The following is a 54,807-nucleotide window of genomic DNA, read 5'->3' on the forward strand; positions in this document are numbered from 1 at the left end:
CAGCCGATGGCGATGCGGGCGGCGGCCCAGGCGTAGCGGGCGGGGCCGGCGGTCGTCCGGGGCGCAGTGGCGGGGGTCGTCTGGGGCGCGGTGGTGGCGGCGTCGAGGTGAGTCCTCTGGTTACGCCCTTCGATGGTGGCCATGACCGGCCCCTTTCAACGTTTCGCGTCTTTGCTCTGTCTTTGACATCTCAAGCAAACCGCGATCACCGGCCCTGCCGCAGGAGCCGTACGGCACGCCGCGTCCGCCCCGAAGTCCCATGATCATGGGACTTTCGGCCCGGCGGCCGAACCTCACCAGGCCCAGTCCTCCGGGGCGGGGCCGCCCTTGCCGACCGGAGGGAACAGCTCCTCCAGCCGGGCCAGGGTCTCGGCGGGCAGCTTGGGCCGAGGTGGACCGTGCCTGGGCCGGGCACCGGGCACCGCCGGAGATCGAGCGGTTCGCGACCGACCCGGCGGGCGCGCCGGCCGAGACGGTGCGAGCCGCCGGCGGCGCTGGCCGCCCTGCTCGGCCCGACCCGCGCGGCTACCTCACCAAGGACGCGGGACGGGCGCAGATCGCGGCCGCCCTGCGCGCCACGGTGTCCGGTCAGTCGGCCTTCGGCCCTGCGATCTCCAGGCGGCTGGTACGCGCGATGCTCCGGCCGGACCCGCCGGGCGCGCGGGCGGATCGGTGGAGCAACCCGGACCGGCTCACCCCGCGCGAGGTCGAGGTCCTCGCGCTGATCGCGCAGGGCATGGACAACGCGCGGATCGCCGCGTCGCTGTTCATCGGCGAGACGACGGTGAAGACGCACATCAACAACGCCTTCGCGAAGATCGGAGCCCGCAACCGCAGCGACGCGACGCGCTACGCCTGTCGTCACGGGCTCGCGGGGGAGGATCAGGCGCCGTAGACGGGTTCGGGCGCGGCGGCCCGGCCGAGCAGCTTGGCCACCTCGGGCCCGATCTCGGCGGGGTCCCAGCGGGCGCCCCTGTCGGCGGCCGGGCCGTGCCGGAAGCCCTCGATGACGCAGATCCGGCCGCCCTCGACCTCGAAGACCCGGCCGGTGACGTCCTTCGACTCGGCCGAGCCGAGCCAGACCACCAGCGGGGAGACGTTCTCCGGGGCCATGGCGTCGAACGCGCCCTCCTCGGGAGCGGCCATCGTCGCCGCGAAGACCTGCTCGGTCATCCGCGTGCGGGCGGCCGGGGCGATGGCGTTGACGGTCACGCCGTAGCGGCCGAGCTCGGCCGCCGCGACCAGGGTCAGGCCGACGATGCCTGCCTTGGCGGCGGAGTAGTTGCCCTGCCCCACGCTGCCGAGCAGGCCCGCGCCCGACGAGGTGTTGACCACCCGCGCGTCCACCGGCCGGCCGGCCTTCGACTCGGCCCGCCAGTGCAGCCCGGCATGCTTGAGCGGCAGGAAGTGGCCCTTCAGGTGCACGCGGATCACCGCGTCCCACTCCTCCTCCGACAGGTTGACCAGCATGCGGTCGCGCAGGAACCCGGCGTTGTTGACCAGCACGTCGAGGCGGCCGAAGTGCTCGACCGCGGTCGCCACCAGCCGCCGCGCGCCCTCGTCGGTGGCGATGTCGGACCGGTCGGCCACCGCCTCGCCGCCCAGCGCGCGGATCTCCTCGACCACATCCTGAGCGGGACCCCCTGATCCGGCGTCCGATCCGCCCTCGCCGGACAGGCTCACCCCGAGGTCGTTGACGACGACCTTCGCGCCCTGGCGGGCGAACTCCAGCGCGTGCGCCCGGCCGAGGCCGCGCCCCGCGCCGGTCACGATGACGACTCGATCCCTGCAGATCATCTCGGTCTCTCCAATCGGACATGGGGCATCGCCTGGGGCGATCCGCTCTGCTAGCGTACTTTCTAACAAATGTTAGATGGAAAGGTGCCGCATGGGAATCTCGACCAGCCGTAACGGCGAGGGCGTCGCCGAGGTCGTGGTGGACGCCCCGCCGGTCAACGCGCTGACCGTACGCGGATGGTTCGACCTGGCCGACGCCGTACGGGAGGCCGGTCGCGAGCCGGAGACCCGCGTCGTGGTGCTGCGGGCCGAGGGCCGCGGGTTCAACGCCGGTGTGGACATCAAGGAGATGCAGGCGACCACCGGGTTCGACGCGCTGGTGGGCGCCAACCGCGGCTGCTACGCGGCGTTCGCGGCGGTCTACGAGTGCGAGGTACCCGTGATCGCGGCAGTGCACGGCTTCTGCCTTGGCGGCGGGGTCGGCCTGGCCGGCAACGCAGACGTCGTGGTCGCCTCCGACGACGCCTACTTCGGCCTGCCGGAGGTGGAGCGGGGCGCGCTCGGCGCGGCCACCCACCTCGCGCGGCTGGTGCCCCAGCACCTGATGCGCGCGATGGTCTACACGTGCCGCAACGTCACCGCCGCCGAGCTGCACGCGTTCGGCTCCGTGCTGGAGGTCGTGCCGCCCGAGCGCCTGCGCGACGCGGCGCTGGAGGTGGCGGCCCAGATCGCCGCCAAGGACCCGTACGTCATCCGGCGGGCCAAGGAGTCCCTCAACGGCATCGACCCGGTCGACGTCAAGCGCAGCTACCGGTTCGAGCAGGGCTTCACGTTCGAACTCAACCTCATGGGCGCCGGCGACCGGCACCGGGACGCCTTCGTCGCGGAAGGAGGCCGGTGATGGGCGTCGTCACCTCGATCGAGGAGATCGTCGGCTCGCTGGAGAGCGGCATGACGATCGGCATCGGCGGCTGGGGCTCCCGGCGCAAGCCGATGGCGCTGGTCCGGGCCATCTACCGGTCCTCCCTGACGGACCTGACGATCGTGTCGTACGGCGGGCCGGACGTGGGCCTGCTCTGCGCGGCGGGCAAGGTGCGCCGGGTCGTCGCCCCGTTCGTGACGCTCGACTCGATCGCCCTCGAACCGCACTTCCGGGCGGCCCGGCAGCGCGGGGCCGTCGACTTCACCGAGTATGACGAGGGCATGTTCATGTTCGGTCTGCTCGCGGCGGCGCACCGGCTGCCGTTCCTGCCGACGCGGGCCGGGCTCGGCTCGGACGTGATGCGGATGAACCCCGCTCTGCGCACGGTCCGCTCGCCGTACGACGACGGGGAGGAACTCGTCGCGGTGCCCGCGCTCACGATGGACGTGGCGCTCGTGCACATGGACGTGGCCGACACCCGGGGCAACGGCCGCTACCTCGGCCCCGATCCGTACATGGACGACCTGTTCGCCAAGGCGTCCGGGCGGTGCTTCATGTCCTGCGACCGGCTGGTCGAGCCGGGCGAGCTGGGCGGACCGCCGCAGACACTGCTGGTCAGCCGCATGCACGTGACCGGTGTGGTCGAGACCCCCGGCGGCGGCCACTTCACGGATTCGGGGCAGGGGCGGGACGAGATGTTCCAGCGGCACTACGCCGCCTCGGCGGCCGACCCGGAGGCGTGGGCGGCGTTCGCGGACCGCTTCCTGACCGGCGACGAGGCGGCCTACCAGGAGACCGTGCAGCAGTGGCGTGAGGAGGGGCGATGAGCGCGACCCGGGCGGAGATCTGCGTCGTGGCCTGCGCGGAGGCGTGGCGCGGCGACGGCGAGATCCTGGCGGCGGCGATGGGCACCTGCTCGATCCTGGGCGCCCGGCTGGCGCGGCTCACGTTCGAGCCCGGCCTGCTGACCACGGACGGCGGCGCGCTGCTGACCGCGGAGGCGGTGCCGTTCGGCGCCCCGGCCGGGGCGGTCGAGGGCTGGCTGCCGTTCCGCGAGCATCTGTGGCTGGTGCAGAACGGGCGCAGGCACGTGATGATGGGCGCCTCCCAGATCGACAGGCGGGGCAACACGAACATCTCGGCGATCGGCGACTGGGCTCGGCCGAAGTCGCAGCTCCTCGGTGTCCGCGGGGCCCCCGGCAACACGATCTGCAACCCGACCAGCTACTGGATCCCCAAGCAGTCCACCCGCGTCTTCGTGCCGGAGGTGGACGTGGTCAGCGGCGTCGGCCACGACCGCGCGGCCGGGCTGGGCCCGCGGGCCGCCCGCTTCCACGACCTGCGCCGGGTGGTGACCGACCTCGCCGTGTTCGACTTCGGCACCCCCGACGGCTCGATGCGGCTGGTCTCGGTGCATCCTGGCGTCGAGGTCGAGCAGGTGAGGGCCGCCACCGGGTTCGACCTGACGATCGACGGCGATGTGCCGGAGACCCGGCAGCCCACCGGCGAGGAGCTGCGCGTCATCCGCGAGGTGCTCGACCCGAAGGGACTGCGCTACCGGGAGGTGAAGGCATGATCGGGCCGACACTGGACACCCCGCTCACGCGGCTGACCGGCGTCCGCCACCCGGTCGTGCAGACCGGCATGGGCTGGGTGGCGGGCCCTCGGCTGGTGTCGGCGGTGGCGAACGCGGGCGGCCTCGGCGTCCTCGCCTCGGCCACGATGACCGTGGCCCAGCTCGCCGCCGCCATCGAGGAGGTGCGCTCGCGCACCGACGCGCCGTTCGGGGTGAACCTGCGCGCCGACGCCGGCGACGCGGGCGAGCGGGTCGACCTGCTGATCAGGAACCGGGTGAAGGTGGCCTCGTTCGCGCTGGCTCCGCGTCAGGAGCTGATCGCCAAGCTCAAGGACGCCGGGATCGTGGTGATCCCGTCGGTCGGCGCGCGGCGGCACGCGGAGAAGGTCGCCGCGTGGGGCGCCGACGCCGTGCTGGTGCAGGGCGGCGAGGGCGGCGGTCACACCGGCGCGGTCGCCACGACGCTGCTGCTGCCGCAGGTCGTGGACGCCGTCGACATCCCGGTGATCGCCGCCGGCGGCTTCTTCGACGGGCGCGGCCTGGCCGCCGCCCTCGCGTACGGCGCGGCGGGGGTGGCCATGGGCACCCGGTTCCTGCTGACCTCGGACAGCTCGGTCCCCGACGCGGTCAAGAAGACCTACCTCGGCATGTCCGAGACCGTGGTCACCCGGCAGGTGGACGGCATGCCGCACCGCGTGCTGCGCACCGACCTGGTGGACGGCCTGGAGCGGTCGGGGACGGTGTCCGGACTGGTCCGCGCGGTGCGCAACGCGGCGCGCTTCCGGAAGATCTCCGGGATGTCATGGCCGGGCATGATCCGCGACGGCCTGGCCATGAAACACGGCAAGGAGCTGAGCTGGTCGCAGGTGCTGATGGCGGCCAACACCCCGATGCTGCTGAAGGCCGCCATGGTGGACGGCCGCCCGGACCTCGGCGTGATGGCGTCCGGCCAGGTCGTCGCGCTCATCGACGACCTGCCCACGTGTGAGGAGCTGATCGACTCCATCGTCACGCAGGCCGCCGAGGTCGTGCGCGCTCTCAGCGGGAATCTTGCCGAAAATATGTAGACCGGTCTAGTCTGGCGGCATGACGCGAAGGAACGACACGCGCGAGCGCGTCCTGCGCACCGCCGCCGGGCTCTTCCAGCGGCAGGGCTACAACGCCACCGGCCTCAACCAGGTGCTGGCGGAGAGCCGGGCGCCCAAGGGCTCGCTGTACTTCCACTTCCCCGAGGGCAAGGAACAACTGGCCGCCGAGGCGGTGGCGGTGGCGGGCGGCGAGCTCGGCGAGCGGATCGCCGCCGCCGTGGCAGCCGCCCCCGGTCCCGCCGAGGCCGTCGCCCGGATCGGCGACCTGCTCGCCCGCAACCTGGAGGAGTCGGGATTCGAGGAGGGCTGCCCGGTGGCCACGGTCGCACTGGAGGCCGCCGGCGGCAGCGAACCCATCCGGTCGGCCTGCGACGCGGCGTACGCCTCCTGGCTGAGCGGCCTGGCCGGCTATCTGCGGGCGCACGATGTGGACGAGGCCGAGGCGCTCGCCGACCTGGTGCTGTCCTCGCTGCAGGGAGCGCTCCTGCTCGCCCGCGTGCGCCGCGACACCGGCGTCATCCACTCGGTCACGCGACGGATCGGCGGACTGGTCGCCGACGCCGCCCGGCGAAAGGGCTCCGAATGAAGGTCCACCACCTCAACTGCGGCTCGATGCGGAAGATCGAGCCCATCGACGCCGGTCAAACTCCCGCGCACGCGGTCAGCCACTGCCTGCTCGTCGAGACCGCCCGCGACGGCCTGGTGCTCGTGGAGACCGGGCTCGGGCTCGGCGACGTACGCGACCCGGCGGGCTCGCTCGCCGCGGACTGGACGGAGATGGTCGAGCCGGTGCTCGACCCGGCAGAGACCGCCGTGCGCCAGGTCGAGCGGCTCGGTCACGCGCCCGCCGACGTGCGGCACATCCTGCTGACCCACCTCGACGTCGATCACTCCGGCGGCCTGCCGGACTTCCCGGACGCCCGGGTGCACGTCATGGAGGAGGAACTGGCCGCCGCCGTGGCGGAGGCCCCCAGCAGGCGCTACCGGCCGGCGCACTGGGCCCACCGGCCCCGCTGGGTGACGTACGAGTCCGGCGTGGGCGAGGAGTGGTTCGGCTTCGGCGGCGTGCGGCGGCCGCACGGGCTGCCGCCGGACTTCCTGCTGGTGCCGCTCGGCGGGCACACCGCCGGGCACGCGGCGGTGGCCGTCCGTGCCGGTGACCGGTGGCTGCTGCACGCGGGCGACGCGTACTTCTACCACGGCGAGCTGCGGGCGGGGGAGCCGGAACCGCACCCGCTGCTCGACCTCGTGCAGACCGGCTCCCAGGTCGACGCGGAGCTGCGGCTGCGCAACCGCGACCGCCTGCGCGCGCTCGTCCGCGACCACGCGGGCGAGGTCGAGGTCTTCTCCGCCCACGACCCGTGGGAGCTGCGCCGTTACGAGTCAACGGGCGAGTGAGGCGACCACCCGGGCCCGGTGGTCCGACGGCGAACCCCACGCCGTGTACAGGGCGCGGGCCCTGCGGATCAGCAGGCTGGGGTCGTACTCGTCCGTATATCCGATCGCGCCGTGCACCTGCAGGGCGATCTTCGCCGCCGCGTACGCCGCCTCGGCCGCCGCGGCCTTGGCCGCCGACACGTCCCGGGCGAAGTCCGGCGTCCCGTACGCCAGGGCGGCGCCGTGCACCAGCGGCCGGGCGTACTCCAGCCCGACCAGGGCGTCGGCCAGGTGGTGCTTGACCGCCTGGAACTCGCCGATCGGCCGGCCGAACTGCCGCCGGGTCCTCGCGTAGTCCACCGACACCTCCAGCAGGCGGCGTCCCGTGCCCACGAGCTGCGCGGCGCACGCGAGCACGCCCATGTCGTAGGCCTCGGCGGCGGCGGCCGCGACCCGCGGTCCCTCGGCGAGCACCTCGCCCGGCGTGACGGGGAACAGCCGCCGGGCGGGGTCGAGCGACGCGCGCACCCCGCCGGGGACGGCGGCGCACAGCCGCCCGCCGTCCACCAGCAGGGCCAGGCCGGCGGCGTCGGCGTCCAGCGCGTACGGCACGGCCGGGGGCAGCGCGAGCGTGACGATGGCGGTGCCCTCGGCGATCGCGGGCAGCCACCGGCCCGCGATCGCCTCGTCGCCCAGCAGGTCGAGCAGCACGGCGGCGGCCACGGTCTCGGCGTACGGCCCGGGCGCGCCGTGCCTGCCGAGCTCGTGGAACGCGGTCACCAGCTCGACCGGCAGCGGCCCGGCCCCTCCGGCCGGCTCGGGCACGGCGACCGCGAACACCCCCGCGTCCGCCAGCGAACGCCACAGCGCGAGGCCGCGCTCGCGCCGTCCGGCGGCCCAGTCGCGCACCACGCCCGGCACGGCCGCCTCGGTGAGCAGCTTGTCGAGGGTCTCGCCGAACAGCCGCTGCTCGGCGTCGAGGACGAATCTCATCGGCTTCCCGCCTTCGGCAGGCCGAGCACGCGCTCGGCGATCACGTTGCGCTGGATCTCGTTGGTCCCGGCGTAGATCGGGCCGGCCAGGGAGAAGACGTAGCCCTCCAGCCACTCGCCCGCCAGCTCGCCGTCCGGGCCGAGCAGGTCGAGGGCCGTCTCGTGCAGCGCCACGTCCAGCTCCGACCAGAAGATCTTGTTGACGCTCGACTCGGCGCCGACGTCCTCCGTACGGGAGATCGTCTCGAAGCCCTTGAGCCGGTAGGCCCGCGCCTTGATCCACGCGTCGGCCACCCGGTCGCGCATCGCGGTGTCGGCGGGGTCGCCGTGCTCGCGCCACAGCTCCACGAGGCGGTCGGCGGCGGCCAGGAACCGGCCGGGGCTGCGCAGCGTGAGCCCGCGCTCGTTGCCGGTGGTGCTCATCGCGACCTTCCACCCCGAGCCGGGCTCGCCGATCACGTCGCGGTCGGGGACGAACACGTCGTCGAAGAACAGCTCGGCGAAGGCCGGCTTGCCGTCGATGCGGCCGATCGGCCTGCGGGTGATCCCCTCGGCGTCGAGCGGGAACATCAGGTAGGTCAGCCCCCGGTGCCGCTCGGCCTCGGGGCCGGAGCGGAACGGCCCGAAGCCCCAGTCGGCGAAGGCGGCCCGCGAGCTCCACGTCTTCTGGCCGTTGAGCAGCCAGCCGCCGTCGGTCCGGGTCGCGGTCGCGCGCAGGGACGCCAGGTCGCTGCCCGCCCCGGGCTCCGACCACGCCTGCGCCCAGATCACCTCGCCGGAGGCCATCGACGGCAGGACGCGGGCGAGCTGCTCGGGCGTGCCGTGCTGGAACAGCGTGGGCGCGAGCAGGTTGATGCCGTTCTGGCTGACCCGTCCCGGCCCGCCGGCCGCGTAGTACTCCTCCTCGAAGACCAGCCACTCCAGCGGGGTGGCGTTCCGGCCGCCGTACTCCTCGGGCCACGACACCACCGACAGGCGGGCCTCGTGCAGCTCGCGCTCCCAGGCGCGGTGGGCGGCGAAGCCCTCCTCGATCTCCAGGGACGGCAGGGGAGCGGCGGGCACGTGCTCGCGGAGCCAGGCGCGCACCTCCGCCCGGAACGGCTCCACCGACGACAGGTCAAGATCCATCGGCGGCCGCCTTCATGCTCTTGGGGTCCATCCCGGCCAGGGAGTCGGCCGAGGTCTCGGCGTTGTGGGCGTGGGCGAGGTGGTGCAGGCCGAAGACCGAGTCCATCCCGGCGTGCATGCCCTGCAGGTCCTCGGCCTGGTTGACCGCCTTCTTGGTCAGCGCCAGGCCCATCCGCGGCATCGCCGCGATCTTCTCGGCCAGCGCGAGGGTCTCCGTCTCCAGGTCCTCGCGCGGCACGACCCGGTTGACCATGCCCACCTCGTACGCCCGCCGGGCGGGCATCCGGTCGCCGGTGAACAGGAACTCCTTGGCGATCCTGGGCGGCATCGCCCAGGGGTGGGCGAAGTACTCCACTCCCGGGATGCCCATCCGTACGACGGGGTCGGCGAAGAACGCGTCGTCGGAGGCGACGATCAGGTCGCAGACCCAGGCGAGCATGAGCCCGCCCGCGATGCACGCGCCCTGCACCATGGCGATCGTCGGCTTGGGAATCTCCCGCCACCGCCGGCACATGCCCAGGTAGACCTCCGACTCCCGCGCGAAGCGGCTCTCGGCGCCCTCCTTGCCGACGTGGTCCCACCACAGGCTCGCCCTGCGCTCGAACGAGACGTGGGCGTCCCTGCCGGGCGTGCCGATGTCGTGCCCGGCCGAGAAGTGCCTGCCCTCTCCGGCCAGGACGATCACCTTGACCTCGTCGTCGGTCACGGCCTGGTAGAAAGCCTCGTCCAGCGCGTACGTCATCGCCGAGTTCTGCGCGTTGCGGTACTCCGGGCGGTTCATGGTGACCACCGCCAGGGGGCCGCGACGCTCGTAGCGGACGACCTCCGCAGGACCCTTCTCGGAATCCTCCGTCATGAGAACCTCCACGTCATGGGACCCTCGATTTTTTCTAACAACTATTTGGTAGAGTAAACCACGAGACGCACGGCGAGGAGAGGGCCCTTCGGGTCCGTGAAGGGTAGAGGGCATGCCGACCTACGTGACCGGTCACGGTCTGCTGCGTGATCGGGTGGCCGTGGTGACCGCCGCGGCCGGCACCGGCATCGGGGGCGCCTGCGCCCGGCGCATGCTGGAGGAGGGCGCGCGGGTGGTCGTCAGCGACGCCCACGAGCGCAGGCTCGGCGAGAGCCTGGCCGTGCTGCGCGAGGAGTTCGGCGCGGACTCGGTGACCGCCGTGCCCTGCGACGTCACCTCCGAGGAGCAGGTCCAGCGCCTGTTCACCGAGGCGGAGGAGCGCTTCGGGCCGGTCGACGTCGTCGTCAACAACGCCGGGCTCGGCGGCACGGCGACGCTCGTCGAGATGACCGACGAGCAGTGGGGCCGGGTGCTCGACGTCACGCTGACCGGCACCATGCGGTGCACCCGTGCCGCGCTGACGCGCATGCAGCCGAGGGGCCGTGGCGTGATCGTCAACAACGCCTCTGTGATCGGCTGGCGGGCGCAGGAGGGCCAGGCGCACTACGCGGCGGCCAAGGCCGGCGTCATGGCGCTGACCAGGTGCGCGGCGATCGAGGCCGCGCCGTACGGCGTGCGGATCAACGCCGTCGCGCCCTCGCTGGCCATGCACCCCCACCTGGCCAAGGTCACGACCGACGAGCTGCTGGCCGAGCTGACCAGGAAGGAGGCCTTCGGCCGCCACGCGGAACCATGGGAAGTCGCCAACGTTATCGTCTTCCTCGCGAGCGACTACTCCTCCTACATGACCGGAGAGGTCGTCTCGGTCTCCAGCCAGCACCCCTGAGAGGTCGACTACCCATGAGCCCACGACGCAGAGACGCAGAGAGCACCGCGGCCGCCCGCGCCGAGCGGCGGGCCGAGCTGCTGGCCACCGCGGCCGAGGTGTTCGCGTCCCGGGGCTACGCGGCCACGACGGTCCGCGAGGTGGCGGAGGCCGCCGACATGCTGGGCGGCAGCCTCTACTACCACTTCGACTCCAAGGAGTCGATGGTCGACGAGATCCTCTCCGCGTTCCTCACCGAGCTGTGGGCGGCGTACGACAAGGTGACCGGCTCCGGTCTCGGCGCACGGGAGACCTTCGAGGCGCTGATCGTGGAGTCGTTCCGCACGATCCACCGGCACCGCCCGGCCGTCGTGATCTACCAGAACGAGTCCAAGCACCTCGCGACGAGTCCGCGCTTCTCCTACCTGACGGAGTCGCAGCGGCGCTTCCGTGAGATGTGGCTGACGGTGCTGGACCGCGGGGTCATCGACGGCGTCTTCCGTGCCGACCTCGACACGGGCCTCATCTACCGCTTCATCCGCGACACCGTGTGGCTGGCCGCGAGCTGGTACCGAGGTGACGGCAGGCTGCCGGCCGAAGAGATCGCCAGGCAGTACATAGCGATGGTCCTGGAAGGGATCCTGACAACAACCTGAGGAGTTGTGCGATGGCGGAGGCATACATCGTCGAGGCGGTGCGCACCCCCGTGGGCAGGCGGAACGGAGGCCTTTCCGGCGTCCACCCCGCCGACCTCGGCGCGCACGCGCTGATCGAGCTCGTGAAGCGCTCCGGGGTGGACCCGGCCGCGGTGGAGGACGTGGTCTTCGGCTGCCTGGACACGGTGGGCCCGCAGGCCGGCGACATCGCCCGCACCTGCTGGCTGGCCGCCGGGCTGCCCGAGGAGGTGCCGGGCGTGACCGTCGACCGGCAGTGCGGATCCTCCCAGCAGGCCGTCCATTTCGCCGCGCAGGCCGTGATGTCCGGCACCAGCGACCTCGTCGTCGCCGGCGGCGTGCAGAACATGTCCCAGATCCCGATCGCCTTCGCCTCGCGCGGCGCCGCCGACTCCCTCGGCCTCACCGAGGGCCCGTACGTCGGCTCGCGCGGCTGGCAGGCCCGGTACGGCAAGCAGGACGTGTCGCAGTTCCGGGGCGCCGAGATGATCGCCAGGGACTGGGACATCTCCCGGGAGGACATGGAGGCGTTCGCCTTCGAGTCGCACCAGCGGGCCATCCGGGCGACCGACGAGGGCCGCTTCGCCCGCGAGATCGCCCCGCTCGAGGGCGTCACCGCCGACGAGGGCCCCCGCCGGGACACCACGCCGGAGAAGATGGCCGGCCTGAAGACCCTGGAGGAGGGCGGGCGGCTGACCGCCGCCGTCGCCTCGCAGATCTCCGACGGCGCGGCCGCCCTGCTCATCGCCTCCGAGGCCGCCGTCAAGGCGCACGGCCTGCGGCCCAGGGCCCGGATTCACCACCTGTCGGCCCGCGGCGAGGACCCCATCCGCATGCTGTCCGCGCCGATCCCCGCCACGGCGTACGCGCTGAAGAAGACCGGCATGTCGATCGGCGACATGGACGTCGTCGAGATCAACGAGGCGTTCGCGTCGGTCGTGCTGGCCTGGCTCAAGGAGACGGGCGCCGACCCCGCCCGGGTCAACCCCAACGGCGGCGCGATCGCGCTCGGCCATCCGCTCGGGGCGACCGGCGCCCGGCTGATGACCACCATGCTGCACGAGCTCGAGCGCACCGGCGGCCGGTACGGCCTGCAGACCATGTGCGAGGGCGGCGGCCAGGCCAACGTCACGATCATCGAGCGCCTGTAGTTCCCGCGTGCGCGGTGAGGACCGCACCGGGCGGCGCCGATTCCGGAGCGCGGCGCCCGGCGCGGTAACCTCAACCGTCCACCGCTGTTTGGGAGCCCGGATGGCCTGCACGCACCACGACCGCACCACGACGACCCGCGTCTCGGGGATCCACGTTTCGGGGGTCCGGCGATGAGCGCCGTCACGGGTGAGGCGGCGCGCCGCCGCACGTTCGCGGTGATCAGCCACCCGGACGCCGGAAAGTCCACGATGACCGAGGCGCTCGCCCTGCACGCCTCGGCGATCAGCCAGGCGGGAGCCGTGCACGGCAAGGCCGGCCGGCGGGGCGTGACGTCCGACTGGATGGAGATGGAGCGGGCCCGCGGCATCTCCATCACCTCGGCCGCGCTGCGCTTCGACTACCGCGACCACGTGTTCAACCTGGTCGACACGCCGGGCCACGCGGACTTCTCCGAGGACACCTATCGCGTGCTGGCCGCCGTCGACTGCGCGGTCATGCTGCTCGACGCGGCCAAGGGCATGGAGCCGCAGACCATGAAGCTGTTCGAGGTCTGCCGCCACCGCCGCATCCCGGTCATCACCTTCGTCAACAAGTGGGACCGGCCGGGCCAGGAGCCGCTGGAACTGCTCGACGAGATCGAGGAGCGCACCGGCCTGCGTCCCACGCCGGTGACCTGGCCGATCGGCGCCGCAGGGAACTTCCACGGTGTGGTCGACCGCCTGGAGGACCGCATCGTCCGCTACACCCGCACGCCCGGCGGCGCCACCAAGGCGCTGGAGACCGAGCTGACCCCCGAGCAGGCCGTCGCCGAGCTCGGCGCCGACTGGACCCGCGCGGGGGAGGAAGCCGACCTGCTCGCCGCCATCGGCGCCGAGCACGACCAGAAGGCGTTCGAGGCGCACGAGTCCACGCCGGTGCTGTTCGGCGCGGCGCTGTCCAACTTCGGCGTGGCGCGGCTGCTGGACGTGCTCGTCGACCTGGCCCCCGCCCCCGCGCCCCGGCTCGACGTCGAGGCCGCGGCCCGGCCGCTGGACGCGCCGTTCTCCGGCCTGGTCTTCAAGGTGCAGGCCAACATGGACCCCGCCCACCGTGACCGCATCGCGTTCGTCCGCGTCTGCTCCGGCCGGTTCGAGCGCGGCATGGTGCTCACCCACGCCGCCACCGGCCGCCCCTTCGCCACCAAGTACGCCCAGTCGGTGTTCGGCCAGGAACGCGCGACCATCGACGAGGCGTACCCGGGAGACGTCGTCGGGCTGGTCAACGCCACCGCGCTGCGGCCGGGGGACACCCTTTACGAGGGGAAGCCGGTGGAGTTCCCGCCCATCCCCAGCTTCGCCCCCGAGCACTTCGCCGTCGCCCGTTCCCGCAGCACCGCCAAGGCCAAGCAGTTCCGCCGCGGCATCGACCAGCTCGACGGCGAGGGCGTGATCCAGGTGCTCCGCTCCGACCTGCGCGGCGACCAGGCCCCCGTGCTGGCCGCGGTCGGGCCCATGCAGTTCGAGGTCGTGCAGCACCGCCTGGCCACCGAGTTCGGCGCGGAGATCGTCCTCGACCGGCTGGAGTACACGCTCGCCCTCCGCACCGACGCCGAGTCGGCGGAGGTGCTCCGGCGCCAGCGCGGCGCGGAGGTGCTCACCCGCAGCCGCGACCAGGCCCTGCTCGCCGTGTTCAGCGACCAGTGGCGCATGCGCTCCATCCAGCGCGAACACGACGGTCTCACCCTCGAACCGCTGATCGCCGGTCAGGGCCTCCCCGGCCCGTCCGCCTGACGCGCGCTCTAGATCTGGGACAGCACGTACCGGATGAAGCCCTGCCACCTTCCTCTGCGGGCGTACGGCCCGAGTGTCAGCTCCAAGGTCCTGCGCAGTGGATGTGGAGAGTTCATGATCGCTTCGTTGCGCCGGATCAGCCCTGACAGTTCGTGCGGCTCGGGTAGCCGGTCGCTCTTGTCGAGATTGCACCCGGCATGCGCGGGGACCAGGTTCCATACGGCGTCGGCGCGGTCACCTACGACGACCTGGAGCGCGTCGATCGCGGCCTCTACCGTCTCGTCGGTGATTGAGGTTTCCCGGCCTCAGCTTCGCGTGAGCGTCCAGGGGCCGTCGGCGTGGACGGTGACGAGGCGGGTGCCCGTGGGCAGCAGCACCTTGCCCTTGTAACGGCCGATCTCGTTGACCAGCAGGTCGGAGTAGGAACCCGGCCGGGTGTAGGCGTGCACGATGAAGTTGGCCTCGCCGCTGTGCGCGGCCCGCATCGTGCGCAGGCCGCGGGTGGGGGAGAGCTTCAGCACCTGGTCGCCCCGGCCACGGATGGTCGCGGCGCACCAGCAGCGCGCCCTGCCCAGCGGCATGAAGGTCGCGGTCCAGGCGCCGTCGGCCCTGATCGCGAGGCCGCTCGTGCCCTTGGCGCCGTAGTCGTTGTAGAGGACGGTCCCGTCGTACGGGCCGATCTCGTTGACCAGCAACTCGCCCGGCTTCCCCCGGGGGTCGACGGTGTGGACGATGAAGTTCGACTCGCCGCGATGGGTGAGACGGAGGAGGCCGGGCTTCTTGGTCGTGTGGATCCGTACGACGTCGTCGCCCTCACCGTGGAACCTCGTGTCGGCCTGGGCGGCGGTGGGAGTGGTGAGCGCGGCGGCGGTCAGGGCGAACACGGCCAGCATGCGGCGGAGCATGGTTCTCCTCAAGGGGATCAGGGATAGCGGACAGCCCGCTCGGCGGGCGGACGACGGGTGACGAGAACCTCGGCGAAGTCCTCGGCGATGGAGGTGATCGTGGCGTGGCCCTCCACCCGCGCGGCCCATTCGGCCGGGAGCGCCTCGGCGCCGTGCCAGGCGCCGAGGATGTTGCCGCAGATCGCGCCGGTGGAGTCGGAGTCGCCCGAGTGGTTGACCGCCAGGAGCAGGGCCGTACGGGCATCGGGAGCGGCCAGCGCGCAGTAGACGGCGATGGCGAGCGCCTCCTCGGCGACCCAGCCGCCGCCGAGCCGCTCGACCTTTTCCGCCGAGGGGGCGCCCGCGGAGGCGAGATCGAGAGCGGCGCGCAGCGCCGCGGCCGTCTCCCCGCCGTCGCAGCCGAGGCGGCCGAGGGCACGGCCGACCGCGCGCCGGAGGTCCTCGCCGTAGGCGAGACCGCCGATGATCAGGGCGAGCGCGCCGGCGGCGTCCGCGGCGGCCGGGTGCCCGTGGGTGATCCTGGCGCAGCGGGCCGCGTGCTCGAACCGCAGGCTGACGAACCCGAAGGGAGCCGCGCGCATGACCGCCCCGCAGCCCTTCGACTGCGGGCTCACGGGTCCCGTACGGTCCGGCGGCTCGACGTCGGACCGGGGCCGGACACCCGACCGCAGCCCGGACAGGCAGGTGAGGCCGGGTGCGCGCCGCGCGTACAGCCAGGGCTGCTCACGCAGCCACCCGGTGCGGAACCCGCCGTCCGCCGGCGGCGGCGCGGGATGGTCCTGCGTGTCGAGCCAGCGCAGGTACGCGTCGTGTACGGCGGCGACCGTGTCCCGTCCGTGGAGCAGGGCGCGGATGAGCCCCTCCACGGTGAACAGGGTCATCTGGGTGTCGTCGGTGACCTCGGTGCTCACCATGGTGGTCAGCCCGCCCGGGCCGTACGCCGCACGGATCCCCCGCAGCGACAGGAACTCGACGGGGTTGCCGAGCGCGTCCCCGATCGCCCCGCCGAGCAGGCACCCCAGGACGCGGGACCTCAGGCTGGCGACGTGCCGGGGCTCGTTCATGGCAGGGAGACGGTGACGCCGCCGGACCAGGCCGAGTCGTGGAGTTCGACGGCCTTGATAGCCAGGTTCTTCGGCACGTCGAAGAGCAGGAAGCCCTTCACGCTGTTGCCGGGGTTGATCTTCTCCAGGAACGCGTTGGAGCCCTGAAGCCAGACGGCCGCCCCTGTGTCGGCGTCGAACGTGCGTCCCTTGGTGTCGATGAGCTTCTGCGCGTAGTCGGTGAACGTCTGGGCCTCGTCGCCGATGTTCTTCACGGTCAGGTGCACCAGGACGTACTGTCCCTGCGCCTTGTGCACGGTGAAGCCCTCGCCGACCTGGGACAGCCCCTTCTCCACCTTGGTGACCTTGAAGGCGAACCTGCCGTCCTTGGCGACGTCGCCCAGGCCGGGAACGCGGGCTTCCCGCGAGGGCCGGGACGTGCGGGTCTTGGCCGCCTGCGCGGTCCCCTCCGGGCTTTCCGTCAGGCTGACCCGGGAGTCGCCGCCGCGGCCGCCGAGAACGACACCGACGACGATCAGGCTCATGAGCACGGCCGCGCCGACGAGCACGGCCTTCAGGCAGCCGTTGCCCTTCTTCTGCACGATCACGGTCGGCGGGTACTGCTGGCCGTGCGGCTGCTGGGGGTACGGCTGCTGCGGATTCTGGTGCACCTGGCACGCTCTCCTTCCTCTCCGCCACCCCTCGGCGACGGGCGAAGCCAGTAGAGCACATGTGAATTGCGCACACAAGTTGTTTGTGGCTGTCCTATGTTCTAGTCGTTACACAGCTTCCCTGGCGAACAGAGTGGTGGGTCTGGTTGAATCGCCCCACAATCCGCGAGATCACCACGGAGGGCGCGTGCAGCCGCTTTTGGGGAGCGATCCCCACAGGATCGGTCCATATCGGGTCATCGGCCGGCTCGGCGCGGGCGGTATGGGCGTGGTCTACGCGGCCGTCGACGATTCGGGCCGCCGAGTGGCGGTCAAGGTGGTGCACGAGGCCCTGTCGGTCGACCTGGAGTTCCGGCGCCGGTTCAGCCGGGAGGTATCCGTGCTGGCCGGAGTCGAGGGCGCCTGCGTCGCCCACGTGCTCGCCGCCGATCCCGGCACCGAGCGCCCCTGGCTCGCCACCGAGTTCGTCCCCGGCCCCACGCTGGAGCAGCACGTGCGGGCGGAGGGACCTCTGGCCGGCGACGCGCTGTACGGCCTGGCGGCGGGGCTGGCCGAGGCGCTGGTCGCCATGCACGCCGCGGGGGTCGTCCACCGCGACCTCAAGCCGCCGAACGTGATCCTGTCGCCGGAGGGCCCCCGGCTCATCGACTTCGGGATCGCCAAGGTCCTCGACGAGACCTCCATGACCCACACCGGCACACTGGTCGGCTCGCCCGGCTGGATCAGCCCCGAGGAGTACGGCGAGGGCGGTGCGGGCACCCCCGCCGACGTGTACGGCTGGGCGCTGCTCGTGCTCTACGCCACCACCGGTGAGCCGCCGTACGGCACGGGCCGGCCGGAGATCCTGGCCTACCGGGTGCGCGAGGAGATGCCGGACGTCGAACCGGTGCCCGAGGCGCTGAGCGACCTCGTGCGCCGCGCGCTGGCCAAGGACCCCGCGGCGCGGCCCACCGCCGGCGAGGCGCTCGCCGAGGTGACCACCACCTGGCAGGGAGCAGAGAGCGAAGAGGAGCGGCCCGACGTCACCGCGTTGATCGAGCGTACGTGGGTGCTGCCCGAGAAGGGGACCCCGGAATGGCCCAAGCCGGCCGTCCCTCCACCGCCGACCACGCTCCTCCGCGTCCCGGAGGCACGGGAAGATCCTGGAACGCTCCCGGCGCCGGTGGAGGCCTCCGTCACGGCCCCGGCCGTGATCGGCGCCCCGGGTTCCGGCCCGAACTGGGTGCATGCGTACATCGCGACGGCCGCGGCCGTGACACTGATCGTCGTAACCGCCATCATCGCCTCGTCCGCATCCGGTCGGGAACGTTCCACGACGGTGGCCGAGATGGCGGCGCCGTCCCCGGCGACCTCCCCGTCGCCCTCACCCGCCACGCCGGTCCCCGCCACCACGTTCACCGTGACCCCCACACCGGCCGTGACCCCGAGCGCGAAGAAGCCCAAGCCGAAAGCCAAGAGGGTGTCGTTCCAGGGCATCGCGCTCACCCTCCCCAAGGGCTGGCGGATGCGGCAGGTCCGCAGTGACCTCGCGTGCATCGACTCACCCCACAGCCAGGGTGCGAGCGGCCCCTGGGACTTCGACTGCAAGCCGGACGCGCTGGTCCTGCGCACCGGAGCGAGTAACAGCCGGTGGCCGGGCTCCTCGATCGACGACCCCTACTACGGCTGGCAGGTCGGCAGCCCCATGCCGTGCCTGCGTGACGGGCACGTGTGGCGTGACTGGACCGGCGACTACAGCCTCGACTACGGCCCCTACGCCTACCACGTCCTCGCCTACGACGGCAGTCGCACGGGCTACAGCCTGACGAAGATGGCCGACGGCAGGAAGGCCGCCTACCGGGAGTGGCAGGTGTGGTGCTCGGACTACGGCGCATACAGCATCAAGATCTGGCATCTGCCGCAGTCGAAGGTCTCCCTCTTCGTGCTCAGCGCGCGGCCCGAGGACGCGAAGGGCTACCGGCGGATCGCCGCATCGGCCGACCTGCTCGGCTACGCGCACGCCGCGCCGGTGTGAGCCGGGCCGAGATGGCCGGCGGTGCGTTCAATTGGTGCGGGTGTTCGGCAGATGGTCGCCGAGGTAGCCGACATAGATCTTGCCGGTCACGCCGCCCGAGTCGTCGTGGAAGTACATCCGCGGTGCCGGGTAGCCCACGGCGCGCAGCTTGACGTGGGCCTCCATGACGATCTTCCCGCTGGGATGGACCTCGGCCGGGACGGGGAAGGTGCGCGGCTGACTGAACTTGGCGCTGTTGGTGACCGACGCCGATTCGCGCATGGCGAGCATCCCGGGCGGGATCACGCGCCGGCCGCCGGAGCCGTCCGCGCACCAGTCGTAGAAGCCGCCGGCGAACTCGCCGGAGGAGCGCGCGCGGGCGAAGTCGTCCAGCGCGAGCAGCGCGTCCCACGCCTTGGCCGCCCACGTACGGCTGAGCATCGGGTCGGCGTGATCGAGCCGGACCGCGGCGTTGTCGGTCTGGCCGACGACGAGGTGCGCCAGCCGGGAACGGGCCTCGACCAGGGTCTCGGCGAGGCTCGCGGGCGTGAAGGGCTCGCCGGGCGTCGCGATGCCGTAGACGGGATGACCCGACTCGGCGAGGGTGCGCTCCAGCCAACGGACCCGCTCCTCCAGCACGCGGGCGGCGGTGACGGTTTCGGCGTACTCCTCCCGCAGCAGCTCGTGTGCAATGCGCAGGTCGTCCTCGCTCCCGGCGGGCGCGGCGGGGACGATCAGTTCGCGCAGCCCGGCCAGGTGCAGGCCCAGGGTGCGGACCTCACGCAGCACGTCGCGGCTGGTGTCGGCGCCCGCGGCCAGGCCGAGCGCGGTGTCCAGCTCCTGGCGCATGGCCTTGACGACCATCTCGGCCACCTGGTGCGCGACATCGGGGTCCGGCGACTCGTCGACCACGGCGACCGGCTCCGGCGCGGGCCCGGGCACCGGTTCGGGCTCGGCCGCGCCCGGCGGCGCCGCAGGGGGCGCGGGGGACCTCTGGGGCGACGGGGGCGAGGGGGGTGCCGGGCGGACGGTCAGCGCCATCATCTTCCGCCGCAGTTCCTCCCGCGCTGGATCGACGGGCGCGGGAGGCGGCGTCATCGCCCCCTCCAGTGCCGCGACCTCCGCACGGCCCGCCAGGACCCGCAGCACGACGGGCAGGGACTGACGGACCTCGGGGTGCGGCTCTGCCGCGGACGCACGGCCGATCACGCCGTCGGCGATCGTCTCGAGCGCGCCCTCCTCCCGTAACTTGGCGGGTCGCATCGGCGGATGCCGGTAGGGGCTGCGCTCGGTGGCCGGGTCGAAGGGAGCGGCGTAGGTGCGGATCGCCCCGCCGTACACGCTCAGTTCGTCCCCCATCAAACGGTTGAAGAGGTTCTCCGTGCGCCTGTCCGCGAGCCGGACGACCACTCCTGCCCCGGCCGTCGCCTCCGCCAGCCGATCAGCCCGGGCGGTGTTCTCGTCGCCGTGGCCGGGGGACACCACCACCACGGGAACCCGGCGCCGGGGCTCGGTGAGGACCCGCAGGAACCGGTGCACCTCGTCCTCCGCCAGCACCTCCGCGCGGTCCACCAGATGGATCCCGCCGTCGGTGATGCGCGCGGTGCGCAGGTAGGCGGGGACGAAGCCGGGGGCCCGGGCGTTCCGCCGCGCGTCCCCCTCCTGCTCGACCGTGACCTGAACCCAGCCGGGAGCGCCGTCGAGGAAGACCGCTCTGGTACGCAGTCGCCCGCCGTCCAGGGGTTCCTCGAGGACGTACCGCCCGCACTCGGCGCGCCGCTCCATCACCAGGCGTGCGCCCGCGTGTTCGTGCTCGACCCGCGCCCTCCCGGCGTCCGGTGGCGGGAAACCCTTGGTCTGCGCCCAGGCGGAGAAGACCCGGTGCAACCGCACCCAGATCGGCCGGCCGGGGTCCCGCAGAACCACCTGGTAGAGCTGCGTCGGTGCCATGAGCCGATCCTTCCGCGTACCGCTTGGAGCGTTTCCGGACATGGCAGCGTAACAAGGACATGGGGAGCTTCCTTGTGAATTGGCTAAACAAATAGAGTCGTCCGAATCTGGGCCAGCGGACCGGCTCTCCGCTAGGGTGGGGGACCGATTGGCTGAGCTGGCTGCACCCGTCAAGTTTGGTGTGAACCTGGCATGCTGGTGAGCGTGGACGATTCCGGGGGGTTCATACGTGATGGTCGGCATGGGGACGAGCGCGGGGTTCCGGCGGGCGGGGTCCCGGAGGAACGACGATGAGTCGTGAGGACGTAACGGTCAACGCGGCCGACATCGCGCGGCTCGCCGACGTCGGCAGGGCCGCGGTGAGCAACTGGCGCAAGCGGTTCGAGGACTTCCCGCAGCCGGTCGGGGGCACGGCGAGCAGCCCGGCCTTCTCCCTGGCGGACATCGAGGCGTGGCTGCGCCGCCACGGCCGGTACGTCGAGGTCGCACCGGTCGAGCGGCTCTGGCAGCGGCTGCGGGCCAGCACCGACGACATCCGGCTGGGCGACGCCGTCGCCTACGCGGGAACGCTGCTGCTGTCCGTGCGGGAGGATCCGGAGAGCTGGCGGAACCCGGACGACGACGCCCTGCTCAAGCGGCTACCCGAGCCCCCGCCCGACGGGGTCGCTGTGGACGCCGATCTGGTCAGGGCCATCGCCGAGGTAGGCGAGGCCGAGGGCCCGGCGGCGGCCTTCCGGGGCATCTGCGACCGCTACGTCGAACTGCACTCGCGCAGGCTGCTGGCCACGCCGCGTCCCGTGGCCGATCTGATGGCCAGGCTCGGCGGCACGGCCGGTGCGACGGTCCTCGACCCCGCCTGCGGGATCGGCACGCTGCTGCTCGCCTCCGGCGCCGCGCGCGCCCTGGGCCAGGAGCTCAACGAGAGCGCGGCGCGTCTCGCCAGGATCTGCCTGCGCTTCGCGGACGTCGCGGGCACCGTCGCGGCCGGTGACTCGCTGCGGGCCGATGCCTTCCCCGGCGAACTCGCCGACGTGGTGGTCTGCAACCCGCCGTTCAACGAGCGCGGATGGGGTTACGAGGAACTGACCAGCGACCCGCGATGGGAGTACGGCCTGCCGCCGCGCGGCGAGTCGGAGCTGGCCTGGGTGCAGCACTGCCTGTCCCATGTGAAACCCGGCGGCCTGGTGGTCGTCATGATGCCGGGCACCGCGGCCGCCAGGCGCCCCGGCAGGCGGATCCGGGGCAACCTGCTGCGCGCGGGGGCGCTGCGGGCGGTCATCACGCTTTCTCCGGGAGCCGCTCCCGCCTCCAGCGGCGCACCCGACCTGTGGGTGCTGCGCCGGCCGGCGCCGGGGGACAGCCCGCCGTCCGATGTGCTGATGGTCGACGCGGGTGAGGATCTCGTCCTGGCGGACAAGGCGTGGCAGGCGTTCGCCGAGGGCGCCGAGCTGCCGCCGGGCAGCGGCAGCGTCCGGATCATCGACCTCCTCGACGAGGAGGTCGACCTGACCACCGGCCATCGGGTGGTGTCGCCGGAGCAACCCGGCTCGGCGGGGTACGCGGCCGTGCGGGAGCGGACCGAGGCGCTGCTGCGCGGCCTCGGCGCAGGGCTGCCCAGGCTGGTGGCCGGCGGACGCGGGGAGCTGCCGATGACGACGCTCGGCGAACTCGCCCGCGCGGGCGTGGTGGCGATCATGCAGGGTCCGCTCAAGATGCCCGACGAGGGCGACCTGCCGATGCTCACCGCCCAGGACCTGCTGCTCGGCCGGGCGCCCAGCGGCCGTACGGCCGACGTGGCGGGCCAGGTGCGCATCGAGACCGGAGACGTGGTCGCGCCGCTGATCGCGGGAAGCGGCCCGGTCCCGCGCGTGATGACCGAGTCCGGCGCGGTGCTGGGCGCCCAGCTCCTGATCATCCGGACCGATCCCGAGCGGCTCGACCCGCACTTCCTCGCCGGATGCCTGCGCGCGGCCGGCGGCACCTCGACCAGGCTCGGCTCCTCGATGCGCTTCGATCCCCGCCGGGCGCAGCTACCCCGGCTCGCCGTCGAGGAGCAGCGCAGGTACGGCGAGGCGTTTCGCGGGCTGCTCGAGTTCGAGGACGCGATGAGGGCCGCGCGGGAGATGAGCGAGAGCCTGGTCGCGGCCGGCTTCGACGGCCTGTTCGGCGGCACCCTGCGACTCGAATGATCTGTAGGCCGTCACCGCAGGCGGGCGGCCTAAGAGATGCCGCCCGCGCGAGCAGTAAAGCACGCCTGTGTCAGATTTATGCCTGATGTCCTTCGTGGTGGAGGCGTACGGGAAGGTGGGCGAGGCGCCAGGAGACGGGGAAGAACTGGCGGTCGAGGTCCTCCGGCGCGACGGCCAGTTCGAGGCGGGGGTAACGGCGCAGGAGCGCACCGAAGGCCACCTCGCCCTCCTGCCGGGCCAGCGCCGCGCCCAGGCAGTAGTGCAGGCCGTGACCGAAGCCGACGTGGATCTCCTTGTGCCCGTCGGGTTCCCGGGTGATGTCGAGCCGGTCGGGGTCGTCGAACCGCCGGGGGTCGTAGTTGGCCGACACCAGCACCGCCATCACCGGCTCGCCCCGGCGCACCGTCATGCCGCCGATCTCGACGTCCTCGGCCGCGTACCGGATCCGGGTGCCCTGGACCGGCCCGCACCAGCGCATGAGCTCGTGCACGGCGCGCGGCAGCAGTCCGGGGTCGGCCCGCAGCGCGGCGAGCTGGTCCGGGTGGGTCAGCAGGGCGGCGGTGCCGTTGCCGATCAGATGGGCGGTGGTCTCGTGCCCGGCGAGGACGAGCGTGAGGACCATCGTGACCAGCTCGGTGTCGGTCAGCCGGTCGCCGTCCTCGTCGTGCGTGCGGATCAGGCCGGTCAGCAGGTCACCTGCGGGCTCGGCCCGGCGGCGGGCGATGAGCTCGTGGATGTAGGTCACCATGTGCCGCAGGGGCTCGGCCGCGGCCCCCGGTTCGAGTGACACCAGGCCCTTTCCCCATTCCCGCCACCGCGGGCGGTCCTCCTCGGGGATGCCGACCAGCTCGCAGATGACGGTGATCGGCAGGGGATAGGCGAAATGCTCGATCAGGTCGGCGACGCCGTCCACGGCGTGACCGGGCAGCCGGCCGAGGAGATCCTCGGCGATCTCCTCGACCCGGGGGCGCAGCTCCGCCACCCGGCGGGCGGTGAAGGCGCGGGAGACCAGCCTGCGCAGCCGGAGGTGGTCGTCGCCGTCGGCGTCGAGCACGCTGTCGAGAATGTACGCGGCGTACTCGCGCGGGATGCCGCGGGCCTCGATGAGCTCCTCGCGGATGTTGTGCACGTCCGCACCCGGCACGCTGGCGGGGTTGTTGACGAACCTGCGGTCGCCCAGCACGGTCTTGACGTCGTCGTACCGCGTGACGAGCCAGACGGGGGAGTTCAGGCCGGGGAAGGAGCCGCGCACCATCGGGGCCTGCTCCCGCAGGCGCGCGTAGCCTCCGAACGGATCACGCACCAGGTCCGCGTCGAACAGGTTGACGGGCTCCGTCGTGCCGGACGTGCTCATGACCACCCCCGCGGGTTCGGCATGGTGACCGGGGATGTCAACGTACGTCAGGAAGGGCGTCCGGGCAATGTCCACTCCGTCAAGGAGTGCACGAGAGCGTCCAGAGGTTCAGAGCCAGCCGTTGTGGCGGGCGACCCGGACGGCCTCCATGCGGTTGCGGGTGCCGGTCTTGGTGATGCACGCCGACAGGTGGTTGCGTACGGTGCTCTCCGACAGGTGGAGCCGCCGGGAGATGTCGGCGGCGGTGGAGCCGTCGGCGGCGGCGGCCAGCACGTCGCGCTCACGCGAGGTCAGCGGGTTCGGCCCGGCGCTGAGGGCGGCCGTGGCCAGCGCCGGATCCACCACCACCTCACCGGCCAGCACGCGCCTGATCGCCTGGGCGAGTTCGCCGACGGGCCGGTCCTTGACGACGAAGCCGCGGGCGCCCGCGTCCAGGGCCCGGCGCAGGTAACCGGGCCGGCCGAACGTCGTGACGATGACCACCACGCATCCGGGGAGGGCGGCCCGCAGGTCCGTGGTCGCGTCGAGCCCGCTGCCGCCGGGCATCTCGATGTCGAGCAGGGCCACGTCGGGCTTGGCCCGCAGCGCCGCGGGCACGATCTCGTCCGCCGTCGCGACCTGCGCGACGACCTCGAAGTCGTCCTCCAGGTCGAGGAGCACCGTGAGCGCGTCGCGCATCATCGTCTGGTCCTCGGCGATGAGCACGCGGGTCATGGGCCGTCCTCCGTGCCGTTGTCCGTGTCGTCGTCGTCCACGCCCGCGTGCGGGATCTCGGCCGTGAGGACGAACCCCCGCGGCAGGCGGGCGGTGCTCAGCCGCCCACCTGCCGCGGCCAGCCGCTCGCGCAGCCCGCGCAGGCCGCTGCCGTCCTCGTCGCCGGCGGCGCCACCGGCTCCGTCGTCGCTGATCTCGACCAGCACCGGGTCGCGGTCGCGGCGCAGCGTGATGACGCAGCGCCGGGCGCCGGAGTGCCGCACGACGTTCGTGATCCCCTCCCGGACGACCCAGCTCAGCAGCATGTCGGTCTCCCGAGACAGCGCGGGCCCCGACTCCTTCACCACACAGTCGACGCCTGCCGCGGCCAGGGCCGCCCTGGCGCTGTCCAGTTCGAAGGCGAGGCTCGCGTCCCGGTACCCCGTGACCGCCTCGCGCACCTCGGTCAGCGCCTGCCGCCCGATGGCCTCGATGTCCGCGGCGTGCCGCATGGCCGCCTCCGTGTCGCGCGGGGCGAGTCGCCGTACGGCCTCGGCCTTGACGACCACCATCGAGAGCGTGTGGCCGAGCAGGTCGTGCAGGTCGCGGGAGAAGCGCAGCCGCTCGGCCGAGACGGCGGCGACGGCGAGCTTCTCCCGGGTCCGGCCGAGCTCCTCGATCACCTCGCTCATCCGGCGGAAGCCGTACGTCGTGATCCCGGCGAGGAACGTGGTCAGCGCCGTGCCCCACAGCGCCTCGGCCAACGAGCCGCCGTGCGCCGGGAGGATCGCGGCCAGCGCGGCCGTGACGGCGACGAGCGGAGGCGCCGCGCGGACCGGGAGTACGAGCGCCACGGCCACGGCGAGCAGGGAGAACAGCGTCTGCCATCCGTCCGTTCCGTAGGCCAGGGCCGCCGTGACCGTGACCGCCGCGAGCAGTGCGACGAACGCCACCGGCAGGGGCCGTACGTCCGGGCGGGCCCGGCGGGCGGTCAGCACGGCTCCCGCGAACGACACCCCCGCGGCGGCCACCAGGGTCCAGGCGGGCCAGGCCGGAACCGCCGACGACGCGGCGGCGGCCGGCGCCAGCAGCAGCAGGACGGTCAGCCCGAACGCCGGGGCGAGCAACCGGACCGGCAGCCGTGCGGGCAGCCGCGGCCGGAAAAGGCGCGGCGGGGAAGATCCGGGTTCGCACCCGTCCGCCCGCGCCGCCGCTTCTGTCATGGCCGCCATTATCGTCGGCGCGCGGCGGGAGCGGACAGGGCGCGATGTCTCGGATCCGGCGGTACGAATCACCCGGGCGAACGGGCCGCAAGCGGCGCCGTGCCGGCGGATGACGGGGCGGCTACCGCCCTTCTCCGACCAGCACCTGGTGCTGGGCCCGCACCTTCAGGGACCCGTCGTCGCCCGCCCAAGTGAGCCGATAGATGGTCTTGACCGCCTGGGGCGGAGTGTCGGTGAAGGCGAACGAGCCGTCAGCCGCCGCGGTCACATCCGGGAGGAACCTGGAGAGGTAGCGGTTGTCGATCCGCACCCGTACGGGATCCACAGGTGGTCGCCGGTCAGCGCCATGCGCCCCAGGCAGGAGTAGGCGGACAGGTCGATCGGGGCGTCGGTGATTGTGCCATGGACATCCGAGATCATGATGTGGCCCTCCGCGGACAGGAACAGATATCAAATACAAGCAGGGTCTTCGGTCACACCGAGCCGGGACCTCGGCACCTGGAGACGGCCCGGGGGCGCGTCGCAGCCTGGCTGGGGGTGCTGCGATGAGACGGTGCAACGAGGAGGTCGCCGGGCTGCTGCAGGAGTACGCCGACCTGATCGCGATCACCGGGGGCGACGCGTTCAAGGTGCGGGTCTACGAGAAGGCGGCCCGGTCGGTCGGCGGGTACGGCCGGGAGATCGACGGCATGGACGCGACGGGCCTGCGGGCGATCCCGAACGTCGGCGCGTCGATCGCCGCGAAGATCGACGAATACCTGCGGACCGGGGCGATCCACCAGCTGGAGGAACTGCGGACGAAGATCCCCGCGGGGGTCCGCCTGCTGACCACGATCCCCACGCTCGGGCCGAAGAAGGCCATGGTCCTCTATCACGAGCGGGGCGTCGACTCGGTCGAGAAGCTGGAGGAGGCCATCCGCGCCGGGCTCCTGCAGGGGCTGCACGGGTTCGGCGCGAAGACCGAGGAGAACCTGCTCCACGGCATCGAGGTGATGCGCAAGACCGGCAGCAGGGTGCACATCGGGATCGCCATGGCCGTCGCCGAGGAGGTCGTCCCCGCGCTGTCGGCCGTGCCGGGCTGCGAGCGGTGCGCGTACGCCGGGTCGCTGCGGCGGATGAAGGACACGATCGGCGACGTCGACGTCCTGGCGACGGCCGAGGATCCGGCCGCCCTGATGACGGCCTTCACCACGCTGCCGTACGTCACCGAGGTGATCGCGCACGGCGAGACCAAGAGCTCGGTGCGCACGGTGTCGGGGCTCCAGGTCGACCTGCGGGTGGTGCCGGGGGACTCCTGGGGGGCCGCGCTGCAGTACTTCACCGGCTCGAAGGCGCACAACATCCGCACCCGGGAGATCGCCGTGCACCGGAAGCTCAAGCTGTCGGAGTACGGCGTGTTCGACGTGGCGACCGGCGAGAAGATCGCCTCGGCGGACGAGGCGGAGGTGTACGGCATGCTCGGCCTGCCGTGGATCGAGCCGGCCCTCCGTGAGGACACCGGGGAGATCGAGGCCGCGCTGGGCGAGGGGCTGCCCAAGGTCGTGACCATGGCCGACATCCGCGGTGATCTGCACACCCACACGGATCTGACCGACGGGCTCGCATCGCTGGAGGAGATGGCCGAGGCGGCGGCGGCCCTGGGCTACGACTACTACGCGGTGACCGACCACGCGCCGAACCTCTTCATGCAGCGCATGACCGGCGAGAAGGCGCTGGACCAGCGCGAGCGGCTCCGCCGCCTCGGCGCCGCCCGCCCCGGCATGACGCTGCTGCACGGGTGCGAGCTCAACATCGGCCCGGAGGGCGAGGTCGACTGGCCGCCGGAGTTCCTGGCCGGGTTCGACCTGTGCGTGGCCTCGGTGCACTCGCACTTCACCCAGCCGGCCGAGGAGATGACCCGGCGGCTGATCAAGGCCTGCGAGAACCCGTACGTGAAGATCATCGGCCATCCGACGACACGGGTCGTCGGCAGGCGGGAGCCGGTGGACGCCGACTGGCCGCGGGTGTTCGACGCCTGCGCCCGCACCGGCACGGCGCTGGAGATCGACGCCTTCCCCGACCGGCTCGACCTGCCCGCGGACCTGGTCAGGCGGGCGGCCGGCCGGGGCGTGCTGTTCGCGATCGACAGCGACGCGCACGCCGTGCCGCACCTGGCCAACATGCGGTACGGCGTCGGCACCGCGCAGCGGGGCTGGCTCACCCCCGAACGGGTAGTCAACACCTGGCCACTCGACCGGCTGCGGGAGTTCCTCCGCCCGCGATGAAGGGGGTTCGATGCTGACGATCGGCAGGCGGCCGCTGCCCGTGGTGGGCCGGGCCCGGATGTACGTGTGCGGGATCACGCCCTACGACACGACCCATCTCGGCCACGCCAGGACGTTCGTGTGGGCCGACGTGGCGGCCCGGGTGCTGCGGCACACCGGCGCGCCCGTGGAGGTCTGCCGCAACGTGACCGACGTGGACGACGTGCTGACCTCGGCGGCGCGCCGGGCCGGCAGCCCGTACGACAGCTTCGCCGCGGTGCAGCAGTTCTACTTCGACCGGGACATGGCCGCGTTGCACGTGCACCCGGTGACGTACGAGCCGCGGGCGCACACGTACGTGCCGCAGGTGGTGGCGCTCGCCCGCGCCCTGGTGGAGCTGGGCCACGCCTACGAGCGGGACGGCGTGGTGTACTTCCGCGGCGCGGGCGTGCGCGAGCGGGCCGGGCTCGGCGCCGAGGAGGCGGCCCGCCTGCTGGCGGAGTTCGGCGACGACCCGCATGACCCGGGCAGGGACGACCCGGCGGACGTCGCCGTCTGGCGGCGGTCGGCGGAGGGGGAGCCGGGATGGCCGAGCCCGTGGGGCGACGGGCGGCCCGGGTGGCACGCCGAGTGCGCCGCCATGGCGCTGACGACGTTCGGCCCGGCCCTCGATCTGCACGCGGGCGGCGCCGACCTGCGCTTCCCGCATCACGCGTACGAGGCCGCGATGGCCGAGGCGGCGACCGGGGTGCGGCCGTTCGCCCGCTCCTGGCTGCACGTGGGGGTGGTCCGCGTGGACGGCGCGAAGATGGCCAAGTCGGCGGGCAACCTCGTGTTCACCGCCGACCTGCTGCGGCACTACCCGGCCGGCGCCGTGCGCCTGCTGCTGCTCGATCACCCGTGGGCGGCCGACTGGGACTACCGCCCCGGCGGCCTCGAGACGGCCGCCGCCCGGCTGGAGCGGCTCCACGCCGCGGCCGGGCGGCCCGGGGCGTCGGCGGCGGGCGAGCGCGCGGCGGTGCGCGCGCTGCTGGACGACCTGGACGCCGCGGCCGCCCTGACGATCGCCGAGGAGGAGGGCGGGCAGGCCGCCCGCACGGTGATCGCGCTGCTCGCCCTCGGCTGACGACGGCCCATCGGCCGGCATCGCGTGATCACGGAAGGTGTCGTGCCAGGTCGGAGCCGCCCCCTGCGGCAAACTGCAAGATCACGGCGTTGGGGTCGTAGTCGTCGTGGACGGCGACGACGTCGCCTTCGCGCCCGGCGGCGGCCAGGAGGGAGGCGGCGATGGACGCCCGGTAGCCGCTCGCGCAGTGCGTCCACACCTCGCCGTCCGGCACCTCGTGCAGCCGCGACGGCAGCTCGTGCAGCGGAATGTGGACCGCGCCGGGCAGGTGCGACTCGCGCCACTCCGCGTCGCGGCGCACGTCCAGGACCACGATCGGGCGGTGCCGGCGCACGGTCGCCAGGTCGGCGAAGGTCGCCGCGGGCATGGACGCCGGCTTGTCGTCGCCGGCCCAGTCGGCGGGCCCTCCGGTGGCGGCCGCGGCGGGGCGGTCGATGCCGATCCGCGCCAGCTCGCGCTGGGCCTCCGCGATGTCCCCGGGCGTCTCGCCCAGCAACGTCACCGGCGTTCCCCAGGGAATGAGCCAGCCCAGGTAGATGGCGAAGTTGCCGTCCAGCCCGAAGTTGAGCGCCCCGGCCAGGTGACCGGCCGCGAACGCCGTACGGGACCGCAGGTCCACGACCCACTCGCCGGCCCGCAGGCGGCGGCGCAGCTCGGCGGCGTCCGCGTGGCGCGGCGCGGACAGGTCGGGCGCGTCCACCCCGGCCCGGTTGAGCGGGGACATGTGCGCGTAGTAGGCGGGGTAGGCGTCCAGCCCGGCCAGCAGCGACCGGACGTACTCGTCCTCGCCGCGCGTCAGGGCCGGGTTGGCCCGCCGCTCCATGCCGATGGTCGACTCGGTGACCTCCGACTGGGTGGCCGAGCAGAAGCTGCCGAACCCGTGCGTGGGCAGGACGTCCGTCTCGGGCGGCAGCTCGCGGGCCAGCCGGTTCGCCGAGGCGTACTGGGCCCGCGCCAGCGTGCCGGTGTGCTCGCGGCCGAGCAGGTCGGGCCGCCCGGTCGTGCCGTGCAGCAGCGAGCCTCCGGTGAAGACGGCGGGCGGCCGGTCCGGGGACTCCAGCACGTACGACAGGTGGGTGAAGGTGTGGCCGGGGGTGGCGACGGCGCGCAGCCGCGTCCGCGGGCCGATCTCGACCACGTCCCCGTCCTCGATCGGGCTGCGGTCGAACGCCACGGGGTCGGCCGCGTTCACGTGGTAGTCCGCGCCGGTGGCCGCGGCCAGCGCCGGCCCGCCGGTCACGTAGTCGTTGTGCACGTGGGTCTCGAACACGTGGCGGATCTCGACGCCGCGCCGCTCGGCCAGGCGGAGCATCCGGTCGATGTCCCGCTGCGGGTCCACCACGAAGGCGACCTCACCGTCGGTGCCGAGGTAGCTGCGGTCGCCCAGGGAGGGGGTGTCGACAGGGATTATCTCGATCATTCATGTCCCTCCTCGTCTCGTGAGGCACCCGTACCCTGGGAAAAGGACTTCACCTCCTCCCGGGTCGGCGGGACCGCGCCGGCGCGGGTGCAGACGATCGCGGCGGCGGCGCAGCCGCGCCGCAGCGCCTCGGCCACGCGCTCCGCGCTCAGTGGAGCGCCGTCGAGCGTGTCGAGGTAGGCGGCGGTGAAGGTGTCGCCCGCGCCGACCGTGTCCACGACCTCGACGGCCGGGGCCGGGCAGGCGATCACCTCGCCGTCCAGCACCGCCGCGGCGCCGTCGGCGCCCCGGGTGACCACCACGAGAGCCGGGCCGAGACCGGCCCAGCGCCGCGCCACCCCGGGCCAGGGCTCGCCCGGATACAGCCAGTCGAGGTCCTCGGCGCTCACCTTGACCAGGCGCGCGAGCCGTACGCACTCCTCGACGTGGGCCAGGGCACGTGCCCGGTCGCCGATGAGGGACGGCCGGATGTTCGGGTCGTAGGAGACCGTGATCCCCGACTCGGCGGCGGCCCGCATCAGGCCTCTGACGTGATCGCCGCCCGGGGCCGCCAGCGTGGCCAGCGAGCCGGTGTGCAGGCAGGTCATCCCGTCGAGCGCGACCGGAGCGGAGAAGGTCCAGTCGAAGCGGAAGTCGTAGGAGGCCGAGCCGCCCGCGCCGACGCGGGCGAAGGCCAGTCCGGTCGCCGTCGCCGGGGCGAGGTCGCCGGTCCCGATCCCGTGGCGGATCAGGTGATCGCGGAGCAGGCCGCCGAAGAAGTCGTCCCCGGCCTCGCCGGCGAACCGCACCGGCCGGCCCAGCGCCGCGAGGGCCACGGCGACGTTGAGCGGGCTGCCGCCGGGCACGGCGGTGAAGGTCCACGACCCGGGCGCGCCGATCAGGTCGACCAGGCTCTCCCCGACCACCAGGAAGGTCATCCGGCGTCCCCCCGCGCGTCCTCCGCCAGCACCCGCTGGGCGACGGCGAACGCGGCGTTGGCGGCGGGCACGCCGCAGTAGATCGCGGTCTGCAGCAGCACCTCCTTGATCTCGTCGGTGGTGAGCCCGTTGCGCCGCGCGGCCCGCACGTGCATGGCCAGCTCCTCCAGGTGCCCGCGCGCGACCAGGGCGGTGAGCGTGATGCAGCTGCGGGTCCGGCGGTCCAGCCCCGGCCGGGTCCAGATCTCCCCCCAGGCGTACCGGGTGATCAGGTTCTGGAAGTCGAGCGTGAACTCGGTGGTCCGCTCCTGCGCCCGGTCCACGTGGGCGTCGCCCAGCACCTCGCGGCGCACGCGCATGCCGTCGTCGTAGCTCATGCCGTCCTCCAGCGGGTGGTCAGGTGGCGCACGATCGCCTCGTTCACCACGTCCGGGCGTTCGGCCGTGGCCAGGTGGGCGGCCCCCGGCACCACCAGCAGCTCCGCGCCGGGGATGCCCCCGGCCAGGACCTCGGCGTGCTCGGGTGGGGTGGCCGGGTCCTCCGCCCCCGCCACCACCAGCGCCGGCGCGCGGACCTCGCCGAGCCGGTCGCGGACGTCGAACAGCGCCAGGGCGTCACAGCACGCGGCGTACCCCTCGGGGTCCACCGCGGCCAGCATGTCCAGGTAGCGCCCTGCGCCGGGGAAGCCCGCCGTGAACCACCGGCTTCTCGTCGCCTCCGTCAAGGGCTTCGTGCCCTCGGCACGGACCAGCGCGGCGCGTTCGCGCCAGCTCTCCGGTGTCCCGAACCGGGCGGAGGTGCAGCACAGGACCAGGCTCGCGACGCGGTCCGGCGCGCGCAGCGCCAGCGTGGTCCCGACGGCCCCGCCCAGCGACACCCCCGCGTACGCGACCGAGTCCAGGTCGTGCCGGTCGAGCAGCTCCAGCACCCCGGCCGCGAGATCGTCGACGGTCAGATCACGAGGGAGACCGGAGGCGGCGGGCGAGCCGCCGTGGCCGGGCAGGTCGTAGCGGAGCACCCGCCAGGTGCGCGTGAGCACGGGGAGCTGGGGCTCCCACAGGCCGAGTGTCGTGCCCAGCGAGGGCCCGAGCACGACGACCGGGGCGTCCGGCGGCCCGTCGAATCGGTGGTGCGGGATCATGTGCCTTTCCTCTGGTGATACTGCAACGCCCGGTCGACGAGGGCGGGCGCCGCCCCGATGCCCGGGTCTTCCCCATGCTCGGCCAGCACGGCGAGCAGGTGATCGAGATTGTGCCGCATGCGCTCGGGGAACACCTCCAGCCCCTCGGCCAGCTCGGCCGTCGTCCCGGCCGCGCCGCCCGCCAGGCGCAGGCACTCGCGCAGCGGCTGCCACTCGGCGTGCCAGCTCCCGGTGGGCCGCTCGTGCTCGGCGACCCGCGAGGCGAGCAGGACCTGTGCCTGCGCCGGCGCCTGGAGCGCCGCCGACCTGACCATCGTGGCGAGCACCGGGTTGCGTTTGTGCGCCATCGCCGACGAGCCGCCCCGGCCCGGCGCGGCGGGCTCGGCGACCTCGCCCACCTCGCTCTGCGCCAGCAGGATCACGTCGGTGGCGAGCTTGCCCAGCGCGCCCGTCACGGCGGCGAGCGCGCAGGCGAGATCGGTCACCGGAGTGCGCAGCGTGTGCCAGGGCAGCACCGGCTCGGCCAGCCCGGTCTCGGCCGCGAACAGCGGCAGCAGGTCGAGCGCCCTCTCCCCGTATCCGGCCATGGTGCCGGCCGCGCCGCCGAGCTGGACCGGCAGCCGCACCGCCGCCAGGCGATCGCGCGCGTCCCGGCAGCCGGTCAGCCACCCGGCGGCCTTCAGCCCGAACGTGGTGGGCACGGCCTGCTGCCCGAGCGTACGGCCCGCCATCGGCGTGTCGCGGTGCCGGGCGGCCAGCCGGGCCAGCGCGGCGAGCACCCGGTCGAGGTCGCGCAGGATCACCTCGCGGGCCCGCGCGGTCACCAGCATCGACGCGGTGTCGAGGATGTCCTGACTGGTGGCACCGTGATGCACCCAGGAGCCCGCCTCGCCGGCCGCGGCCCGCAGGTCCCCCACCAGCGGCACGACGGGGTTGCCCGCGTCCCTGGCGCGGCGGGCGAGATCGGCGACGTCGTGGCGGTCCGCCCCGCCCGACAAGCCCCGGGCCGCCTCGGCGATCGCGGCGACGGCCGGCTCCGGGACGACGCCGAGGCGGGCCTGCGCCCGTGCGAGGCAGACCTCCGTCTCCAGCATCGCCCGCAGCCAGGCGTCGTCGTCCGTGACCGCCGCCACGTCCGTGCCCGCCCACACGGGGCACAGCAGCCCCACATCAGAACTCAAGGAAGACCGTCTCCTGCTCGCCCTGCAGCCGTACGTCGAACAGGTAGGCGTTCTGCCCGTCCGGGCGGGCGAGCAACGTCGCGCGGCGCGCCGGGTCCAGCGAACCGAGCAGCGGGTCCGGCACGTCGGCGAGGTAGACGCGGGTCCGCACCGGCTTGAGCAGGCCCCGCGCGAAGACCAGCAGCGGCAGATACGGCCGGGCGGGCGGCACGAGGCGGAACCGGTAGGAGCCGTCGGGCGCGGTGCCGCACCGGCCGAAGCCGGAGGCCCCGGCCCCGGTGCGGCCCAGGGCGCCCCGATCGCCGGGTTCCCCGGTCCACAGCTCCAGCAGGGCGTCGGGCACCGGCTCGCCGGCCCCGTCGAGCACCCGGCCGGTGATCGTCACGGCTCCCGGATGGCCCTCGGGGACGAGCTCCCAGTCGGCGGCGTACGGCAGGGCGAACCCGAAGAACGGGCCGACGGTCTGCGAGGGGGTGGTCACGCGTCCTCCATCGGGGTACGGCCGAGCACCACGTCCCACCGGTAGCCGAGCGCCCACTCCGGCTCGGTGACGTCGAGGTCGAAGGTGGAGACGAGCCGCTCGCGGGCGGCCGGGTCGGGGATGGACTGGAAGATCGGGTCGAAGGCGAACAGCGGATCGCCCGGGAAGTACATCTGGGTCACCAGGCGCTGGGTGAAGGCCGTGCCGAACACCGAGAAGTGGATGTGCGCGGGCCGCCAGGCGTTGGGGTGGTTGCGCCAGGGATAGGCCCCCGGCTTGATCGTGACGAACCGGTAGCGTCCCTCGTCGTCGGTCAGGCACCGGCCCGCGCCGGTGAAGTTGGGGTCGAGCGGCGCCGGGTGCTGGTCGCGCTGGTGGGCGTACCGCCCGGCGGAGTTGGCCTGCCAGATCTCCACCAGCGTGCCCGGGATCGGCCGGCCCGAGGCGTCGAGGACGCGCCCGGTGACGATGATGCGCTCGCCCAGCGGCTCGCCCGCGTGGCCCGCGGTCAGGTCGGCGTCGAGCGGGTCCACCTCGCCCCGGCCGAAGACCGGGCCGGTCAGCTCGGCCGCCTCCGGGTCCTCCTTCATCGGCAGCGGTTCCCGGGACGGCGCCCGCAGGACCGTGCTGGCGTAGCCCGCGTACAGGTAGGGCGGGTGCGTCACGATGTCTCCTCTTCATAGGGCAGGCCCACGTAGTTCTCCGCCAGCGTCGTCCCGGCCGCCTCCGACGACGTCACGTAGTCGAGGTAGGAGGTCTGCAGCTTCCTGGCGTAGGCGTCGTCGGACTCGAACGTGTGCAGCAGCGTCGTCATCCACCACGAGAAGTGCTGGGCCCGCCACACCCGGGGCAGGCAGGCCCGCGAGTAGTCGTCCAGGGCCTGCGTCGACCCGTCGGCGAAGAAGCGCGCCAGCGCCTCGGTCAGCACCCGCACGTCGGCGACCGCCAGGTTGAGCCCCTTCGCCCCGGTCGGTGGCACGATGTGCGCCGCGTCCCCGGCCAGGAACAGCCTGCCGTACTGCATGGGCTCGGCCACGAAGCCGCGCATCGGCGTGATCCCTCTTTCGACGATGTCGCCGGTCGCGAGGGTGAAGCCGGGGACGGTCTCCAGCCGGGCCCGCAGCTCGGCCCAGATCCGTTCGTCGGGCCACTCGGCGAGGTCCTCGTCGGGCGCCACCTGCAGATAGAAGCGGCTGATCTCCGGGGAGCGCATGCTGTGCAAGGCGAAGCCGCGCTCGGTCCGCGCGTAGATCAGCTCCTCCGACGACGGCTTCACCCGGGCCAGGATGCCGAGCCAGGCGAAGGGGTAATCGCGGCGGTACTCGGTCAGCACGCCCTCGGGGATCGACGGCCGGGACACGCCGTGGAAGCCGTCGCACCCCGCGATCACGTCGCAGTCCAGCCGCTGCTGCGTCCCGTCGGAGCCGGTGAAGGTGAGGTACGGCCGGTCGGTCGCCGCGTCGTGCACCGCCACGTCGTCCACCTCGAAGCGGACGTCGCCCCCGGCCGCCAGCCGGGCGGCGATGAGGTCCTTGACGACCTCCTGCTGGCCGTACACGGTGATGGCCCGGCCGGGCACCAGCCGCTCGAAGGCGATCCGGTGGCCCGCTCCGCCGTACCGCAGCTCGATGCCGTGGTGGGGCAGGCCCTCCCGCAGCATCCGCTCGCCGACGCCCGCCTCGACGAGCGTGTCCACCGTGCCCTGTTCGAGCACCCCGGCCCGCACCCGCCGCTCGACGTACTCCCTGCTGCGGCGTTCGAGCACCACGGACTCGATCCCGCGCAGATGGAGGAGATGGGAGAGCAGCAGGCCTGCCGGTCCTGCTCCGATGATCCCGACCTGAGTTCGCATGGCCCAAGCATCGGGAAGTATCCGCCGTCCCGCGTAGGCTTTGCTTCTACTCAGTGGAAGAGGAGGCGCATGTCCGGCGGCGCACGCGATCTGGGGCGTTCCGTGACCTCCCGGGCGCTGGCCATCCTCGGCGCCTTCGACGTCCACCGTCCCCGGCTCACGCTGACGGAGATCGCCGGACGGACCGGCATGGCGCTGAGCACCGTCCACCGGCTCGTGGGCGAGCTGGAGGACTGGCGCGCGCTGCGCCGCGGCGCCGACGGGCGCTACCAGATCGGCCGCCGTCTGTGGGAGCTGGGGCAGCTCGCCCCCGACCCGCTGCAGGAGGTGGCGCACCCCTGGCTGCAGGAGCTGTTCGGCGGCACCGGCGAGAACGTCCACCTGGCGGTGCGTGACGGGGTCGAGGTGCTCTACGTGGACAAGGTGTACGGCAAGCGGGCGGTGCCGATCGTGTCGCGGACCGGCTCGCGCCTGCCCATGCACCCGACCGGCGTCGGCAAGGCGCTGCTCGCCTACGAACCGGGCTGGTTCGTCGGCGCCTACCTGTCCCGGCCGCTGGAGCGGCCCACCCCGCACACCATCACCGAGCCGGGCCGGCTGGCCCGCGAGCTGGTCCAGGTGCGCGCCCAGGGGTACGCGACGACGCACGAGGAGATGACGCTCGGCTCCTGCTCGGCGGCCGCGCCGGTGCTGGTCGGGGACCGGCCCGTCGCGGCCGTCGGCATCGTGGTGTCGTCACGGCGGGTGCGTGAGCTGCCCCGCCTGGTCGACCCGCTGCTGGCCGTCGCGGCCGGCATCGCCGGCGACTACCGGGCGGCCGTCACGCGGGCCTGAGGCGTCTTACAGCGGCGTGCAGGTCACATTGCTCAGCCCGAAGGTGCCGCCCGTGGAGTTGCCGACCGCGGTGATGTTCACGCTCCCGCCGGGCGCGATCGCGCCGTTCCAGGACACGTTGGTGGCGGTGACGTTCCGCCCCGTCTGCGTCCAGGACGTGGTGAGCAGGGAGAAGAGCTTCTCGTCCCGGGTGAACGTCCAGGAGACCCGCCAGCCGGTCAACGGCGTCGCACTGGTGTTGACCACCTTCCCCTCCGCCGTGAACCCCCCGGGGAAGGAATGCACGGTCGGGAAGCTGACGGAGCAGGACGCCGAGTCCGCGTGCGCGGCGGGAGCGCCGATCGCCGCGGTGGCGGCCAGCGCGGCCGCGGCGATCCAGAGGGTCCGCCCGCGCCTGAAACCGGTTTCATGAGCGCCCGAAAAAAAGAGCCCTGCCATTGCCTGTCCTCTCGCCGTGCCGGGATCTCCGGCGGCCGATTCGACGAACCTCGCTCCAGGAATGTCACCATGATCACGGGCGGATGTCAGGTACACGGGCCGGACGCCGTCCGTCGTCCCGGCATGGGCATGAAAGTTTCATCGGTCCCCGGGAGCGGGGCATCCCTGTGGGACTTTCGTCCCTGCTGAGCGCCCGCCGGCCGCCGTACTGTGAGCGGGAGGGCCGAACGGGCGAGGGGGACGCCGTGGACGCCGTCGTGATCGAAACTCTGGAACCCCTGGTGGCCGAGCTGCGGGCCGGGGGCTATGCCGTCGTGGGACCGGTGGTGCGCGAGCGCGTCATCCGCTTCGAGGAGATCGCCTCGGCCGACCGGCTCGCCCGGGGCTGGACCGACGTCCAGGAGCCCGGACGGTACCGCCTGACCGAGGGCGCCGGCGAGATGATCTTCTCGTTCGCGGCGAGTCCCGACTCCGCCAAGGCGTACACCCAGCCGCCCCGCCAGACACTCTTCCGGATGCGCGGCGAACAGATCGAGGAGGCGGAGGAGGACGCGCCGCGGGTCGCCCTCCTCGGCCTGCGGGCCTGTGACCTGGCCGCCATCGCCGTGCAGGACCGGGTCTTCCTCGGTGGCAGGCACCCCGACCCGGCGTACCTGCGGCGGCGGCGGGCCTTGCTGCTGATCGCGGTCAACTGCGCCGTCCCCGGCGGCACCTGCTTCTGCGTCTCCATGCACACCGGTCCCCGGGCCACGACCGGGTTCGACCTCGCCCTCACCGAGCTGGCCGCGCCGCACCGGTTCGTCGTCGAGACCGGCAGCGAGCAGGGCGAGCGGATCGCCGCGGCGCTGCCGCACCGCCCCGCCTCGGGCGAAGACCTGGCGGCCTCCGCCGAGGTGTCCCGTAACGCCGCCGAGCACATGGGCCGCCACGTGGAGACCGAGGGGATCCAGGAACGGCTGTCGGCGCACGACTCGCCGCGCTGGGCGCAGGTCGGCGCCCGCTGCCTCACCTGCACCAACTGCACGATGGTCTGCCCCACCTGCTTCTGCAGCACCGTCGAGGACGCCACGTCGTTCACCGACGGCACGGCCGAGCGGATCGAGCGCTGGGACTCCTGCTTCACGCTGGACTTCTCCGAGGTCAACGGGGCGCCGGTGCGCGGCTCGAACGCCGGCCGCTACCGGCAGTGGCTCACCCACAAGTTCTCGACCTGGATCGACCAGTTCGGCATGTCCGGCTGCGTCGGCTGCGGGCGCTGCATCACCTGGTGTCCCGTCGGCATCGACGTCACCGAGGAGCTGGCGAACCTGCCATGACCGGCGGCCCGCACCCGATGACGCCGGCGCCGTACCGCGTGCGGTCCTGCCGTCCGGACCGGGCCGACACCGTGACCCTGACGCTGGAGCCGGTACGCGGGGACTGCCCGCCGTTCCGGCCGGGCCAGTTCACCATGCTGTACGCCCCGGGCGTGGGGGAGATCGCGGTCTCGATCAGCGGGCGGGCCCGCTCCGGCGGCTACACGCAGACGATCAGGGCCGTGGGCGCGGTCAGCGCCGCCCTGTGCGGCAAGCGGCCCGGCGACGTCGTCGGCCTGCGCGGGCCGTACGGCCAGGGCTGGAGCCTGCGCGCCGCGGCGGGCCTCGACGTGGTGGTGGTCGCGGGCGGGCTGGGCCTCGCCCCGCTACGGCCGGTCGTGCGGGCGCTGCTGCGGGACCGGCCCGGATACGGCCGGATCAGCGTGATAGCCGGCAGCCGGGCTCCCGGCCTGCTCCTGTATTCCCGGGACCTGGCGTGCTGGGCCCGGCAGGGCGCCGACGTCCGGGTGACCGTGGACCACCCCGACCACGCCTGGCGCGGGCCGGTCGGGCTGGTCACCCACCTGATCGACCGGATCGTCTTCGAGCCGCGCCGCACGTACGCCTTCGTGTGCGGGCCGGAGGTCATGATGCGGACGGCGGCGGCGGAACTGGTGCGGCGCGGCGTCGCCCCCGGCCGGGTGGAGCTGTCGCTGGAGCGGAACATGAAGTGCGCGGTGGCCCGCTGCGGCCACTGCCAGTTCGGCCCGCTGTTCGTGTGCGAGGACGGGCCCGTGCTGCGCTACGACCGCGTGGCGCCGATGCTCGCCGTCCCGGAGCTGTAGAGAGGAGCGGCGATGCCCCGGCTGGCCGTGTGGAAGTTCGCCTCGTGCGACGGATGCCAGCTCACGTTCCTCGACTGCGAGGACGAGCTGCTCTCGGTCGCGGCCCGGGTGGAGATCGCCTATTTCCTCGAGGCGTCCAGCGTCCCCGGGCCCGGCCCGTACGACCTGTCGCTCGTGGAGGGATCGATCACCACTCCGGAGGACCTGGAGCGCATCAGGTACGTGCGCCGGGTGTCGAAGCGGCTGGTCACGATCGGCGCGTGCGCCACCGCGGGCGGCATCCAGGCGCTGCGCGACTTCGCCGACGTGAAGGAGTTCGCCGCGGTGGTCTACGCCCGGCCCGACTACATCGCCACCCTGGACCGCTCGACCCCGATCGCCGCCCACGTGCCGGTCGACTTCGAGCTGCGCGGCTGCCCGCCGGACAAGCACCAGCTGCTCGAAGTGATCTCGGCGTTCCTCGCCGGGCGGCGGCCGGTGGTGCCCGCGCACAGCGTGTGCGTGGAGTGCAAGGCCAGGGGCAACGCCTGCGTGATGGTCGCGCACGGCACCCCCTGCCTGGGGCCGGTCACGCAGGCGGGCTGCGGGGCGCTGTGCCCGACCTTCAACCGGGGCTGCTACGGCTGCTTCGGGCCGATGGAGAGCCCCAACCACGCGTCGCTGAACCACTGGATGCGCGGGCTCGGCATGAGCACCCCCGAGCTGGTGCGGATCTACCGGACCTACCACGCCACGGCCGAGCCCTTCCGGCGGGCGGCCGAGGACGCGCAGGAGTTCGAGGAGGGGGAGGAGTGACCCACAAGACGGTGCGGATCGGCGCCCTGACCCGGGTGGAGGGCGAGGGTGCGCTGGTCGTGCACGCCCGCGACGGCCGGATCGCCGGCCTGGAGCTGCGGATCTACGAGCCGCCCCGGTTCTTCGAGGCGATGCTGCGGGGCCGGGGCCACACCGAGCCGCCCGACATCACCGCCCGCATCTGCGGCATCTGCCCCGTCGCGTACCAGATGAGCGCCTGCCAGGCGATCGAGGCCGCCTGCGGGGCCGAGGTCACCGGCCCGCTGCGCGACCTGCGGCTGCTGCTGTACTACGGCGAGTGGATCGAGTCGCACGCGCTGCACGTCTACCTACTGCACGCGCCCGACTTCCTCGGCTACGACAGCGGCGTCGCGATGGCCGCCGATCACCGCGACCTGGTGGAGCGCGGACTCGAACTGAAGAAGGCCGGCAACGAGCTGGTCACCGCGATCGGCGGGCGGCCCATCCACCCGGTCAACGTCAGGGTCGGCGGGTTCTACCGGGTGCCGTCCCGGCGCGAGCTCGCCCCCGCCGCCGAGCGGCTGCGCCGCGCCCGCGACCACGCACTCGCCACCGTCGCCTGGGTCGCCGGGTTCGACTTCCCCGACGTCGAGCACGACTACCGGTTCCTCGCGCTGCGCCACCCCGGCGAGTACGCCATCCTGTCCGGCGCGGTCGGCGCCGGCGACGGGCGCGCGGAACCGGCGAGCTTCGCGGTCGCGGACTGGCCGGACCACGTGACCGAGGAACAGGTGCCGCACTCCACCGCGCTGCACGCCCGGCTCGACGGCGAGACGGGCTACCTCACCGGCCCGCTGGCCCGCTACGCGCTCAACTCGGCGCGCCTGTCCCCGGTGGCGCGGGAGGCGGCCGCCGCCGCCGGTCTAGGCTCCGTCTGCCGCAACCCCTACCGCGCCATCATCGTGCGGGCCGTGGAGATCGTGCACGCCTGTGACGAGGCGCTGCGCCTCCTCGACGGGTACGCCGAGCCGGAGCGGCCGTGCGTGCCGGTCGAGGCCCGGCCGGGTGTCGGCCACGGCGCGTCGGAGGCCCCGCGCGGCACGCTCTACCACCGCTACCGGCTTGACGACGGCGGCCTGGTCGCCGAGGCCGACATCGTGCCGCCGACCGCGCAGAACCAGGCGCGCATCGAGGCGGACCTGCGCGACCTGCTGGCCCCGCGGCTCACCCTGCCCGAGGACGAGCTCGCCGCGCTGTGCGAGAAGGCGATACGCAACCACGACCCCTGTATCTCCTGCTCGGCGCACTTCCTGGACCTGCGCGTGGATCATGGCTGAGACCGTGGTCGTCGGCCTCGGGAGCGATCTGCGCGGCGACGACGCGGCGGGCCTGGAGGTCGCCAGGCGGCTGCGGGGCACGCTGCCGCCGTCCGTCGCGGTCGTGGAGAGCTGCGGTGACCCGGCGGCGCTGGTCGAGGCGTGGTCGGGCGCCGCGCTCGCGATCGTGGTCGACGCCGTCTCCTCCGGCGCTCCGCCCGGCACCGTACACATGCCCGTGCCGATGCCGCTGCGGTCTCGTTCACTCGCGGGCTCTCACGGGCTCGGGCCGGCCGACGCCGTCGAGCTGGGGCGCGCCCTCGGCCGGCTGCCCGGCGAGCTGGTCGTCGTCGGCATCGAGGGCGGCGACTTCACCCCTGGTGCCCCGATGACTCCGCCGGTCCTGGCCGCGGTCCGCCGTACGGCCCGTGGGCTGCGGGAACGGCTGACCCGGGAACGGCCTGGCGGACCTCGAACGTGACCCGCGGCGGCACCCGCAACGTGGTGCGGACGGCGCAGTGCTCCAGGACCGACAGGAGCGAGGCGCGCAGCCCCGCGGGCAGGCCGGGGGCGTCCACCGACAGCTCGACCTGGTCGATCCGCCCGGGACACACGCCGAGGCTGTACCGCGCGGTCACGCCGACCCCGGCGGGCAGCTGGCGCTGGCGCAGGTAGCGTTCGGCGCAGCAGGCGACTCCGGCGGCCACGCTGCCCACGAACAGCTCGGCCGGCGTGGGCCCGGTGTCGCTCCCGCCGGCGTCCGCGGGCTGGTCGGTGCGGACCGTGTGGCGCCGGATCCGGACGTCGAACCGATCGGCTCCGTGCCAGGCGACCCGGATGACGCCGTCACGCCGCTCACTCATGGCCCACCCCCGCGGGTCCGATCCGGCTTATATCCGAGTATGTCCGCGTATGTCTGAGGCTGGGAGCGGGTGGGCGTACACGGACCGTAAGAAGCCGGTCGCAACCTGGCAAAGGGCCGGAGCCGGGAGTGCTCCGGTTTGCGACACTTCATCTGTGGCGGATACGCGTGGCGCCGACGGGGGAGGCGGCCATGATCCCGCGGACTCACCTGGACGGCTTGCTGACCGAGCTGCACACGAGGCTGCAGGCGGTCCTGTCGACGCGCGACCGGGTCCACGCGCTGCTCGAGGCGGTCGTCTCGGTGGGCGGGGAGCTCGATCTGGAGACCGTGCTGCGCCGGATCGTCGAGACCGCCGCCGCGCTGGTCGACGCCCGATACGGCGCGCTCGGCCTGATCGGTGAGGACCACACCCTTGCCCGGTTCGTCCCGGTGGGGCTGAGTGAGCAGGAGATCGCCCGGATCGAGCACTGGCCGCACGGGCTCGGCCTGCTCGGGCTGCTGATCAAGGAACCCCGGCCGCTGCGCCTGGCCCGCATCTCCGATCACCCCGAGTCGTACGGCTTCCCACCCGGCCACCCTCCGATGACCGGTTTCCTCGGCGTGCCCGTACGGGTCCGGGGGGAGGTGTTCGGCAACCTCTACCTGACGGACAAGCGCGGGGGAGGGGGGTTCGACGAGGACGACGAGGCGATGGTCGTCGCCCTCGCCGGCGCCGCCGGGGTGGCGATCGAGAACGCCCGCCTGTACGAGGACACCCGCCGCAGGGAGACCTGGCTGCGGGCGTCCGCGGAGATCACCACGAGCCTGCTGTCCGGCGCCGAGACGCCGCGGGTGCTGACGCTGATCGCCGGCCACGCCCGGCGGATGGCCGCCGCCGACGCGGTGGCGATCCTCCTGCCCGAGGAGGGCGGGCGGACGCTGCGGGTCGCGATCACGGACGGTGAGATCATCGGGGCCGCGGTGCGGGGGCGCCGGCTGCCCGTCGAGGGCTCGCTGGCCGGGCAGGCCTTCGTCCGCGCGGAACCCCGCGTGGTCACCGACCTGGGCGACACCGACCTGATCACCGCCTTCGGGGAGGCGGCGGGGACCGGCGCGGTGTGCGCGGTGCCGCTGGGGGCGCCGGGAGCGGTGCGGGGGGTGCTGTCGCTGGGCAGGCGGCCGGGCCGCATCCCGTTCAGCCGCCCGGAGGTGTGCATGCTGCACTCCTTCGCCGGCCACGCGGCCGTCGCGCTCGAACTGGACGAGACGCGCAGGGACGCCGAACGGCTCGGCCTGCTCGAGGAGCGCGACCGCATCGCCAAGGACCTGCACGACGTCGTCATCCAGCGGTTGTTCGCGGTCGCGATGACGCTGACGGGCGCCGTCAGGCTCGAGAAGCACCCGGAGGTGGCCGCGCGCCTGCGGACCGCGATCGACGAACTCGACGGCACGATCCGGCAGATCCGCACCACGATCTTCGCCCTGCGGGCCCCGGCCGGCGCCCCGGGGCTGCGCGCCAGGCTGGTCGAGTTGGTGGAGGGCGCGCGGGAGCCCCTCGGCTTCCTGCCGGCCCTGCGCCTGGAGGGCCAGCTCGACACCCGGGTGCCCGCCGTCGTCGGGGAGCACCTGCTGGCCGTCGCGCGGGAGGCGATCTCCAACGTGGTGCGGCACGCCCACGCCGGCAGGGTCGCCGTCACCGTGCGCCTGGACAAGGACCGCCTGACCCTGCACGTGGAGGACGACGGGGTCGGCATCCCCGCGCGGGGGCGCCGCAGCGGCCTGCGCAACCTGTGCGAGCGCGCCGAGAGCCTGGGCGGGTCCTGCGCCGCCGAGGCCCTCGCCACCGGGGGCACCCGCCTGTGCTGGAGCGTCCCGCTGCCGCTGACGTCAGGAGGAGGCGACGCGCCATGACCCCGTTCACTGATCCGGTCGTCGTCGGCACCGACGGGTCCGCCGGGGCGACCGCGGCGGTGGAGTGGGCGGCCGACCACGCCTGCCTGCGGGGCGTGCCCCTGCGGGTGGTCCACGCCGTCGACCGCCTGCCGTACGACGCCCCGTGTTATCCGATCCCCGACTGCTACGACAAGCTGGCGCCCTCGGGACGGCAGATCCTCGACCACGCCGCGCGGGCCGCCCGGGACCGGCGGCCCGGCCTCGGCGTGACCACGCGGCTGGCCGAGGGGCGTCCCGGCCGCGTCCTGCGTGAGCAGGCCTCCGGCGCCGCCGAAGTGGTGATCGGCAGCCACGGCGCGGGCGGCTTCCCCGGCATGCTGCTCGGGTCGGTCGGCAACCAGATCGCCGGGCACGTGGCCGTGCCGGTCGTCGTCGTACGTCCCGTGCCCCCCGAGGCGGCGGAGATCGTGGCGGGCTTCGACTGCACCGAGACGTCCGGGGCCGCCCTGGCCTACGCGTTCGAGGAGGCGCGGCTGCGCGGCCAGCGGATGCGGATCGTGTGCGCCTGGGAGCCGCCGGTGCCCTACGGGGCCGCGATCGCCATGGACCTGGACGAGATGCGGCGTGCCGCGGAGGAATACGCGCGAGGGGAGCTGCGGTCGTGGCAGGGCGCGTACGCCGACGTGAAGACCGAGCTGGACATGGTCCGCGGCCATCCGGTCTCCGCGCTCGTCGAGGCGTCGTCCCGGGCCGTCCTGCTCGTCGTCGGCTCCCACGGCCGCAACGCCTTCACCGCGGCCGTGCTCGGCTCGGTGAGCCGCGCCCTGCTCGCCCACGCACACTGCCCGGTCGCCGTGGTGAGGGGCGTCCTGTCATGAGAGAAGGCGGGCCGGACGCACCCCGGGTACCGCCTGCGCGAGCAGGTCGGCCACGTGCTGGGGGCCCTGACCCTCGGGGCCGTGCAGGTCGATCTCGCCGTCGCGCACGGTCACCTCCCACGACGTCTCGGAGGGGTAGCGCTCGCGCAGCGCGGCCAGGACGGCGTCGCGCAGTTCCTCGTCCGACCTGGCCAGCAGCGCCATGAGGTCGCGGCGGCTGACCATCCCGACCACCCGCTCGTCGCGCAGCACCGGCACGCTCTTGATCCTTCTCGCGATCATGAGGTCCGTCAGCACCCTCGCGTCGGTGGTGTCCTCGACCGTGCTCACCTGGCGCGACATGACGTCCGCCACCGTCCGGGGCGCCGAGCCGCCCGGCGCGAAGGCGCCGCACAGCAGGTCGATCTCGCTGACCATCCCGACCAGCTCGCCGTGCTCCCCGAGCACGGGGGCGGCCGTGATGTCGTGGTCGTACAGCACCCGGATCGCCCGCCGCACGGAGTCGTCCCGGCGCACGGTGATCACCGGGCTGCTCATGACCTCACCGGCCAGCATCGCCCACCTCCCGCGTCTGTCCCCGACTCCTGCCCTGACCTGGTCATTCCATCGCCGCGGCGGCCGTACGGGCAGGTGCCGGAGGTCCCCGGCCGTAGGGTCGTTCGGCACTGCGCCGGGTATGCCCGCAGTGGTCGGATGGAGTTGGCCGGTGCGCCGCGGGGAGGAAACGATGAGCGTAGAAGCCATGACCGCCGCCGACGTGATGAGCAGGGTGCTCGTGACCGTGAAACCGGACGAGTCGCCCCTCATGGCCTGGGAACTCATGCGCCGGGGGTCGATGCACCATCTGCCCGTGGTGGATTCGGGTTCCCGCATCATCGGCGTGCTCACCCGGGAGGACATCGCGGCCCACTGGTCCGGCGGTCCGGCGGAGCAGTCGAGCAGCCAGGTGCGGCAGTTGCTGGCCGGGCGCAGGTGCCCCCACGTGCCGCCCGACGCGCCCCTGCCCGCCGTGGCGGCCGTCATGCTGGAGTCGGGGGTGGACGTCGTCCCGGTCATGGGGACCTCCGGCACCCTGCAGGGGCTCGTCACCGTGACCGACGTGCTCGTGGCGGTCGCGGGCAGGCGTGGGGCCTCGCCCCGCGACGACGAGGTGTCGGCAGGGATGTTCCGCCTGGAGCCGGTGCTGCCGCCCAAGCCCTCCCGGACCGCCGAAGACCAGCGGCAGGGACCGTGACCCGGGTCGCGACTCCTCGCGGACCATGTGCAGAATAAGGGCATGTTCCGCTCGGTGGTGATCTTCACGTGAGTGCCCGTATCGACCATGCCGTCACGTCCGGCACCTTCAGCCTGGACGGCCAGACCTTCGACGTCGACAACAACGTGTGGGTGCTCGGCGACGACGACGAGTGCGTGGTGTTCGACGCGCCTCACGACGTCAAGGCGATCACCGACGTGATCGCGGGCCGGCGCGTCCTGGCCATCCTCGCGACCCACGCCCACGACGACCACGTCAGGGTCGCGCCGGAGCTGTCGGAGGCGACGGGGGCGCCCGTCCTGCTGCACCCGGCCGACCTGCCGGTCTGGCGGCTCACCCACCCCGGTCGCGAACCGGGCGGCACGCTGTCCGACGGGCAGGTCGTCGAGGTCGCCGGAACCCGCCTCGAAGTGCTCCACACCCCGGGGCACGCTCCCGGCGCCTGCTGCTTCCACGCGCCAGACCTGGGCGTCGTCTTCACCGGTGACACCCTGTTCCAGGGCGGCCCCGGAGCGACCGGCCGCTCGTTCTCCGACTTCGGCGTGATCATCGACTCGATCCGCGACCGCCTGCTCGTCCTGCCGCCGGAGACCGTCGTCCACACCGGCCACGGCGACAGCACGACGATCGGCGCGGAGCTGCCGCACCTCGACGAGTGGATCCGCCGGGGCCACTGACCGCAGGGCCTCTGGCATCCGGGACTCATGGCGCGACCCGGACACCGGTGACGGTGAAGCGCTCGACCTCGGCCACGTGGCCGCCGGTGCTCGCGACGATGGTGAGCGTCCGGCCCGGGGCCGCGCGGAAGGTCACGGTGGCGGACCAGGGGGCGTCGTCCCCTCCGGCCGAGACGCAGCAGCGCTCGCCGAGGGGGCCGGTGCTCCCGGTCCCGCGCACCCGCACGCGGATGCTCTCGTCCACTCCCGTGATCCTGCCGCCCACCTTCACGGGTGAGGACACGAGGGCGCCGTACCGGGGGGTGGTGAGGGAGAAGGTGGTGTCGTCGGTGCCCACGACCTCCCACGGCGCGTCCGCCCCGGTGCCGAACCTGACCAGGTGGATGACGGCGGCGATGCCGGGGCGTCCGCCGCCCTCGCCGCGGATGCCGACGGAGACGCGGGCGTGCGCGCCGCTCACCGTGCGCTCGACCACCTGGTCGACACCTTTGAAGCCCAGGAATCCCTGCGTGAAGGAGAGCGCGGTCTGCTCCGCGTCCAGGTGCCAGGGCTGGTGACCGCCCGAACGGTAGCTCTCCTGCCAGTCCCGCACCTGTTCTTCGTCCGCGAACGGCCACAACGGCTGGTAGCGGCCCGCCACGAGGGAGCCCGCGGACGCGGTGGGAGACACGGTGGGAGACACGGAGGGGGACACAGCGGGGGACGTCGCGGGGGAAACCGAGGGAGCCGGAGTGGCCGCCGGCGCGCCGCCCCCCGGGGCGCTCCCTGGGCCGGTCCCGCACGCGCCCGTCAGCAGGCCGGACACGGCCAGTACGACGAGCGCCCACCGGGTTCCACTGCGCCGGGCCAGGCCGGCCCGGCCGATCGTCACGCCGCCAGTCACAGTGCTCGCTCCCGCCCCGGAAGGTTGTTTTGACTGTGAGCATGCCCGGCGGAGGCGACTCGATCCATGGCCCGGCGTGATCACCTCTTGACCTGGGTGGTTGATAGCGCTAACAATCGCCCCCGAGAGCCGTCGTCCCGGTGAAGGAGACCCCCTCGTGCTCCAAGCACAGCTGACCATCGATCCCGCCCACCGGGTGGCCCCCGTACGGCGCCGGACGTTCGGCACGTTCGTCGAGCACCTCGGCCGCTGCGTCTACACGGGCATCTACGAACCCGGGCACCCCACGGCGGATGAGGAGGGGTTCCGCGGCGACGTTCTCGCGCTCACCCGCGAGCTCGGCGTGACCACGGTGCGCTACCCCGGCGGCAACTTCGTCTCCGGCTACCGCTGGGAGGACGGCGTCGGCCCCCGCGAGCGGCGCCCCCGGCGGCTCGACCTGGCCTGGCACAGCACGGAGACCAACGAGATCGGGGTCGACGAGTTCGTCCGGTGGACCCGCCTGGCCGGCCTGGAGCCGATGATGGCGGTCAACCTCGGCACGCGCGGTGTCCAGGAATCCCTCGACCTGCTCGAGTACTGCAACATCCCGTCCGGCACCGCGCTGTCCGACCTGCGCATCGCCAACGGCGCCAAGGAGCCGCACGACATCCGCATGTGGTGCCTGGGCAACGAGATGGACGGCCCCTGGCAGATCGGGCACAAGACCGCCCGCGAGTACGGCAGGCTCGCCGCGGAGACCGCGCGGGCCATGCGCATGGTCGACCCCGGTCTCGAACTGGTGGCCTGCGGCAGCTCCGGCTCCTCCATGCCGACCTTCGGCACCTGGGAGGCGACCGTCCTGGAGGAGACCTACGACCTGGTCGACCACATCTCCTGTCACGCCTACTACGAGGAGAAGGAGGGCGACCTCGGCGGTTTCCTCGCCTGCGCCACCGACATGGAGCACTTCATCTCCACGGTCGTGTCCACCGCCGACCAGGTCGGGGCCAGGCTCGGCTCCCGCAAGCGGATCAACGTCTCGTTCGACGAGTGGAACGTCTGGTACATGAGCCGCTTCCAGTCGGCGCCGCCCCCGCCGGACTGGCCGGTCGCGCCGCCGCTGCTGGAGGACCACTACCACCTCGCCGACGCCGTGGCCCTCGGCAGCCTGATCATCACGCTGCTGCGGCACAGCGACCGGGTCGCGGCGGCCTGCCTGGCCCAGCTCGTGAACGTGATCGCGCCCATCATGACCGAGCCCGGCGGCAGGGCCTGGCGGCAGACGACCTTCCACCCGTTCGCGCAGGCGGCGCGGTACGCCAAGGGCGAGGTCGTACGGGTCGAGCCCGCCTGCCCGTCGTACGAGACCGCCGAGTTCGGCGAGGTGCCCGTGCTCCACGCGGTCGCCACCCACGACGGACAGGACACGACGCTGTTCGTGGTGAACAGGTCGGTGCGCGAACCCGTGGAGCTGGAGATCGACGCGCGGGCGCTGGGCATGGGCACCGACGGCGGGACGGACGGCGGCGCGGTGCGGATCACCGAGGCGACGACCCTCACGCACGAGGACGTGTACGCCCGCAACACGGCCGACGACCCCGGGCGGGTGACGCCACGCTCCAACACCGATCACCGCAGCGATCCGCTCCGGATCGTGCTGCCGCCGGTCTCCTGGAACGTGATCAGGCTGTCGAAGGCCTGATGCGCGCGGCCTCTACGGCAGCTTCCCGGCCGGGGAGTCGTCCTCTTCCCATTCCAGGTGGTCCACGACGTCGACGACTCCGCTGACCCGGCGCGTCATCTGTACGGCGATCCTCGCGTCGCTGTGCCGGTCCACCCGGCCGGTGAGCGTCACCACGCCCTGATGGACGTGGACGCCCGCCCTGGAGGTGTCCACCCACAGGCTTCGGCCGAGGATCTCCACACGCACCTCGCGTTCGATCTCGCCGTCGGCGCGTACGAACGTCTTGAGCAGGTCGTGGCAGCTGACGACGCCCCTCAGCCGGCCCTCGGCGTCCACGACGGGCAGCCGCTTGACCCCGTGCTCGTCCATCAGGCGTGCCGCCGCGACCGTGGTCGTGCCGGCGGTGACGGTGACGGCGGGGGAGGTCATCAGTTCGGCGGCCGTCTCGCCGGTCGCCTTGGCCCGCGCCCCGCTCTCCTGGCCGAGGCGGTCGCGCAGCCATGCGCGAAACGGCGGCCGGTATCCCTCGCGGTAGTACTGCTCCCTGAACTCCTCCTTGCGCAGCAGGTCGGCCTCGGACACGACGCCGAGCACCCGGCCGTCCCCGTCCACGACGGGAACGGCGCTCACGGCGCGGGCGATCAGCACTTCGGCGATGTCCCTGAACGGCGTGTCGGCGCGTACGGACGCGACGTCCGTGGCCATGACGTCCTGCACCCTCATGTGCATGGCGGCCTCCTCCGGTCGGTCGCGGGCCCGGGGACAGGCCCGCGACTTCCATCACACGCCCGGGCCGGACCGGCGGGCAGGGCCGAAGGTCCCGCGGCCGTTCCGCCCGTCCACCGTCAGGCCCGGCGGGCGGAAGTCCCGGCGCTTGAGGACTTTGGTCTGCTGCGCCCTGGGCAGCGGACACGGTGCGATGGTGGCCGGGAGCACCAACCCCCGCGCGTCCGCGTAGCGCTTGAGCACAGGAGGAAGAGCACATGGCCGGACAGATCGTCGTCGCCGTCGACGGATCGAAGCCCGCGACGGCGGCGCTGGAGTGGGCGGCGGACGACGCGCGGCGCCGGGGCGCCGCGCTGAGGATCGTCCATGTGCGCGAACCGTGGGCGCACGAGTATCCGTTCCACGCGGTCGAAGGCTTCGCCCAGTCCTACAGCGAGTTCTGCGAGGGTGTGCTCGCCGCGGCCGCCGCCCGCGCCCGAGAGATCGCCCCCGATCTGGAGGTGACCACGGAGCTCGCGGAGGGGACGGTCGTCGAGACGCTGCGCGCCGGGTCGTCCGGGGCGGGGGCCCTCGTGGTCGGCAGCCGGGGGCTGGGCGGATTCTCCGGACTGGTCCTCGGATCGGTCGGCCTCGGCCTGGCCGGTCACGCGGAGATTCCCGTCGTGGTCGTACGCAAGCCGCACCGCGACGAGTACCACGAGGTCGTCGTCGGCTTCGACGGGTCACCCCATTCGGAGGCGGCCCTGGAGTTCGCCTTCGAGGAGGCCCGGGCGCGACATGGCCGGGTGCACGCGGTGTACGCCTGGGAGATGCCGACGTTCTCGCCCTTCGCCGTCGGCTACGGCCCGGTCCTTGAGGAGATCTACGAGAACGAGTCGCGCGCGGCGCGGCTGCGGCTGGCGCCGTGGCGTGACAAGCACCCGGACGTTCCGCTCGTCGAGTCGGCGGTCTGCGGCCACCCGGTCCCGGCGCTGGCCGACGCCTCGCTCGTGGCCGACCTCGTGGTCGTCGGCTCCCGAGGGCTGGGCGGCGTGCACGGCGCGCTGATCGGCTCGGTCAGCCACGCGGTGCTGCACCGCGCGCACTGCCCCGTCGCGGTCGTACGGCCCCGCGACGGCGGGCGCTGAGGGCCCGGCGCGGGGCCCTCGGCAATCTTTCCGCCCCTGCCCACTCGGCACGCGCCCCCTCAGCATGCGCCCGCTCAGCATGCGACCGTGAATTGGAGGGCGCCCCCAATCCCTGGTTCGGCGGCGTCCTTCCGTCCGTCCGAGGGCCCGTCGATGCGCCGACCCGGCAGGGAGCAGCGCCCGTGGGGCGCGCCGCCGTGTGCGCAGTGCGCCGCGCACCCGGCCCCTTGACCGTGTGGCTCGGTGTTGCCGCTGGACAGCAGCGGCGTGGACAAGGTCCCGAGCGTGACGATGAGCGCGGAGACGACCGTGAACAGGCCGTTGACCCACATCTCGCGCGGGGAACGCCTGAGCCGGGCTCCGTCCTCGCGCCGGCGGCGGGCACGGCGGGCGATTCCTCGCATTATTACGGCCTCCCAGAAATTGGCGATTGGCATGCTCTGCTGAGCATGAAAAAGACGCGGGTACGAGCGGGTGGGAGCACATTGGCTGCCGTCTCGATTGCATAACCACAGCACAAGCCCTGCGGTAGACGTGGAAGTGCCAGCTGATTCGTATATATCGGACTGCTAGCACGGATCTACGGATCTACAATGTAAAGGCATGTGTCTCAGAATTCTGATAGCCCCATGCGCGACAAACGCCATTGAATAGGCAATGTGTTGCACTATTTCCGCGTCTGTGACTGTTCTGCCTGTAACTCCAACTACTTCTCCCGGCCGGTTGCTCTGATCGGCAAGGAAGGAAATAATTAGCACAGGCTTTCGAATCCCTAGGGGGTGTGATGGATCTTTCCGGCTTCGATCCTGCACGCCCTCGTCGTTCGGACATCACCGATGACGGCTGGTGGGACCGATTGGTCGCCGATTCGCCGTTGTGGTCATCCGAGGGTTCGCTCGCCCGTGACGATTGCAGCGCTGGCGTCGTAAACGGTGGGCACGCGCGTGGCGCATCCACGAACGACGGCCCTGCCTGCGCCATGGCCTACGGCGACTCGGCCGGCGGCCCTGTTGATGGCCCTGTTGATGGCGCTGTCGACGGCCCTCCCACCGTTGATCAAGACGCGAACGGCGGTGCCGACGAAGCCGAGAGAGCCGGTCGGGGCAGAGGCCGGTCGTCGTGGGTGCTGGTGGGTTCTGTTCGTGAGTCGGCGCGGGCGTTGGCGTTGGCGCCGGTTCCGGACGATGTGGATGTCTGTCTGGCTGAGGCTGAGGAGTTGGTGTTCGCGCGGGATCGGATCATCTCGGCGTTGGCGGATCGGGTGGGGCGGGTGCATCGGGCGGGGCAGGCTCGGCGGCATGGGCATGCCTCCACCCGCAGTTGGCTGCGCACCGCCGCGGGGATGACGGTGGCGGGTGCGGGCCGGCTGCTGACCTTGGGGATCGAGTTGGCGCGCCTGCCGCGGGTGCGGGAGAAGTTCGCGGTGGGTGGGTTGGCGGCGGGGGTGGTGGAGGCCATCTGCGCGGCGGTCTCTGGCCTGTCGGATGAGCAGGCCGCTTTGGCTGAGCCGATTCTGCTGGAGTTGGCGGGGAGGGCGGGGGCGGTGGAGGTGGCCAGGGCGGGCCGTTATCTGCGGGCGGTGCTGGACCCCGATGGTGAGGACCGTGATGAGCGGGCCGATTTCGGTCGGCGGTTCCTGCGGGTCCGCCGGGGTAAGGGCGGGGGTTTGGAGGGGGAGTTCTATCTGCCGCGTGAGCATGCCGCCCGGTTGCAGGCGTTGCTGGATGCGTATGCCAGGCCGAAGGCGGAGGGTGATGACCGGCCGCTGGCGGTGCGTCAGGCGGATGCGTTCATGGCGTTGCTGGAGGAGAAGATCGCCGCCGAGCTCCTGGTGCTGGTCAACGCCGAGTCCCTCCCTGCCGACCCCGCCCCCGAGCACCCCGAGGCTCCGGAAGACACTCAGGACAGCCACAGCGCCCAGAACGCCGAGAGCGCTCGGAACGCCGAGGCGGCTGAGGACAGCCGGGACGGCGAGGACACCAGCGCCCCCGCCGAGGGGGTCACGACTGACGTCGCCAGCACCGGCCCTGTCGATCTTGCCGAGATCGGTGATGCCGGGGAGGCCGGGGAGGCCGCTGCTGCGGTAGGTGCCGGTGCCGATGAGGCCGCAGAGGCCGACGTCGAGAGCACCGTCGAGAGCACCGGCGGGAGCGGCGTTAAGAGCGACGACCTTGCGACCGGCCCCCATGAAGTGCAGTCCGGCGATGACGCGACCGGACGACACGAGCACCAGTGGTCCGGCCAGGGCGAGGCCGTGTGCGGGTGCGGCAGTAGGGCGCGGTGCTCGTCCGCAGCGCCGAGGACGCCCGGCACGTCCGTAACGGAGCCGGGGTCGCCGCAGGGCTCGCTGGGTCCAGAGCCGGGGCCGCCACCGGGACCAGAGCCGGGGGCGTCACCGGTGACCGAGCCGGGCAATTTGGCGGACGCGCTGCTGGGGACGGCGTTGGGGACGGCGCCGGGGTTGCTGCTGGCGACCGGGCAGGTGCTGCCCGTCTCCAGCGTGCACCGGCTGGCCCGCACCTCCACCCTGGTGCGCCTGGTCATGGACGCCGACGGGCAGGTCCTGGACATGGGCCGCAAGGTCAGATTGGCCACCCCCGCCCAGCGGCGGGCGATCTACGCCCGCTACGCCACCTGCTGGATCGACGGCTGCCCGCTGCCGGCCACCAGGTGCCAGATCGACCACGCCGACAACTGGAGCACCGGCGGCCTGACCGACCTCAAACTGCTGGGCCCGGCCTGCCAGTTCCACAACCGCGACCGCTACCAGCACCCCGACCGCTACACCCGCCGCAAGACCGGCACAGACCGCTGGGCCTTCACCTACCACTACCCCATGAGGGCCGGGGGACATGG

54 protein-coding genes (1 of these 54 only partly in view) are annotated in these 54,807 nt (G+C 73.0%); 28 read left to right on the plus strand and 26 right to left on the minus strand.

What is annotated here, in order from left to right; genetic code table 11:
- The first annotated feature begins 391 nt into the window (after positions 1 to 391).
- Complete coding sequence (locus HHX30_RS43255; protein ID WP_169982503.1) at positions 392 to 895, plus strand: response regulator transcription factor; 504 nt, start codon at positions 392 to 394, stop codon at positions 893 to 895.
- Here HHX30_RS43255 and HHX30_RS14680 read toward each other — a convergent pair.
- Positions 883 to 1,797: an SDR family oxidoreductase gene (locus HHX30_RS14680; protein ID WP_169982504.1), complete on the minus strand. Its 915-nt coding sequence runs from the start codon at positions 1,795 to 1,797 to the stop codon at positions 883 to 885. The two genes, HHX30_RS43255 and HHX30_RS14680, sit on opposite strands and share 13 nt — an antisense overlap.
- Positions 1,798 to 1,888: 91 nt before the next feature.
- On the opposite strand from HHX30_RS14680, the gene HHX30_RS14685 reads away from it, so the two are divergent.
- The 6 genes from HHX30_RS14685 to HHX30_RS14710 are packed head-to-tail and all read left to right on the plus strand — an operon-like array spanning position 1,889 to position 6,721.
- The gene (locus HHX30_RS14685; RefSeq protein WP_169982505.1) at positions 1,889 to 2,638 is read left to right on the plus strand and encodes an enoyl-CoA hydratase family protein; all 750 of its coding nucleotides are present in this window, start codon (positions 1,889 to 1,891) and stop codon (positions 2,636 to 2,638) included.
- Positions 2,638 to 3,486, plus strand: a complete 849-nt coding sequence (locus HHX30_RS14690) for a CoA transferase subunit A (RefSeq protein WP_169982506.1) — start codon at positions 2,638 to 2,640, stop codon at positions 3,484 to 3,486. The genes HHX30_RS14685 and HHX30_RS14690 overlap by 1 nt, the downstream gene beginning before the upstream one ends.
- A complete protein-coding gene (locus HHX30_RS14695; protein WP_169982507.1) occupies positions 3,483 to 4,235 on the plus strand; it encodes a CoA-transferase subunit beta in 753 nt (250 codons plus the stop codon). The genes HHX30_RS14690 and HHX30_RS14695 overlap by 4 nt, the downstream gene beginning before the upstream one ends.
- The gene (locus HHX30_RS14700; protein WP_169982508.1) at positions 4,232 to 5,302 is read left to right on the plus strand and encodes a nitronate monooxygenase family protein; all 1,071 of its coding nucleotides are present in this window, start codon (positions 4,232 to 4,234) and stop codon (positions 5,300 to 5,302) included. The genes HHX30_RS14695 and HHX30_RS14700 overlap by 4 nt, the downstream gene beginning before the upstream one ends.
- A 19-nt stretch (positions 5,303 to 5,321) precedes the next feature.
- On the plus strand, positions 5,322 to 5,909 hold the full coding sequence (locus tag HHX30_RS14705) for a TetR/AcrR family transcriptional regulator (protein WP_169982509.1): 588 nt from the start codon (positions 5,322 to 5,324) through the stop codon (positions 5,907 to 5,909).
- On the plus strand, positions 5,906 to 6,721 hold the full coding sequence (locus tag HHX30_RS14710) for an MBL fold metallo-hydrolase (protein ID WP_169982510.1): 816 nt from the start codon (positions 5,906 to 5,908) through the stop codon (positions 6,719 to 6,721). Before HHX30_RS14705 ends, HHX30_RS14710 begins: the two co-directional genes overlap by 4 nt.
- On the opposite strand, the gene HHX30_RS14715 is transcribed toward HHX30_RS14710, so the two are convergent.
- Genes HHX30_RS14715 through HHX30_RS14725 form a run of 3 tightly spaced genes read right to left on the minus strand, consistent with a single transcriptional unit; the run spans position 6,707 to position 9,676 of the window.
- Positions 6,707 to 7,693, minus strand: coding sequence for an acyl-CoA dehydrogenase family protein (locus HHX30_RS14715; RefSeq protein ID WP_169982511.1), 987 nt, complete (start codon positions 7,691 to 7,693; stop codon positions 6,707 to 6,709). The two genes, HHX30_RS14710 and HHX30_RS14715, sit on opposite strands and share 15 nt — an antisense overlap.
- Positions 7,690 to 8,820, minus strand: coding sequence for an acyl-CoA dehydrogenase family protein (locus HHX30_RS14720; protein ID WP_169982512.1), 1,131 nt, complete (start codon positions 8,818 to 8,820; stop codon positions 7,690 to 7,692). Before HHX30_RS14720 ends, HHX30_RS14715 begins: the two co-directional genes overlap by 4 nt.
- Positions 8,810 to 9,676: an enoyl-CoA hydratase gene (locus tag HHX30_RS14725; RefSeq protein ID WP_169982513.1), complete on the minus strand. Its 867-nt coding sequence runs from the start codon at positions 9,674 to 9,676 to the stop codon at positions 8,810 to 8,812. The genes HHX30_RS14720 and HHX30_RS14725 overlap by 11 nt, the downstream gene beginning before the upstream one ends.
- Before the next feature lie 112 nt (positions 9,677 to 9,788).
- Here HHX30_RS14725 and HHX30_RS14730 point away from each other — a divergent pair, with 112 nt between their 5' ends.
- The 4 genes from HHX30_RS14730 (at position 9,789) to HHX30_RS14745 (ending at position 14,136) form a co-directional block, all read left to right on the plus strand.
- Positions 9,789 to 10,562 carry an SDR family oxidoreductase gene (locus HHX30_RS14730; protein ID WP_169982514.1) on the plus strand — a complete coding sequence of 258 codons (774 nt, stop codon included), beginning with the start codon at positions 9,789 to 9,791 and terminating at the stop codon, positions 10,560 to 10,562.
- 14 nt (positions 10,563 to 10,576) lie between these two features.
- A complete protein-coding gene (locus HHX30_RS14735; protein ID WP_169982515.1) occupies positions 10,577 to 11,197 on the plus strand; it encodes a TetR/AcrR family transcriptional regulator in 621 nt (206 codons plus the stop codon).
- 11 nt (positions 11,198 to 11,208) lie between these two features.
- Positions 11,209 to 12,366, plus strand: coding sequence for an acetyl-CoA C-acetyltransferase (locus tag HHX30_RS14740; protein WP_169982516.1), 1,158 nt, complete (start codon positions 11,209 to 11,211; stop codon positions 12,364 to 12,366).
- A 171-nt stretch (positions 12,367 to 12,537) separates the two neighbouring features.
- On the plus strand, positions 12,538 to 14,136 hold the full coding sequence (locus HHX30_RS14745; protein WP_169982517.1) for a peptide chain release factor 3: 1,599 nt from the start codon (positions 12,538 to 12,540) through the stop codon (positions 14,134 to 14,136).
- A gap of 305 nt (positions 14,137 to 14,441) precedes the next feature.
- On the opposite strand, the gene HHX30_RS14755 is transcribed toward HHX30_RS14745, so the two are convergent.
- Genes HHX30_RS14755 through HHX30_RS14765 form a run of 3 tightly spaced genes read right to left on the minus strand, consistent with a single transcriptional unit; the run spans position 14,442 to position 16,755 of the window.
- Positions 14,442 to 15,041, minus strand: coding sequence for a hypothetical protein (locus tag HHX30_RS14755; RefSeq protein WP_169982518.1), 600 nt, complete (start codon positions 15,039 to 15,041; stop codon positions 14,442 to 14,444).
- 17 nt (positions 15,042 to 15,058) lie between these two features.
- Positions 15,059 to 16,105: an ADP-ribosylglycohydrolase family protein gene (locus HHX30_RS14760; protein WP_169982519.1), complete on the minus strand. Its 1,047-nt coding sequence runs from the start codon at positions 16,103 to 16,105 to the stop codon at positions 15,059 to 15,061.
- On the minus strand, positions 16,102 to 16,755 hold the full coding sequence (locus tag HHX30_RS14765; protein WP_169982520.1) for a DUF4352 domain-containing protein: 654 nt from the start codon (positions 16,753 to 16,755) through the stop codon (positions 16,102 to 16,104). The genes HHX30_RS14760 and HHX30_RS14765 overlap by 4 nt, the downstream gene beginning before the upstream one ends.
- 187 nt (positions 16,756 to 16,942) lie before the next feature.
- Here HHX30_RS14765 and HHX30_RS14770 point away from each other — a divergent pair, with 187 nt between their 5' ends.
- Positions 16,943 to 18,769 carry a serine/threonine-protein kinase gene (locus HHX30_RS14770; protein ID WP_169982521.1) on the plus strand — a complete coding sequence of 609 codons (1,827 nt, stop codon included), beginning with the start codon at positions 16,943 to 16,945 and terminating at the stop codon, positions 18,767 to 18,769.
- 27 nt (positions 18,770 to 18,796) lie between these two features.
- Here HHX30_RS14770 and HHX30_RS14775 read toward each other — a convergent pair whose 3' ends face one another.
- Complete coding sequence (locus HHX30_RS14775; RefSeq protein WP_169982522.1) at positions 18,797 to 20,698, minus strand: hypothetical protein; 1,902 nt, start codon at positions 20,696 to 20,698, stop codon at positions 18,797 to 18,799.
- Between the two features lie 290 nt (positions 20,699 to 20,988).
- Between HHX30_RS14775 and HHX30_RS14780 the strand changes: the two genes are divergently transcribed.
- Positions 20,989 to 22,887 carry an N-6 DNA methylase gene (locus HHX30_RS14780; protein ID WP_169982523.1) on the plus strand — a complete coding sequence of 633 codons (1,899 nt, stop codon included), beginning with the start codon at positions 20,989 to 20,991 and terminating at the stop codon, positions 22,885 to 22,887.
- 76 nt (positions 22,888 to 22,963) lie between these two features.
- Here HHX30_RS14780 and HHX30_RS14785 read toward each other — a convergent pair whose 3' ends face one another.
- The 4 genes from HHX30_RS14785 to HHX30_RS14800 form a co-directional block, all read right to left on the minus strand.
- Complete coding sequence (locus HHX30_RS14785; protein WP_169982524.1) at positions 22,964 to 24,241, minus strand: cytochrome P450; 1,278 nt, start codon at positions 24,239 to 24,241, stop codon at positions 22,964 to 22,966.
- Positions 24,242 to 24,349: 108 nt separating this feature from the next.
- Positions 24,350 to 24,955, minus strand: coding sequence for a response regulator transcription factor (locus HHX30_RS14790; RefSeq protein WP_169982525.1), 606 nt, complete (start codon positions 24,953 to 24,955; stop codon positions 24,350 to 24,352).
- The gene (locus HHX30_RS40630) at positions 24,952 to 26,157 is read right to left on the minus strand and encodes a sensor histidine kinase (protein WP_211592039.1); all 1,206 of its coding nucleotides are present in this window, start codon (positions 26,155 to 26,157) and stop codon (positions 24,952 to 24,954) included. Before HHX30_RS40630 ends, HHX30_RS14790 begins: the two co-directional genes overlap by 4 nt.
- A gap of 121 nt (positions 26,158 to 26,278) precedes the next feature.
- Positions 26,279 to 26,467, minus strand: a complete 189-nt coding sequence (locus HHX30_RS14800; protein ID WP_169982526.1) for a hypothetical protein — start codon at positions 26,465 to 26,467, stop codon at positions 26,279 to 26,281.
- Between the two features lie 235 nt (positions 26,468 to 26,702).
- Here HHX30_RS14800 and polX point away from each other — a divergent pair, with 235 nt between their 5' ends.
- Together polX and HHX30_RS14810 are read left to right on the plus strand one after the other, a co-directional pair.
- A complete protein-coding gene (polX, locus tag HHX30_RS14805) occupies positions 26,703 to 28,421 on the plus strand; it encodes a DNA polymerase/3'-5' exonuclease PolX (protein ID WP_169982527.1) in 1,719 nt (572 codons plus the stop codon).
- A gap of 10 nt (positions 28,422 to 28,431) precedes the next feature.
- A complete protein-coding gene (locus HHX30_RS14810) occupies positions 28,432 to 29,526 on the plus strand; it encodes a class I tRNA ligase family protein (RefSeq protein ID WP_169982528.1) in 1,095 nt (364 codons plus the stop codon).
- 28 nt (positions 29,527 to 29,554) lie between these two features.
- Here the strand turns inward: HHX30_RS14810 and HHX30_RS14815 are convergent, their stop codons facing one another.
- Genes HHX30_RS14815 through pobA form a run of 8 tightly spaced genes read right to left on the minus strand, consistent with a single transcriptional unit; the run spans position 29,555 to position 36,518 of the window.
- Entirely contained in the window at positions 29,555 to 30,946 is a 1,392-nt protein-coding gene (locus HHX30_RS14815) for a rhodanese-like domain-containing protein (RefSeq protein WP_169982529.1), read from the minus strand.
- Positions 30,943 to 31,863, minus strand: coding sequence for a carbohydrate kinase (locus tag HHX30_RS14820; protein WP_169982530.1), 921 nt, complete (start codon positions 31,861 to 31,863; stop codon positions 30,943 to 30,945). Before HHX30_RS14820 ends, HHX30_RS14815 begins: the two co-directional genes overlap by 4 nt.
- Positions 31,860 to 32,240: a 4-carboxymuconolactone decarboxylase gene (gene pcaC, locus HHX30_RS41640; RefSeq protein ID WP_169982531.1), complete on the minus strand. Its 381-nt coding sequence runs from the start codon at positions 32,238 to 32,240 to the stop codon at positions 31,860 to 31,862. The genes HHX30_RS14820 and pcaC overlap by 4 nt, the downstream gene beginning before the upstream one ends.
- Positions 32,237 to 33,004 carry a 3-oxoadipate enol-lactonase gene (gene pcaD / locus HHX30_RS14830; protein WP_169982532.1) on the minus strand — a complete coding sequence of 256 codons (768 nt, stop codon included), beginning with the start codon at positions 33,002 to 33,004 and terminating at the stop codon, positions 32,237 to 32,239. The genes pcaC and pcaD overlap by 4 nt, the downstream gene beginning before the upstream one ends.
- A complete protein-coding gene (gene pcaB, locus HHX30_RS14835) occupies positions 33,001 to 34,185 on the minus strand; it encodes a 3-carboxy-cis,cis-muconate cycloisomerase (protein ID WP_211592041.1) in 1,185 nt (394 codons plus the stop codon). The genes pcaD and pcaB overlap by 4 nt, the downstream gene beginning before the upstream one ends.
- On the minus strand, positions 34,175 to 34,666 hold the full coding sequence (locus HHX30_RS14840; protein ID WP_169982533.1) for a protocatechuate 3,4-dioxygenase subunit alpha: 492 nt from the start codon (positions 34,664 to 34,666) through the stop codon (positions 34,175 to 34,177). Before HHX30_RS14840 ends, pcaB begins: the two co-directional genes overlap by 11 nt.
- Positions 34,663 to 35,334 carry a protocatechuate 3,4-dioxygenase subunit beta gene (pcaH, locus tag HHX30_RS14845; protein ID WP_169982784.1) on the minus strand — a complete coding sequence of 224 codons (672 nt, stop codon included), beginning with the start codon at positions 35,332 to 35,334 and terminating at the stop codon, positions 34,663 to 34,665. Before pcaH ends, HHX30_RS14840 begins: the two co-directional genes overlap by 4 nt.
- On the minus strand, positions 35,328 to 36,518 hold the full coding sequence (pobA, locus tag HHX30_RS14850; RefSeq protein ID WP_169982534.1) for a 4-hydroxybenzoate 3-monooxygenase: 1,191 nt from the start codon (positions 36,516 to 36,518) through the stop codon (positions 35,328 to 35,330). The genes pcaH and pobA overlap by 7 nt, the downstream gene beginning before the upstream one ends.
- Positions 36,519 to 36,587: 69 nt before the next feature.
- On the opposite strand from pobA, the gene HHX30_RS14855 reads away from it, so the two are divergent.
- Positions 36,588 to 37,352, plus strand: coding sequence for an IclR family transcriptional regulator (locus HHX30_RS14855; RefSeq protein ID WP_169982535.1), 765 nt, complete (start codon positions 36,588 to 36,590; stop codon positions 37,350 to 37,352).
- A 6-nt stretch (positions 37,353 to 37,358) separates the two neighbouring features.
- On the opposite strand, the gene HHX30_RS14860 is transcribed toward HHX30_RS14855, so the two are convergent.
- Positions 37,359 to 37,790 (minus strand): cellulose binding domain-containing protein, encoded by a 432-nt coding sequence (locus HHX30_RS14860; RefSeq protein WP_169982536.1) that lies wholly within the window; start codon positions 37,788 to 37,790, stop codon positions 37,359 to 37,361.
- A gap of 167 nt (positions 37,791 to 37,957) precedes the next feature.
- On the opposite strand from HHX30_RS14860, the gene HHX30_RS14865 reads away from it, so the two are divergent.
- From HHX30_RS14865 to HHX30_RS14885, 5 genes are read left to right on the plus strand one after another with little or no spacing between them, the layout of a single operon-like run.
- Positions 37,958 to 39,106, plus strand: coding sequence for a 4Fe-4S dicluster domain-containing protein (locus HHX30_RS14865; RefSeq protein ID WP_311922407.1), 1,149 nt, complete (start codon positions 37,958 to 37,960; stop codon positions 39,104 to 39,106).
- On the plus strand, positions 39,103 to 39,930 hold the full coding sequence (locus HHX30_RS14870; protein WP_249350082.1) for an FAD/NAD(P)-binding protein: 828 nt from the start codon (positions 39,103 to 39,105) through the stop codon (positions 39,928 to 39,930). The genes HHX30_RS14865 and HHX30_RS14870 overlap by 4 nt, the downstream gene beginning before the upstream one ends.
- Before the next feature lie 12 nt (positions 39,931 to 39,942).
- Positions 39,943 to 40,725 carry an oxidoreductase gene (locus HHX30_RS14875; protein ID WP_169982538.1) on the plus strand — a complete coding sequence of 261 codons (783 nt, stop codon included), beginning with the start codon at positions 39,943 to 39,945 and terminating at the stop codon, positions 40,723 to 40,725.
- Positions 40,722 to 42,023, plus strand: a complete 1,302-nt coding sequence (locus HHX30_RS14880) for a Ni/Fe hydrogenase subunit alpha (protein ID WP_169982539.1) — start codon at positions 40,722 to 40,724, stop codon at positions 42,021 to 42,023. The genes HHX30_RS14875 and HHX30_RS14880 overlap by 4 nt, the downstream gene beginning before the upstream one ends.
- Positions 42,016 to 42,483 (plus strand): hydrogenase maturation protease, encoded by a 468-nt coding sequence (locus HHX30_RS14885; RefSeq protein ID WP_169982540.1) that lies wholly within the window; start codon positions 42,016 to 42,018, stop codon positions 42,481 to 42,483. Before HHX30_RS14880 ends, HHX30_RS14885 begins: the two co-directional genes overlap by 8 nt.
- Here HHX30_RS14885 and HHX30_RS14890 read toward each other — a convergent pair.
- Positions 42,374 to 42,865, minus strand: coding sequence for an OsmC family protein (locus HHX30_RS14890; protein ID WP_169982541.1), 492 nt, complete (start codon positions 42,863 to 42,865; stop codon positions 42,374 to 42,376). The genes HHX30_RS14885 and HHX30_RS14890 overlap by 110 nt on opposite strands.
- Before the next feature lie 191 nt (positions 42,866 to 43,056).
- Between HHX30_RS14890 and HHX30_RS14895 the strand changes: the two genes are divergently transcribed.
- Together HHX30_RS14895 and HHX30_RS14900 are read left to right on the plus strand one after the other, a co-directional pair.
- Positions 43,057 to 44,757 (plus strand): GAF domain-containing protein, encoded by a 1,701-nt coding sequence (locus HHX30_RS14895; RefSeq protein ID WP_169982542.1) that lies wholly within the window; start codon positions 43,057 to 43,059, stop codon positions 44,755 to 44,757.
- Positions 44,754 to 45,617: a universal stress protein gene (locus tag HHX30_RS14900; RefSeq protein ID WP_169982543.1), complete on the plus strand. Its 864-nt coding sequence runs from the start codon at positions 44,754 to 44,756 to the stop codon at positions 45,615 to 45,617. The genes HHX30_RS14895 and HHX30_RS14900 overlap by 4 nt, the downstream gene beginning before the upstream one ends.
- Here HHX30_RS14900 and HHX30_RS14905 read toward each other — a convergent pair.
- A complete protein-coding gene (locus HHX30_RS14905; protein WP_169982544.1) occupies positions 45,612 to 46,172 on the minus strand; it encodes an HPP family protein in 561 nt (186 codons plus the stop codon). The genes HHX30_RS14900 and HHX30_RS14905 overlap by 6 nt on opposite strands.
- A gap of 172 nt (positions 46,173 to 46,344) precedes the next feature.
- Between HHX30_RS14905 and HHX30_RS14910 the strand changes: the two genes are divergently transcribed.
- Together HHX30_RS14910 and HHX30_RS14915 are read left to right on the plus strand one after the other, a co-directional pair.
- Positions 46,345 to 46,851 (plus strand): HPP family protein, encoded by a 507-nt coding sequence (locus HHX30_RS14910; protein WP_169982545.1) that lies wholly within the window; start codon positions 46,345 to 46,347, stop codon positions 46,849 to 46,851.
- 68 nt (positions 46,852 to 46,919) lie between these two features.
- Positions 46,920 to 47,549, plus strand: coding sequence for an MBL fold metallo-hydrolase (locus HHX30_RS14915; protein ID WP_169982546.1), 630 nt, complete (start codon positions 46,920 to 46,922; stop codon positions 47,547 to 47,549).
- Positions 47,550 to 47,574: 25 nt separating this feature from the next.
- Here the strand turns inward: HHX30_RS14915 and HHX30_RS14920 are convergent, their stop codons facing one another.
- Complete coding sequence (locus HHX30_RS14920) at positions 47,575 to 48,432, minus strand: hypothetical protein (RefSeq protein WP_211592042.1); 858 nt, start codon at positions 48,430 to 48,432, stop codon at positions 47,575 to 47,577.
- Positions 48,433 to 48,589: 157 nt separating this feature from the next.
- On the opposite strand from HHX30_RS14920, the gene HHX30_RS14925 reads away from it, so the two are divergent.
- A complete protein-coding gene (locus tag HHX30_RS14925) occupies positions 48,590 to 50,116 on the plus strand; it encodes an alpha-N-arabinofuranosidase (RefSeq protein ID WP_169982547.1) in 1,527 nt (508 codons plus the stop codon).
- A 12-nt stretch (positions 50,117 to 50,128) separates the two neighbouring features.
- On the opposite strand, the gene HHX30_RS14930 is transcribed toward HHX30_RS14925, so the two are convergent.
- Positions 50,129 to 50,827 (minus strand): CBS domain-containing protein, encoded by a 699-nt coding sequence (locus HHX30_RS14930; RefSeq protein ID WP_211592044.1) that lies wholly within the window; start codon positions 50,825 to 50,827, stop codon positions 50,129 to 50,131.
- A gap of 51 nt (positions 50,828 to 50,878) precedes the next feature.
- Positions 50,879 to 51,067, minus strand: coding sequence for a hypothetical protein (locus HHX30_RS14935; RefSeq protein WP_169982548.1), 189 nt, complete (start codon positions 51,065 to 51,067; stop codon positions 50,879 to 50,881).
- A 14-nt stretch (positions 51,068 to 51,081) separates the two neighbouring features.
- On the opposite strand from HHX30_RS14935, the gene HHX30_RS14940 reads away from it, so the two are divergent.
- Positions 51,082 to 51,951, plus strand: coding sequence for a universal stress protein (locus tag HHX30_RS14940; protein WP_169982549.1), 870 nt, complete (start codon positions 51,082 to 51,084; stop codon positions 51,949 to 51,951).
- Positions 51,952 to 52,930: 979 nt separating this feature from the next.
- Positions 52,931 to 54,807, plus strand: the 5' portion of a protein-coding gene (locus HHX30_RS14945; RefSeq protein ID WP_283246792.1) for an HNH endonuclease signature motif containing protein. Its footprint extends 31 nt past the window's final position; only the first 1,877 of its 1,908 coding nucleotides appear in the window; its start codon is at positions 52,931 to 52,933; its stop codon lies beyond the right edge, outside the window.

Origin of the sequence: Microbispora sp. H10836, assembly GCF_012999525.1 — a bacterium.
GTDB lineage: Bacteria > Actinomycetota > Actinomycetes > Streptosporangiales > Streptosporangiaceae > Microbispora.

Bases quoted from the DNA above. Each gene is read 5' to 3' on its own strand.
- HHX30_RS14680 (WP_169982504.1), bottom strand. From the start codon at position 1,797: ATGATCTGCAGGGATCGAGTCGTCATCGTGACCGGCGCGGGGCGCGGC.
- HHX30_RS14685 (WP_169982505.1), top strand. From the start codon at position 1,889: ATGGGAATCTCGACCAGCCGTAACGGCGAGGGCGTCGCCGAGGTCGTG.
- HHX30_RS14690 (WP_169982506.1), top strand. From the start codon at position 2,638: ATGGGCGTCGTCACCTCGATCGAGGAGATCGTCGGCTCGCTGGAGAGC.
- HHX30_RS14695 (WP_169982507.1), top strand. From the start codon at position 3,483: ATGAGCGCGACCCGGGCGGAGATCTGCGTCGTGGCCTGCGCGGAGGCG.
- HHX30_RS14700 (WP_169982508.1), top strand. From the start codon at position 4,232: ATGATCGGGCCGACACTGGACACCCCGCTCACGCGGCTGACCGGCGTC.
- HHX30_RS14705 (WP_169982509.1), top strand. From the start codon at position 5,322: ATGACGCGAAGGAACGACACGCGCGAGCGCGTCCTGCGCACCGCCGCC.
- HHX30_RS14710 (WP_169982510.1), top strand. From the start codon at position 5,906: ATGAAGGTCCACCACCTCAACTGCGGCTCGATGCGGAAGATCGAGCCC.
- HHX30_RS14715 (WP_169982511.1), bottom strand. From the start codon at position 7,693: ATGAGATTCGTCCTCGACGCCGAGCAGCGGCTGTTCGGCGAGACCCTC.
- HHX30_RS14720 (WP_169982512.1), bottom strand. From the start codon at position 8,820: ATGGATCTTGACCTGTCGTCGGTGGAGCCGTTCCGGGCGGAGGTGCGC.
- HHX30_RS14725 (WP_169982513.1), bottom strand. From the start codon at position 9,676: ATGACGGAGGATTCCGAGAAGGGTCCTGCGGAGGTCGTCCGCTACGAG.
- HHX30_RS14730 (WP_169982514.1), top strand. From the start codon at position 9,789: ATGCCGACCTACGTGACCGGTCACGGTCTGCTGCGTGATCGGGTGGCC.
- HHX30_RS14735 (WP_169982515.1), top strand. From the start codon at position 10,577: ATGAGCCCACGACGCAGAGACGCAGAGAGCACCGCGGCCGCCCGCGCC.
- HHX30_RS14740 (WP_169982516.1), top strand. From the start codon at position 11,209: ATGGCGGAGGCATACATCGTCGAGGCGGTGCGCACCCCCGTGGGCAGG.
- HHX30_RS14745 (WP_169982517.1), top strand. From the start codon at position 12,538: ATGAGCGCCGTCACGGGTGAGGCGGCGCGCCGCCGCACGTTCGCGGTG.
- HHX30_RS14755 (WP_169982518.1), bottom strand. From the start codon at position 15,041: ATGCTCCGCCGCATGCTGGCCGTGTTCGCCCTGACCGCCGCCGCGCTC.
- HHX30_RS14760 (WP_169982519.1), bottom strand. From the start codon at position 16,105: ATGAACGAGCCCCGGCACGTCGCCAGCCTGAGGTCCCGCGTCCTGGGG.
- HHX30_RS14775 (WP_169982522.1), bottom strand. From the start codon at position 20,698: ATGGCACCGACGCAGCTCTACCAGGTGGTTCTGCGGGACCCCGGCCGG.
- HHX30_RS14780 (WP_169982523.1), top strand. From the start codon at position 20,989: ATGAGTCGTGAGGACGTAACGGTCAACGCGGCCGACATCGCGCGGCTC.
- HHX30_RS14785 (WP_169982524.1), bottom strand. From the start codon at position 24,241: ATGAGCACGTCCGGCACGACGGAGCCCGTCAACCTGTTCGACGCGGAC.
- HHX30_RS14790 (WP_169982525.1), bottom strand. From the start codon at position 24,955: ATGACCCGCGTGCTCATCGCCGAGGACCAGACGATGATGCGCGACGCG.
- HHX30_RS40630 (WP_211592039.1), bottom strand. From the start codon at position 26,157: ATGACAGAAGCGGCGGCGCGGGCGGACGGGTGCGAACCCGGATCTTCC.
- polX (WP_169982527.1), top strand. From the start codon at position 26,703: ATGAGACGGTGCAACGAGGAGGTCGCCGGGCTGCTGCAGGAGTACGCC.
- HHX30_RS14810 (WP_169982528.1), top strand. From the start codon at position 28,432: ATGCTGACGATCGGCAGGCGGCCGCTGCCCGTGGTGGGCCGGGCCCGG.
- HHX30_RS14815 (WP_169982529.1), bottom strand. From the start codon at position 30,946: ATGATCGAGATAATCCCTGTCGACACCCCCTCCCTGGGCGACCGCAGC.
- HHX30_RS14820 (WP_169982530.1), bottom strand. From the start codon at position 31,863: ATGACCTTCCTGGTGGTCGGGGAGAGCCTGGTCGACCTGATCGGCGCG.
- pcaC (WP_169982531.1), bottom strand. From the start codon at position 32,240: ATGAGCTACGACGACGGCATGCGCGTGCGCCGCGAGGTGCTGGGCGAC.
- pcaD (WP_169982532.1), bottom strand. From the start codon at position 33,004: ATGATCCCGCACCACCGATTCGACGGGCCGCCGGACGCCCCGGTCGTC.
- pobA (WP_169982534.1), bottom strand. From the start codon at position 36,518: ATGCGAACTCAGGTCGGGATCATCGGAGCAGGACCGGCAGGCCTGCTG.
- HHX30_RS14855 (WP_169982535.1), top strand. From the start codon at position 36,588: ATGTCCGGCGGCGCACGCGATCTGGGGCGTTCCGTGACCTCCCGGGCG.
- HHX30_RS14860 (WP_169982536.1), bottom strand. From the start codon at position 37,790: ATGGCAGGGCTCTTTTTTTCGGGCGCTCATGAAACCGGTTTCAGGCGC.
- HHX30_RS14870 (WP_249350082.1), top strand. From the start codon at position 39,103: ATGACCGGCGGCCCGCACCCGATGACGCCGGCGCCGTACCGCGTGCGG.
- HHX30_RS14875 (WP_169982538.1), top strand. From the start codon at position 39,943: ATGCCCCGGCTGGCCGTGTGGAAGTTCGCCTCGTGCGACGGATGCCAG.
- HHX30_RS14885 (WP_169982540.1), top strand. From the start codon at position 42,016: ATGGCTGAGACCGTGGTCGTCGGCCTCGGGAGCGATCTGCGCGGCGAC.
- HHX30_RS14890 (WP_169982541.1), bottom strand. From the start codon at position 42,865: ATGAGTGAGCGGCGTGACGGCGTCATCCGGGTCGCCTGGCACGGAGCC.
- HHX30_RS14895 (WP_169982542.1), top strand. From the start codon at position 43,057: ATGATCCCGCGGACTCACCTGGACGGCTTGCTGACCGAGCTGCACACG.
- HHX30_RS14900 (WP_169982543.1), top strand. From the start codon at position 44,754: ATGACCCCGTTCACTGATCCGGTCGTCGTCGGCACCGACGGGTCCGCC.
- HHX30_RS14905 (WP_169982544.1), bottom strand. From the start codon at position 46,172: ATGCTGGCCGGTGAGGTCATGAGCAGCCCGGTGATCACCGTGCGCCGG.
- HHX30_RS14910 (WP_169982545.1), top strand. From the start codon at position 46,345: ATGAGCGTAGAAGCCATGACCGCCGCCGACGTGATGAGCAGGGTGCTC.
- HHX30_RS14930 (WP_211592044.1), bottom strand. From the start codon at position 50,827: ATGCACATGAGGGTGCAGGACGTCATGGCCACGGACGTCGCGTCCGTA.
- HHX30_RS14940 (WP_169982549.1), top strand. From the start codon at position 51,082: ATGGCCGGACAGATCGTCGTCGCCGTCGACGGATCGAAGCCCGCGACG.